Origin of the sequence: Clostridium sp. HV4-5-A1G (assembly GCF_900184915.1) — a bacterium.
Classification (GTDB): domain Bacteria; phylum Bacillota; class Clostridia; order Clostridiales; family Clostridiaceae; genus Clostridium_B; species Clostridium_B aromativorans.
The window spans coordinates 1-50187 of sequence record NZ_FXYI02000005.1 but is presented as its reverse complement, the minus strand read 5'-3'; the positions used below and the strand labels follow the sequence as shown (position 1 = coordinate 50187).

The following is a 50187-nucleotide window of genomic DNA, read 5'->3' as shown; positions in this document are numbered from 1 at the left end:
TTTTAATTTTCTAATAAATATTTCACCTATAAAAAATTTGAAAAATTAAATAATACGTATTTTTTATTGAAAGCTTCTTTAAATAAGTGAAGTTGTATTAAAATTATGCTTTTTGGAGGAAAATAATGAAAACAGTAAAAACAATAAAAGAAGTCAGACAACAAGTCAGAGAATGGAAGAAAGAAGGATTATCCATAGGGCTTGTTCCTACAATGGGATGCCTTCATGAAGGACATAAAAGTCTCATAGACACAGCCGTGAAAGAAAACGATAAAGTGGTAGTCAGTGTTTTTGTCAATCCTATACAATTTGGACCTAACGAGGATTTTGGAACTTACCCAAGGAATATAGAACATGATAAAAAACTCTGTGAAAGTTCGGGAGCAAGCATGATATTTAATCCTGAGCCCTCAGAGATGTATTTTGGAAATAGATCTACCAATGTAGAAGTAGAGGGGTTAACGGAAGGATTATGTGGAGCTAAGCGCCCAGGACATTTCAGGGGAGTGTGTACTGTAGTTTCCAAACTATTTAATATAGTAACACCAGACATGGCTTATTTCGGAGAAAAAGACGCACAGCAATTAGCTGTAGTTAAAAGAATGGTAAGGGACTTAAATTTTGATGTCCAGGTTGTAGGCTGTCCAATAATAAGAGAAGAGGATGGATTGGCAAAAAGTTCAAGAAATACTTATCTTTCAAAGGAAGAAAGACAGGCAGCCTTAGTGTTGAACAAAAGTTTGAAAAAAGCAAAAAAACTATTGGAAGATGGTGAAAAAGATACATTGTTGGTTAAACGTGTAATTGAGCAGGAAATAAACAAGCAGCCTTTAGCCAGGGTAGATTATATTGAAATTGCAGATAGTGAATCATTGAGACCGGTTAAAAAAGCAAATGAATCTTTATTGGTAGCTATAGCAGTATTCATAGGAAAAACCAGGCTGATAGATAATTTTACATTTAGAACGGGAGAAAAATAAAATGCGGATGACAAGACAAAAAATATCCGATTATGAATCAAACTAAAAGTTTGGGAGAGATTTATCATGGACTTTATGGAAAAACTGGGGAAAGTGTTAAACAGATATTTTTCAGTGTTAATCATAGCTGTTGCGGTCATAGGACTTCTGCAGCCGAAGACCTTTTTATGGATTGTACCTGATATCTCAGTGTTTTTAGGAGTTATAATGTTTGGAATGGGTATTACTTTAAAAAAGGAAGATTTCAAAGAAGTGTTTACTAGACCTAAAGATGTATTTATAGGTGTAGCAGCCCATTATTGTATAATGCCCTGTGTAGCATATATACTGTGTTTGATTTTAAAACTGCCTAAAGAGCTGGCAGTAGGAGTCATTCTTGTAGGGTGCTGTCCAAGCGGTACCGCATCAAATGTAATGTGCTATATAGGCAGAGGAGATCTTGCACTTTCTATTTGCATAGGTGCAGTTTCTACAATACTTGCTCCGTTTTTAATGCCTATTTTAATATTACTTTTGGCAGGTAAATGGATTTCAATACCGATAATGGGATTGTTTATGGAAATTGTTAAGATAGTCATAGTACCTATACTTTTAGGTGTTATAGTAAATTGCATATTTGGAGAAAAAACGCAAAAAGCTGTAAAAGCACTTCCAATTGTATCAACTATATGCATAGCTTTGCTGGTTGGAGGAGTAATAAGTGCTAATTCAAAAAAATTATTGACAACTGCTGCAATTGCAATTGGTGCTGTAATTCTCCACAATTTATTTGGTTTCCTGTTTGGATATTTAGCAGGAAAAGTGCTTGGTATGAATGAAAGTAAAAGAAGAGCTGTATCATTTGAAGTGGGTATGCAGAATTCAGGGTTAGGGGTGACATTGGCCATGAGCTTCTTTTCACCGGCAGCTGCAATACCAGCGGCAATATTTAGTGTATGGCACAATATATCCGGTTCTGCTCTTGCAGCTTTCTGGTCCAGCAAAGAGATTGATGATAAAAAATCACAGGGTGTAATAATATAGGGTTTTCTCCCCTGTATAAAGCTAAAGCCAATGCTTGATAAAACTAAGCATTGGCTTATTATTTACGTTATTATAATATAAAAGACCAAGGTTGATTTATTCATAGTCAATTACAGATATTCAACTGCTGGTTGAATTTTTGCAATATGCTAAACTAGAAATCCGTAGATGAATTTAAAGGGTTAAGTTATAATGTATTTATAGAGCTCTATAATATAAAAATGCTGGAGTGAGTGGATTATGGGGAAATTGCAGATAGGTGAAATAGTATCAAAGCTTAGAAAAGAAAGAAAGATTACCCAGGAGCAGCTTGGAAAATATATAGGTGTTTCTACTGCGGCCGTGTCAAAATGGGAGATGGGCAATTCTTATCCTGATATTGAACTTCTTCCGGCACTTGCTTCTTTTTTTGGTGTTTCCATAGATAAGCTTTTAAATTACAGGATACAGCTGTCTGAAGAAGAAGTGATAGATATATTTAAAAAGTGTGAAGCACTTATGGCTGGAAAGGATATGGAAAAAGGCATTGAACTTGGCAAAAAATATATAGAGAAGTATAGTTCAAGTTATTTTCTGAAATTAAGAATAGGATTTTTGTACAATATGTATTCCTGGAGATGTAAAGACAAGGCAGAGGAAGATAAAATGGAGGATTATGCAAAAGAACTGTTTGAGGATATAGAGAAAAACTGCAGTGACAGAGATATAACTGAACAGGCGCTTTATGCGCTGAGCAGCATATATTCATCAAGAGGTGAAGATGACAGGGCAGTGGAGGTGCTCAACAAAATAAATAAAAGTGAATACCAGGTTGACTTCATGCTGGCAAATATATATTTGAAGAAGAAAGATACTTTAAATAAAGGGCGCAAAATCCTTCAGGGACAGCTTTGGAAGGATATATTTTATGTGAGTCTTATTTTAATGTGTCTTGCAAAATCCTATTGTGAAGACAAGAATAATCTTAAATTAGTGGAAAAATACCTCAATACGGCAGTTGACATTAAAAGGGCGTTTTCACCTGAAGCCGAGGCTGTACTTGGACTTCATATAGAATATATGAATTTTGCAAATGTGTATTTAAAAATGGGAGAAAAGGAAAAGGCCTTGGGCATGCTTGAAAAATGGATAGAGTATATTGAGGTAAACAACCTGAACGAAAAAGAGAAAATTTCTTCTGTATGGTGTTTTGATGAGCTTTCGGGAAACAAGCCAGGGTTTACACTGGATATGTATGAAAATATGAGCAAGCTTCTTGAGGATGATATATTTGATCCTGTAAGGGAAGACGACAGATTCGTACAGATTTCAGATAGAGTGAATAATATGAAAAAACATAGGTGATTTTAAGAAGGGGAGATGCAGAAGTGAAATTAAAAGTTTTAGTGGATAATAATACATATATTGACCAATATTATTATGGTGAACCTGCTGTTTCATATTATATTGAAGACGAGGATACTATATTGTTATTTGATGTAGGTTATTCTGATATATTTCTCAGAAATTCCGCTTCATTAGGTGTAGATTTAGAAAAAGTAAGTGTTATTATTATTTCACATGGCCATAATGACCACACTGGAGGGTTAAAATATTATTTTGAGCATCAGTATAAAAACAATATAAACATTATCGCACATCCAGATGCCTTTACAGAAAAATTTGAAGGAAATTTGAAAATCTGTTCTCCCATTTTACAGGGGGAACTAGAAAAAAAGTGCAATTTAATACTTTCAAGAAAACCTAAAAAAGTCAGTGAACACATAACTTTTTTAGGGGAAATACCGCAGACAAATAATTTTGAAAGAAGAAGACCTATTGGAAAACAAAATGTTGATGGAATTTTGGTTGAGGATTATCTGATGGATGATACAGCACTTGCATATAAAAGTAAAAATGGTATTTATATTATTACTGGATGTTCTCATAGTGGAATATGCAATATAATAGAATATGCAAAGAAAATATGTAAAGATAATAGAGTATTGGGAGTTATAGGTGGGTTTCACTTATTTGAAATAGATGAGCAGGTTAATAAGACTGTTAATTATTTAAGACGAAACAACATAAAAGAGTTATATCCATGTCACTGTACATCCTTTGTCGTTAAAGCGGAGATAAATAAATTTTTACCTGTGAAAGAAGTTGGAGTAGGGTTGGAAGTGAATTGGTAAAACTATTTGAATTGATTATTTCATAAAAAAAGTAAAAATAATTTAAAACTCTATATAAAGTTTAAGGCTGTATGGAATAGTGAAAAGCTATTCCAATTATTTTTGCTTAAATGAAGAACCAAAAGTGAACTTAACTTATCTAATATGTAAATATAAAATATGATCATATTTTAAGATGGAGGCTAAGATGGGATATATAGACTTAACAAAATTGGCTAAGAGGGCTAAGAAAGGTGACAAGGAAGCTTTTGGCAGACTTATAAAGATCTGATAATACAAAGACTGTAGTTACAGAGGTTTTTCCTGTAACCGGCGGAGATATAGTTCCCGATAAATTTGATTTCAACATGAATTTTGCCAGAGATGATAATTTAAAAGGAAACTGGAATTTTAGAATTCCATTAGTAAAACAGAAAATACAGGATAAGGTTGATATTTTCAGATTAAATAAGGATATAAAAAAAGGCTTTAATTCAGTTATATGTATAGGTAATTATGATGAAATGTACGAAGAAATTGGACAGATAAATTTAAAGAAATAAATAGAAAGTTTAAATTTATTTATGATGAACAGTGCTAAAAAATAGTGAAATTTAAATTGAGTTAACCTCTGTTATTAAAATTTATAAGTACATAGCTGTGTTGGAAAATTCAACATGGTTATGTATTTATTTTTATGTAGATTATATTTAGGGCATGTATTTTTTACCTCAAAGGCATAGCTCATATAATATGTTTTCCAAGGATTTTCCTCTGTTAGTGGGTAGATATTCAACTTTAGGCGGAATTGTTGTATAGGGAATTCTTTCAATAAGGTTATCCATCTCCAATTTTTTTAATTCCTGTGATAATATTTTATTACATATGTTCGAAATAGATTTTTTCAGTTGACCGTATTTGATTGGTTGTTCTTTTAATATATGTCATAATATTATTGCTCTCCATTTGCTCCCAATGACGGTCATTGTAAATCCTATTATAAGTACCCATATTTTTTGTGTTTAATAGTGAACATATTATACAACGAGTATAAGTGGATAATTATTAAACAATATTTTAAAGCACTATATTATTGATATGTTATCATTTACAATATATTTATTTTGATAAATTAATAATTTTATCTATTGCATTTTTGAAAAAGTTGTGTTATATTTTTTGAAATATATAATGATTGATCATATTAAAATTTATAAGTGAGGAGATATGTAGAATGAGACAAGTAGCTATTTATGGAAAAGGTGGAATTGGAAAATCCACTACAACGCAAAATCTTACTTCAGGACTGGCAGAAATGGGAAAGCACATAATGGTAGTAGGTTGTGATCCGAAGGCGGATTCAACCAGGCTTCTAATGGGTGGACTAGCTCAGAAGACAGTTTTGGATACTCTGAGAGAAGAAGGTGAGGATGTTGATCTGGATTCAATATTGAAAAGTGGATTTGAAAACATAAAATGCGTTGAATCCGGAGGACCGGAACCGGGAGTCGGCTGTGCCGGAAGAGGCATTATAACTTCAATTAATATGCTGGAGCAGCTGGGAGCTTATACGGATGATTTGGACTATGTTTTCTATGATGTATTAGGTGATGTTGTCTGTGGTGGATTTGCAATGCCTATACGTGAAGGAAAGGCCAGAGAAATATATATAGTGGCCAGTGGTGAAATGATGGCCATGTATGCGGCAAACAACATATCGAAAGGTATAAGTAAATTTGCAAATGCAGGTGGAGTTAGATTGGGAGGTATAATATGCAACAGCAGGAAGGTTGCCAATGAGAGAGAGCTTCTTGATGCATTTGCAAAGAAACTTGGCAGCCAACTGATATATTTTGTACCGAGGAGCCCGGAGGTTACGGAGGCGGAGATAAATAAGCAAACTGTTATACAATATAATCCAGAGGCCAAGCAGGCAGATGAATACAGGGCACTTGCCAAGGCCATAGATGGGAATGACATGTTTGTAATACCAAAGCCGATGGCACAGGATGAACTGGAAGCCATAATGATGGAACATGGTCTTATGGATTGAGGTCATAATATGAAAGTACAGCTTATAGAGAATAAAATAATAAAGTGTATCCCTAAATTTTGAGGCGATTTAAGGGATACACCCAAAAAAGTACCAGAATCGACTAAATTCTAATACAATGTAAGTTTAACACAAAAAAGGGGAGTGTTCAATAATGTTAATGGTAAAAGCTATTATAAGGCCGGAAAAATCTTCAATTGTACTTTCGGAATTATGTGATGCTGGTTTCCCGGCAGTTACCAAGCTTGATGTGACGGGCAGAGGTAAACAGAGAGGGGTAAAAGTTGGAGAAATATTTTATGATGAAATACCGAAACAGATGCTGCTGATAGTGATAAAAGATGAGGACAAGGATGATATTATAAGCATAATCACTAAGAATGCGAAAACCGGGACCAAAGGAGCCTTTGGAGATGGAAAGATATTTGTAACTCCTGTAGAAGAAGCATATACAATAAGTTCAAATACAGAGGAATTATAGGGGGAAAGCGGCATGAAAGAAATTATGGTTATTATCAGAATGGATATGGTGGGCAGGACAAAAGATGCTCTTGCCAAAATTGGTTTTCCTTCTATTACATGTAAAAAGGTGCTTGGCAGAGGCAGAAAAAAAGTTGATTTTTCTATTATCCAGGATTTTATCAGTGAAAAAGATATACTGGAGGCATCGGGCAGGAAAATTGCAGAACAGATATCTGAAACCCACAGACTCATTTCCAAAAGATTGGTAATTATATTGGCAAAGGACGAAGATGTAAAAAAGGTTGTAGATACTATAATAGAGACTAATAGAACGGGAAATCCCGGAGATGGAAAAATATTTGTAACAAAAGTGACAGACATAGTTAGGATAAGGACAGAAGAAACAGGAGACGCTGCTATTTAATTTTTGTGAAAGGATGGGATTTTATGAGAAAAAAATTAGATAAAGTAGTAAATGAGGTTTTGGAACCATATCCGGCTAAAACCTATAAAAAGAGAAAAGAGCATATTGTTATAAAGACGGAAGAATCTCCAAACCCGGTCATTACAGCTAATGTAAGGACTATACCAGGTGTGATTACAGCCAGAGGATGCTGTTATGCCGGTTGTAAAGGCGTTGTTATGGGACCTATAAAGGATATGGTACACATAACCCACGGACCTATAGGGTGCTGTTTTTATACCTGGGGCGGAAGAAGATTCAAGTCAAAAGCTGAAGAAGGTGGACAAAATTTTAATGAATATGTTTTTTCTACGGATATGGAGGAAAAAAATATAGTCTTTGGCGGAGTTGACAAATTAAAAAATGCAATAAAGGAAGCAGTTGAAATTTTTCATCCCAAGGCCATAGGTGTATATGCAACATGTCCTGTTGGACTTATAGGTGATGATATAAATGCAGTAGCACGGGAAGCCTCGAAACTCTATGGAATTGATGTTCTTGCCTTTAACTGTGAAGGTTATAAAGGTGTAACACAATCTGCAGGTCACCATATAGCAAACAATACGGTTATGAGTGAAATAATAGGAAAGGGAAACGGCCAGCATAAAAAGTATTCAGTAAATATACTGGGAGAATACAATATAGGCGGGGATTCCTGGGAAATTGAAAGAATTCTTGAGAAAATAGGCTATAATGTGATTACAGCTCTTACAGGAGATGCAAGTTATGAGCACATTCAAAATGCCAATCTTGCAGATGTGAATCTGGTGCAGTGTTATAGATCAATCAACTATATAGCAGGCATGATGCAGACCAAGTATGGTATACCATGGATCAAATGCAATTTTATAGGCATAAAGGGAACAATTGATACCCTGAGGGAGCTGGCAGCAGTCTTTGATGATCCATATCTGTATAAAAAAACAGAAGAGATCATTGCAGAAGAACTTGCTGAAATTGAAACAGACATAGATTACTATAAAGAGAGATTAAAAGGCAAGTTGGCTTGTTTATATGTAGGCGGCTCAAGAGCCCAGACATATCAGGTTCTGCTAAAGGATCTTGGTGTAAAAACCATTCTTGCAGGCCATGAGTTCGGACATCGTGACGATTATGAAGGAAGTGAAGTTATTCCAACTATAAAAGTTGATGCGGACAGCAAGAATATTCCTGAAATAACTGTAGAGCCGGATAAAGAAAAATATCGTGTTATAGTACCAAAGGAAAGAGCAGAAGCTCTTAGAAAAGAAGGTGTGCCAGTATCTTATTACGGCGGATTGGAAAAGGAAATGGATAATGATACGGTGATAATAGACGATTTAAATGCCCACGAAATGGAAAAATTCATAAGAGAACTCCATCCTGATATGTTTCTGACAGGAATAAAGGAGAAGTATGTAATTGAAAAAATGGGAGTGTTGTCAAGGCAGCTTCACTCCTATGACTATACAGGACCTTATGCAGGATTTAAAGGTGCAGTTGTATTTGCCAGAGAACTGGCAAGGGGAGTTTATACTCCGGCATGGAAGTATTTGACTCCGCCCTGGAAAAAACAACCTTTAATAGAGGGAAAATTGTCGGATGAAGCAGCAGTTTCAGGAGGTGAAAAATAATGTTAGATGCAACACCAAAACAATTAGTAAAAAGAAAAGCTTTGAGAATAAATCCAGCCAAAACCTGCCAGCCAGTTGGAGCAATGTATGCAGCCCTTGGAATTCACAATTGCCTGCCGCACAGCCACGGTTCCCAGGGATGCTGTTCTTATCACAGGACGGTGCTTTCAAGACATTTCAAAGAGCCGGCATTGGCTTCCTCGAGTTCATTTACTGAAGGTGCCTGTGTGTTTGGCGGTGGTTCAAATGTAAAGACAGCTGTTAAGAATATATTTGCAATGTACAATCCAGATATAATAGCCATCCACACCACATGTCTTTCTGAAACCATAGGAGATGATCTTCCTACTTATATAAGGGACATGGAAATACCGGAAGGAAAGCTGGTTATTCATACAAATACGCCAAGTTACGTGGGATCACATGTCACCGGATTTTCAAACATGGTAAGAAGTATGGTGCAGTATCTTTCGGTAAACAGTGGAAAGAAAAATGGGAAATTTAATATAATTCCTGGCTTTGTAGGACCTGCTGACATGAAAGAGATGAAAAGAATATTCAGACTTATGGATATCCCATATATAATATTTCCTGATACCAATGGAGTGCTTGATGCACCAAATACAGGCGACTATAAAGTATTTCCTGAAGGCGGTACCAGGGTTAAAGATATAATAGATGCTGGAAATTCGGATATGACTATAGCTTTTGGGAGCTATTCTTCAGAAGATGCAGCCAAGAAATTGGAGACTAAATGCAAAGTTCCCTTCAAAACATTAGAGGTTCCCATTGGAATTGATGCAATGGATGATTTGATTATGACATTAGCTAAAATTACAGGAAAGCCTGTGTCTGAAGAAATTGAGGAAGAAAGAGGTCAGCTTCTTGATTTAATCCTTGACTGTGCTCAATACTTCAACGGTAAAAAGGCAGCTGTAGTTGGAGATCCAGATGTTGTAATTCCACTAGTTCAATTTTTAATAACCCTGGGAATGACCCCCAAATATGTAATAACAGGTACTCCTGGAGCATTATTTGAGAAAAAGATCAAAGCCATTATGGATAAAGCCGGTATAGAGGGAATTGTAAAAGCTAATAGTGATTTCTTTGAGATGCATCAGCTTATAAAAAATGAAGGCGTGGATCTTTTGATATCCAATACCTATGGAAAATTTATTGCCAGAGCAGAAGACATTCCGTTTGTCAGATTTGGATTTCCTGTAATGGACAGGTATGGACATCAGTACACTCCTAAAGTGGGCTACTCCGGTGCCATAGATTTGGTAAGGAGAATGTGTGATGCAATGCTCGACAAGGATGACAGAGAGTGTAAAGAGGAGGATTTTGAAGTAGTACGATAAATCATATGAATTAAAGACTGGTTTGGATTCAGGCATCACCTTGAATCCAAACTTGATATTATAAGTACTTTTTATTTAATGGAGGGGATCTTTATGGAAAATATTCAGTTGAGATTGGAAGCCGAGAAAGCTGAAATTATAGAAGATAGAAGAGAATTTGTATGTTACAACTCCAAAAATAAGAATTCAAAGATCAGATGCGAAGAAAACAGTGTTTCCGGTGCAGTTAGCCAGAGAGCCTGTGTGTACTGTGGCGCAAGAGTAGTACTAAATCCTATAACAGATGCCTTCCATTTAATACATGGACCAATAGGGTGCGCAGCTTATACCTGGGACCTGAGGGGCAGCCTGTCTAGCGGTTCGGAATTGTTCAGAAACAGTTTTTCAACGGATTTAAGTGAGACAGATGTCATATTTGGAGGAGAAAAAAAGCTGAGGGAAGCTGTTGATGAGATAGTTAAAAAATTTCATCCCAAGGTTATTTTCATATATGCCACCTGCATAGTGGGAGTTATAGGTGATGACATAGATGCAGTCTGTAGAAATGCTGAAGAAAAATATGGAATAAGGGTAATACCTGTAAAGTCGCCAGGATTTTCAGGGAATAAATCCACAGGTTACAGAGCTGCCTGTAATGCTATATTGAAGCTCATAGGAGATAAAAAAAGTGATAAGAAAGTGAGCGGAATAAACTATCTTGGGGATTTCAATCTGGCAGGAGAAGTCTGGGTAGTGGAAAATTATTTAAAGAGAATAGGCATTGATATTGTTTCAAAACTTACAGGTGATGGAAAAGTTGACGAAATAGTCAAGGCACCTGAGGCAAAGCTCAATATAGTTCAATGTGCCGGTTCCATGGGATATCTGGCCAAGCAGATGGAGGAATTATATGATATTCCATTTATAAAAACAAGCTTCGTGGGACTTGAAGATACTGAAAATTCACTGCTTCAGGTTGCAAATATTGTGGGAGATGAGGAAACTGTAGAAAGAGCTCGGGAACTTATAAAGGCTGAAAGTGAAAAAATACAGCCGGAGCTTGATTATTACAGGGGCAGACTTAAGGGTAAAAAAGCAGCTATATATGTAGGCGGAGGTTATAAGGCCATATCTCTTATAAAGCAGTTCAGGGATCTGGGAATGGAAACTGTAATGGTGGGAACACAGACTGGAAAACCTGAGGACTATGAAATAATAAGGCAGATTACAAAAGATGGAACAGTAATACTTGATGATGCAAATCCCTATGAACTTGAGAAATTCATGGTGGAAAAGGGAGCAGATGTACTTGTAGGCGGCGTCAAAGAGAGGCCTCTTGCATATAAGCTGGGAGTTGCATTTTGCGATCATAATCATGAGAGAAAGCACATACTTGGGGGATTTCAGGGTGCTATAAATTTTGCAAAAGAGATAGATTTAACTGTAAACAGCCCTGTTTGGGACTATGTATAAAAAATTTGAGGAGATGATTGGAATGGGTAATAAAAAACTGGTCAATGTGGATGTAAATCCGTGTAAAATGTGCATGCCCATGGGAGGAGTAATGGCTTTTAAGGGAATAGAAAACAACATGGTTATTTTACATGGCTCTCAAGGCTGCAGTACTTATATAAGAAGACATATGGCAACTCATTATAATGAACCTGTTGATATAGCATCATCTGCTCTTACCGAACAAGGCACTGTGTATGGAGGTACCAAAAATCTTAAAAAAGGTCTTAGAAATATGATTAAGATGTACGAGCCCACTACTATTGGTGTAATGACAACCTGTCTTGCGGAGACTATAGGAGAAGATACAAAAAGAATTGTAGAAGAATTTTATGAAGAAGAAAAGGATAATGAAAAGATAAAGCATATAAAAATAATAACTGCTTCAACTCCAGGATATGGAGCCACTCAGGCCGAGGGATACTATACGGCACTGAGGAGTATTGTTGAACAAGTCTGTGAGAAATCTGAAAGTACAGGTAAATTGAATATAATATGTGCCAACCTGAATCCGGGAGATGTGAGAAATATAAAGAGAATACTTGATGATTTCAAGATAGGATATACAATTTTACCGGATGTGTCAAATACCCTCGATTCTGCACATAATGACAAATACAGGAGGATACCGAAGGGCGGCACAAAAATAGAGGATATTAAAAAAATGCCTGGAGCAGCAGCCACTATTGAAATGGGAGTTACCGTATCCGATGAAAAGTCTCCAGGAATGTATTTGCAGAATGAGTACGATGTACCTCTTTATAAATGCCCTATTCCCATTGGCTTTAGAAATACGAACCAGTTTATCGACCTGGTATCGAAGTTGACTGGAGTTCCTATTCCAGAGGAATATGTAGTTCAGAGAGGAAGATATCTGGATGCCATGATTGACAACCATAAGTATACAGGGGAAGCCCGGGTGATGCTGTATGGCGAGCCGGAGCTTGTATATGCAGTTGCCAGACTCTGTCTTGAAAATGGGATACTTATAAAGATGGCTGCAATGGGATCTAAAAATCCTGAACTTCGCCGCAGACTCAAGGAGGAACTTAAAGTTCAAAAGGAAGATTCCATAGTTTTGGATGATACGGATTTTGGCACCATGGAAAGTTATGCAGAAAAGCTGAAAATCAATTTGATGCTTGGAAATTCCGATGGAAGGAGGATGGCAGGAAAACTGAAGCTGAAATTGATAAGGATAGGATTTCCTATACATGACAGGGTTGGCGGTCAGAGACAGGTTATAACCGGATACACGGGTTCTTCGTTTTTAATAGATTCTGTGGCAAATGCAGTTCTGGAGCATACTCAAAATACTTATAGGGAAAAGGCATATAATGATTTTTATGCACCTATGGCAAAAATGGAGAAAGAAGAAAAATCAGTTGGCGATAAAACCTGCACTCATCCGTGTTTTGGAGACAACGCACATAAATTTGCCAGAATGCACATACCTGTTGCACCTAAATGCAATATAAGCTGTAATTACTGCAGCAGAAAATATGACTGTGCAAATGAAAGCAGACCAGGAGTTACAAGCGGGGTGCTTAGTCCTGAGGAAGCCCTTCAAAAATTCAAGGCGGTGAAAAGCAAGATTAAAAACCTGACTGTGGTGGGAATAGCAGGACCTGGAGATGCTCTTGCAAACTTTGATGAAGTGAAAAAATCTCTTGAACTCATAAGACAGTATTCTCCTGAGACAACTTTCTGTCTTTCAACCAACGGGCTTATGCTTCCTTTCTATGTAAATCAGCTGATAGAGCTTGGAGTGTCGCATGTTACAGTTACGATAAATGCTGTAGACAAGAAAATAGGGGCAAAAATATACAGGGAAGTCAATTATTTAGGACATAAATATACAGGGGAAGAGGGAGCTGAAATACTTTTAAACAACCAGCTCGCAGGGCTCAAGTATCTCTGCTCGAAAGGCATAGTATGCAAAGTAAATACAGTTATGCTCAAGGGTATAAATGACAATCACATAGTGGAAGTTATAAAAAAGGTAAAAGAGTGCGGGGCATATATGACAAATATAATGCAGATGATACCTGTACAGGGAAGCAGATTTGAAGATCTGCCGCTGGTTTCAAATGTGGAATTGAATGAAATGAGAAAAAAATGTGAAGTTGATATAAAGCAGATGTATCACTGCAGGCAGTGCAGGGCAGATGCCATAGGAACTCTGTCGGAGGATCACTCTATAGATTTTAGGAATATAGGCTGCGAAGGCTGCATAAGCAAGTGCTCCGGTAAAGTAGAAAAAAATGAGCCTGAAGAAACTGCCCCTGAGGGTGGAAAATATAAGTTTGCAATTTCTTCTAAATCGGGCATTAACATAGATCAGCATTTTGGGCATGCTAACGAATTTTATATATATTCCTATGACCAGGGCAGCATAAGACTTCTGGAAAAAAGAAATGTAGATAAGTATTGTATGGGAATTTATGATTGTTTGGATCAGGAAGATAAAATGTCTAAAATAATGAGGACTATAGGTGACTGTGATGGAGTAATCGTGCTGAGAATTGGAGATGATCCCAGAGAAAAGCTGGAGGCGAAGAATATAAAGGTTATGGAGATGTATGATTCCATAAACAGGGCGGTGGTAAAAGCTGCAAAGGAACTTGAAAAAGCTGCCGAACCTGAAATTTTGTCTATTACTGAGATTGATAACTGATAATTTTCAACTGTGAATTGTGAATTGAATGAGGGGGTGTATAAAATGTCCATTGTAATAGACAAACATAGAAAGATCATTATAGACAGAACATTGCCTGAAATTGTGAAAGCAAATAGAAACATTGATCTAAAACTGACAGCCGAATTTCTTGCGCTTATTAAAGATCTGGGAGTGGATTTTATAGAAATAAACCAGGAAGTGGTTGAAAAAATCACGGAACTGCCAGAAGGACTCAAATATATATGCAGATTTGAAAATGCATTTGACGCACAAAAATTTAAATATGTCATTTTAAATTATAAAAAGCTGAGATATTTGGATGAAAATTCTCTGGAAAAATTAAAAGACAAGAAAATAATGCTTGAAGTCAGTATCAGGGATTTAGATAAAATTGCTATGGAGGAATCTGATAAGATATTCAACAGCATGGATGTGGTGTGTATTAGAGTAAAAGATGTGGTAAAATACAATTTATCAGGCTGGAGTAGATTTATAGAAGGTATAAAGGACAGATTTTCTGTCTATGTTGATTTTTGTGCAAGCAATAAATATTATATGGCCACTTCTGTCAGTCTGGAAGCCTGTGTCGACGGAGCGGACTCTGTATCTACAGCTTTTAATGGACAAATTTACAATATGGCACCCCTGGAGGAAGTTGTTTTAGCCCTTAAAATCATAAAAAATGGAGAGCTTCACGGTAATTTAAAATTACTGGCAAAAGCGGTGGGAGTTTATGAAAAACTTACAGATAAAAAAGTATCCCCCATGAAAGCTGTAATAGGAAAAGATATTTTTAAATACGAATCGGGAATTCATGTGGATGGAATAGAAAAAAATCCTCGAAATTACGAACCTTACAATCCCTGTGATATAGGTGGAACGAGAACCATGTATATAGGCAAACATTCGGGTAAAAAGGCTGTCATGGTCAAATTGAAAGAACTCAATGTGGACTATGAGGGTGTGAATATTGAAAAATTTTTGGATAAAATAAGAAAAGTGAGTACTGAACTCAAGAGAAATATTTTGGATGATGAATTGCTCAAAATGTTCAACGACTTTAAAAAATCAGCTTGAAGTAGAGCTTATCTGAAAGAAGGTGTGATTGTGGATGTAAAGATAGTTGATACTACTTTAAGAGACGGCGAGCAAAAAGCTGGTATAGCTTTTGGAGTAAATGAAAAAGTGAGAATTGCAAAACTTATCGATGACATGGGAATTTATCAAATAGAAGCGGGCTGTCCGGCTATGGGCGGATATGAGAAGGAAAGCATTAAAAGAATTGCAGGTTTGGGATTAAAAAGCAGGATATCTTCATGGAACAGGGCAAATATCAAGGATATAGATGCATCCATAGATTGCAATGTTGATATAATTCATATATCTATTCCGACATCTGATCTGCAGATTAGTTCAAAACTGGGAAAAGATAAGAAATGGGTTTTGGACAGAGTAAAAAGGTGTGCTGCCTATGCCCTTGACAGAGGCTTTGAAGTCACCATAGGGATGGAGGATGCCAGCAGATCGGATATAAATTTTTTAATTGAATTCTGTAGTGCTGTTTCTGAAATGGGAATTAAAAGGGTGAGATATTCAGACACAGTTGGAATATCTTATCCCAGGAGGGTATTCTACAGTGTAAAAAAATTGATGCAGGAAGTACCTGTGGAAATTGAAATACACGCCCATGATGATTTTGGGATGGCTCTTTCAAATTCTCTCGGAGCAGCTGAGGCGGGGGCTAAATTTGTGGACTGTACTATATCCGGAATAGGTGAAAGAGCTGGGAACTGTGATTTTCTGAAATTTATGCAGGTGTTGAATGTAATTGTTGGTATGTCAAGAGCGCCTCTATAAAAGGCGTTCTTTTTATGGATATTTTTTATTCATAAAGGCAGTCATCATACATTATAAAAAATTTTATACAAGTAAGCCATACTAGATCATAATCATTACATTTGATGCTTTGATCACTGCCGTGGCTTCAGATCCTACTTTAAGTCCCAAGTTTTTTATTGCATCCATAGTTATGATGGAGCATATCTTGTTCCCATTTCCTATATCTAGTATTACCTCACCATTTACAGCTCCCTCCTTGATTTCAATTATTTTTCCCTTTAGTTGATTTCTCGCACTAATTTTCATGATTATATCTGTTCCTCCTTTGTGTTTATTTTATATATAAGTTTTTCTTATTAGAGTCTAATTATACTATAATTTAGAAAAATTTCATAACAGATGATTGTTATGAATATTTTATCAAAGAAACCATTAATAAGCTAGTATTTTGACGGATTTCGATTGTAAATACAGCCTAAGATATTATATGCTTGAAATATGTGCATAAACTAAATTTAGTAAAAAACTTTTATTTTCAGTACTTTATAGTATACTTAAATCAGGAGAGTTGAAAAAATTCATCTATATAATATAGGAGATAGCAGATGATCACGGGTGAATTGAAGAATAAAATAGATAGAATATGGGAGATATTCTGGACCGGAGGTATTACAAATCCGCTGGAGGTAATAGAGCAGTTTACATATCTTCTGTTTATAAAAGATCTAGATGATAATGAAACTTTAAATGAGAGCAATACTGAGCTTACTGCAGCCAAATTAAAAAAAACATTTCCGGAAAGTAAACAATATTTGAGGTGGAGTAGATTTAAGAATGAAGAAGCAGGGCAGCTGTACAAAATAGTGTCTGAAGGGGTTTTTCCTTTTATAAAAAACGTTTATGGAAATAGAAGCTCTGCATATTCAAAGTACATGTCAGATGCCATTTTCAAGATACCTACAGATCTTATGTTGTCTAAGATAGTTGATGCCATAGACAAACTTGATTTAGGCGTTGGAGATGTAGAGGGAGATCTCTATGAGTATCTGCTTTCTAAAGTTTCCACTTCAGGTACCAATGGTCAGTTCAGAACCCCAAGGCATATAATAAAGATGATAACTGAGTTGATGAAACCTACGCCAGAAGACATTATAGTTGACCCTGCAATGGGTACTGCAGGTTTTCTAGTTGGAGCAGAGGAATATTTGAGGAATAATTACAGTGATTTATTTTCAATATCCAGGCTAAAAGATCACTTTGACAACAAGATGTTCAATGGATTTGACATTGATAGAACTATGCTTAGAATTGGTGCCATGAATATGATGCTTCATGGAGTTGACATTCCAAATATTGAATATAGGGACTCTCTTTCTAAAAAAAACAGAGACATCGGAAAATATACGCTTGTTATGACAAATCCTCCTTTCAAGGGAAGCCTCGATTATCAGGCAGTTTCTGGAGATCTTTTAAAAATTACTAAAACTAAGAAGACGGAGCTTTTGTTTCTGGCACTTTTTTTGAGAATATTAAAGATTGGGGGAAGGTGTGCTTCTATTGTGCCAGAAGGGGTGCTGTTTGGATCTACCAAAGGTCACAAGGAGGTAAGAAAAGAAATAATAGATAACAACAAGCTGAAAGCTGTTATAAGTATGCCAAGTGGAGTTTTCAAACCTTATGCAGGAGTATCCACAGCGGTTCTTATATTTATAAAAACGGGCAGCGGTGGAACAGACAAGGTATGGTTTTATGATATGAAGTCAGATGGATTTTCGCTGGATGACAAGAGAAGACCTGTGGCAAACAACGATATACCTGATATAATAGCAAGATTCAACAACTTGGAAGGTGAAACGGATAGAAAGAGAACTGACCAGAGTTTTTTTGTGCCTGTATATGAAATAAGAGAAAATGACTATGATCTTTCTATAAACAGGTATAGGGAAGTAGAATATAAGGAAGTTCATTACGATGAGCCTAAAGTTATTCTTGACAGAGTAAAGAGACTTGAAAAAGAGATATCAGATGGTATAGATGAATTGAGTAAAATGATTGATTGATTATATTATAATCTTAAATTGTGGTGATATGGGGGGATAATAGTGAATAGACAGGATTTAATAAAAGCCGCAGAGGATTTTGTTGAGAACTCAAAGTACAATTATATAGGTAAGAAAGAAGCTATTTCAGAAGATGTCATAGGGATGAAAATTTTCGAGAAACCGATCTTGGCATTTGGATCTGCCAGTGACGAGTATTTTTTACTGTTGAAGAAACCGTATGCAGTTGGAAAACATTTTATGGCACCGAAAGAATGGCTTCCAAACTCTAAGACTGTTATATCCTTTTTTCTGCCTTTTAGTGAAACAGTCAGGAAGGGAAATAAAAGGGACATGTTGTGGCCTTCTAGAGAGTGGCTTCATGGGCGTATTGAAGGCCAAAATTTTTTAAATAAACTTTGCAATCATTTGAAATCAAAATTAATGGAAGAAGGATATGATAGTGTAGTACCTTCCTTGGATGAAAGGTTTTGGTCAGTGAAATTTGAAGGTAGTCCACTACATCCTGAATTGTCCTTTACAAGCAACTGGTCTGAGAGGCATGTAGGTTTTGTATGCGGTCTTGGATCATTTGGACTTTCAAGGGGGCTTATAACGCAAAAGGGCATAGCCGGAAGAATTGGAAGCATTGTTACAGAATTATATTTATCTCCTGATGAGAGAAAATACAAGGACATATATGAATACTGCATAATGTGCGGTAAATGTGCTGAGAATTGCCCCTCCAGGGCCATATCCGTAGAAAGAGGAAAAGATCATATTGCCTGTGCCAGATTTTTAGATGAAACATCTGAAAAATATTATCCCAGGTATGGATGTGGAAAATGCCAGGTTGAAGTACCCTGTGAATTTAAAATACCTAGGGGAAGTTACTAGGTCAAGTGATTTCTAGGTTCAGATGCAGTCTGCTAGTGAGAAATGCTTTTTTTCATCTGAACCTCATTCGAAGCTCTGAAGAAAAATACTAGGTATAAAAATATGTTGAAAAAATTAAAGAAAAATTTTGGCTTATAGAATAAACCTTCATCATTTTAGCTAAAATATATGTATGTTGAAATAATTATGAAGGGAAGTTTTATAACTATGGATAATAATTTACTGGAAAAGTTCAAGAATAAATTGAAATCACAAAGAAGGGAAGCAGAGGATCTATTGATACAGATGGAAAGGAATGACACTATAAAGTCCAATGAAGAATTTTCTTCTGAACTGTCTGCTTATGACAATCACCCTGCAGATAGTGCCAGCAGCCTGTACGATAAAGAGAGAGGATTGGCTTTTCAAAAAAATGAGGAAATTATTATAGGGAAGATAGACAGTGCATTGAAGAATATGGAAGACGGTACCTATGGAATATGTAAAAAATGCGGCAAAGAGATAGAAAAGGAACGTTTGGAATATGTTCCCTATGCAGAATACTGTGTTCACTGTCAAAAAAATATGGACAATTTAAAGCCTGTAGAAACAAAAAATAGACCTCCGGAAGAAGATGTACTTGAAGATGTCATGGAGGACGGATATGATAGGCATACTGAATTTGATGCGGAGGACAGCTATCAGGCAGTTGGAAAATTTAATAAAAGGAAAAATATAGTAGAGGAATACAGGGATGAAGATGAGGAATATGTGGAACCAGTGGAGTCAATAAGCAATGACCAATATAAAAATCAACTTCCTTAATGTATATTGAATGACTTGAAGTTATGCTTAAAATATTGATATTGAATAGTTGGAGGTGTTAATTATATTAAATTTTTTGAGAGGAGAGGGAATTGATGAAAAATTAATTTCTGAAATAGAGTGTTACCGAAATTTTTATAAGGTGAATCCTGATATAAAATACAGAATACCCAAACCTAAATACAATTATTACGGGAAAGAAATTTGGGAGGAGGCAATTACAGCTGTTCTCTGTGGAGAGAATCTTCTTTTAGTTGGTCCTAAGGCAAGTGGAAAAAATGTTTTTGCAGAAAACCTGGCAGCTGCTTTTGGGAGGCCCATCTGGGATATTTCTTTTCATGTCAATACGGATTTTTCATCTCTTGTGGGAGCTGATACATTTAAAAATGGACAAGTCATTTTTAGAAAAGGTCCAATTTATGAATGTGCCACATTGGGAGGCTTCGGAGTTCTTGATGAGATCAATATGGCGAGGAATGAATCCATTGCACTTCTTCATGCTATCCTGGATTTTCGAAGAATTATTGACATACCAGGTTATGACAGAATCCCTCTGGAAGATGCTGCCAGATTCATTGCTACGATGAATTATGGATATGCAGGTACTAGAGAACTTAATGAAGCTCTGGTTTCGCGTTTTATGGTTATTGAAATGCCAACAATTTCTTCCAAGAATCTTATGAAGCTGCTTAAGCGAGAATTTCCTAATATGAAAGATAAATATCTTGAACAATTTATAGGTCTGTTTAAGGATCTTCAAAAGAAAAGTGAAAGCTCGGAGATCTCTACGAAATCCGTAGATCTAAGGGGGCTTATTTCTTCTATTCATCTTATAGACAAGGGCTTGAAAGCATCTGAGGCTTTGAAAATGGGCATTACAAATAAATCTTTTGATGGCTTTGAAAGAGAGATTATAGAAGACGTTATTCGCCTGAGAATACCAGAACGGGCGGAAAGGAGTGAAATTTTTACAGATTAACTATGCAGGAACAAAATGATGAGATAAAAAGAGCCAATAATATTATATGGAATGCTTCGTCTGATTACTCCTTCAATTCAAAAAAAAAGGCATATGATAAAAATGGAAAAGCTGATCTTTACTTGAATTATATTATAGGAGCTGTTCATAAATACTATGACTATTCACTTTTAGAGGGATTTTTTAACTATTTAAAAAAAGACACTAACTGTGAATTATTGGAAGAGTTGACATGGATAGCTTTAGAAAATTGTACTTATAAAAAAGCAAAAAATGAACGACTAGTTCTTGAAAATCTGCGGCGTGATTATTCAAAAAAATTTCTTGACGGGTGTAATCCAGATTTGTCTTTTGACATTATAGATCAGATCAAGATAGCTCATTTTGAAAGAGCGTTGGGTGAAAAACCTAATACAACAAATCTAGCACTTACCATTTTAAATGATTTAGAGTTTGATGAACATATGAATACAAAGCAGATTATATCTCGTATGAAGGAGATTATAAAAGTTTATTTTCAATATGGACCCCGCTTTTTATCAAAAAATATACTTCCAACATCACATAAGGACAGAAGTATTTTTCAAGTAAAGGTGAAGGGAGCGAATTCTAGGCATAATTCATTTTTTAAACGTCCTAAAAATGAATTACGCAGAGCTTTTAGTTGGCTTAAATCTGTAGATCAAATCAATAAATACGATAGAAAATTTATGCAGGGGTATTATGGAGTTTCCATTTTGCAAGAACCGCGGATAAAGGCTTTAGAAAAAATTTTGTGTGTTGGAAACCATAAAAATTGTCATGTTCATTTTACAAGAGGGGATTTTGATGTTCATATTGAAAGTAATATTAGTACAGTTAAACATCGAGATGATGTTTTAAAACAAAGAGAAAAAAATAATATACATTATAATGAAAATTTTGCAAGAAATAATAATAACATCTTAAAGTTGACGAATAAAATTAAAAATGTAATGCTCATTAACCGTGAATCTTCCTGCAGAGCGGAAAGGGGAAAACTTATAGTAGGAAAGATTTGGAGAAGTCTTTATCTTTATGACAATAAAATTTTTATAAAAAATCTTAAAAATGATGTCAGAGATCTAACGGTGGATATAATGCTGGATGCATCATTATCACAAAAAAATCGTCAGGAAATTATTGCAACGGAAGGATATATCATAGCTGAAAGCCTTACACGCTGCCAAATTCCTGTAAAAGTCTACTCTTTTTGCAGTTTTCACGATTATACAATTATCAATCTTTTTCGTGATTATGATGAAGTTGACAAGAACAATAGGATTTTCAATTATACGGCTTCAGGATGTAATAGAGACGGTTTGGCTATACGTACTGCACTTCATATGATGAAAAAATTAAACTGCAGACATAAAATGCTCATAGTCCTATCTGATGGGAAACCCAATGATATGCAGTGTATCCCTGCAAGTGGAACCAATCCTGTTGAATACAGTTATTCAGATGATATGGGTGTAAATGACACTGCTTTGGAAGTGAGGAAAGGTTTGCAGCAGAATGGAGTTTACGTCCTTGGTGTTTTCACAGGACGTAATGAAGATCTTCCTGCTGCCAAAAAGATATACGGCCGCAATTTAGTGTATATAAAATCTCCAAAAAGATTTGCTGATATAGTTGGGATCGTGCTGCAAAATAAATTGAATAACATGTATGAGTAAAAATTAGGTAAATGATCAAAGATATTATGTACAATTTGAAAACATATAAAATTTATAATAAGTGGACTTTGGAGGAATTCAAACATGAAAAAATATATAAACTAAAAGTAATAGGGCCACTTGGAAATGTGGAAAAGACTGTTGAGAACATAATTAGACTATTGAAGTTGAAGCAGTAAAAAGTTTTCACAAATTATAGTCATGTACTTGACAAGTTAATTTTAAATCATTATACTATAGTCAAGTACTTGACAAAAATACCTAGGTAATTAAAATTAGTGAAAGGAAGGTATTTCACATGAGTGAAATAAGAGAAGAAATTTTAGAACAGTTTGTACATCTGCATACATTGCTGCATCGCTGTCAAATGAAAAATTTTAAAAATTTTGGACCATGGGGTAACCCCCACAGAGGACAGGGACGTGTTCTTTCAATTCTGAAGATGAAACCTGAGATCAGCCAGAAAGAATTGACCTATCTTTTAGATATGAGCAGGCAGGCCCTGGCGGAACTTTTGAGTAAACTAGAAAAAAATGGATATATTGAGCGTAAGACGTCAGAGGAAGATCGCCGCAGCTTCAATATAAAACTGACTGAAAAAGGTGCTGCAGCAGCCGGTAAGATGGACGATGATACATCGCCTGAACTGGATAAGGTGTTTGACTGTCTGAGCGATGAGGAACTGTCCAACCTCAGTGAATATCTCAAGCGTATTATTGAAGGGCTTCAAAAGCAATTCGGAGGCGACAACGAGGATTTTCGCAAACAGATGCTGGAGAAATTTATGGAACATGGCCATCACCTTAGAGAACACGGAGATGTTTTTTTTGGAGGCGGATTTCATCATGGGTGGTGCGGCAGACATGACAAAGACATGGAAAAAGAGAGAGATTGATATTGTTTCAGCTGTTTTAGCAAAAGATTTGACCAAAGTATAATATATCAAGATGAAATATAAAATTTAATATATGTGTTTGCAGAGGAACCATTTTGGTTGAGAAGGCTAAAACCTGACTCTTTGAACCTGTTTAAGTTAATACTGGCGTAGGGAGCAAATTAATTATTTTAATAATTATAAAGTGTTTATTGTTTCCCAATAAGCACTTTTTTATTTGATTATATGTAAAAAGGAGAGAGGATAAATGACAAATTTCTTGGAGAATGAAAATGTAGTTAAAAAGCTGGAACAATATTTACAATGTTTTAAAAACAAGAGTATAGGTATAAGTGTAGAAGGTAGATTAAGTAGATTGTTATCTTATAATAAAGCTATATTTTATAAAAATGCTAAAAGTATTGTAATAGACTCGGAACATAAGGATAATAAATTTGAGTTGGAGTTATCTTCTATAAAAAGCTGTACTAAAGAGGTTTGCGGAGGATTACAGGATGTACTGATAATATTGTATGACAATACATATATACAAATTTATAATAAGTAATTAAATTGTGATAAATTTAAAGTGAAAATGTAAATATGGTGTGGACAAGATTTATCCAAAAGTAGTTGCTGCTTAACCTGTCATGCTGTAAAACTGGGAGGTTTAGAACTAGAAATTAATGCCACAGCATTTGCAAATACTGCGGCATTAATTATATAATGATATTTACGGAATTAAAACTTTGTTAAAAATCGTATAGAATGTATAAATTATATAATACTAGTTTTTCTATATGATAATCAAAAAATTTAAAGAGGAGAATCGTATGGATTATATATCAAACAACAAGCAACCAATTAGTGTAAAACAAGTATATAGAAGTATTCGAGATAGAATATTAAATCTTGATTTGGAGCCGGGACAAAAAATTAGTGAAAATCAAATGTGCAGAGAGTATGATGTTTCACGTTTTATCATCCGTAATGTATTTACACGTTTAGATCAATTGGAATTATTAACTGTATATCCGCAGAGGGGAACCTATGTAAGTTTAATCGATATAGATTATATAGATGATCTACTAGTACTTAGAACTGCAGTGGAAAAAGAAGTACTGTATGAAATGTTTACAAAGCTCGAAGAAGATAAGAGACTGTCATTGGTGGAAGGACTGGAAAAAAACTTAAAATTACAAAATAATTGTCGAAATATGACATCATATAGTAAAAATTTTCAAGACTTAGATTCTCAATTTCATAAGATTATAATTGACAGTGTAAAACGTTACAGACTGGTAAAAATTTTGGAGAATCCAATGCTTCATATTATAAGATGGCGTAATTTCGATGTAGCTTTTGTTAATAAAATGCCTGAAATAATAGAAGAACATAAAGCCGTAGCAGATGCAATTAAGGAAAATAATTTAAATAAAGCTCAACATGCTATAGAAAAGCATTTGGAAACTAATGCTGGGATGATTGACAGGGCAAAAAAAGAATATCCCCAATATTTTACAAAATGAAAATTATGTATACAAATGTATATATAGAGGTGTTCAATCATTCGAAAGGAGTAGAATCAATTTAAATAAGCTGTCACGGATGTGAGCTGCTTCATGTCAAGTAGACAAATGAAAAAATAAAAAATTTTTGTATCTCCAGCCATGTTTATTTTGTTGGAGATATTTTTATGCTGCTCTATTATTTAGATAATCCCTAATATTCCAAGGGATTTCAATTCCTGTTTTGTAATAGCTTTGCTGATAAATAAATTAATAACTTCAAATCTTTGTGAAATTATTTACAAATAAAAAAGAATGTGCTACTATATACTTGTGAACTTGTTAACAAGGATACAAGAATACAAGGATACAAGAACGGGATATTATAGGATAAATATATGAATATGTTAATTGATATTGATAAGGATTGATTTACAGAATTTGTATTACAAATAAAGGAGGAATCCTCAAGTATGTATACACTGGGAGTTGATATAGGATCAACAACATCAAAATGTGTCATCTTGAAAGATGGAAAAAAAGTAATTGCTTCTTCCATCGTAACTGCAGGAACTGGAACAAAAGGACCTGATAAGTCAAGAAAAAAAGTATTAGAAAAATCTGGATTGAAACAAGATGATTTAAGATATGTTGTAGTGACAGGATATGGAAGATCTACCTATGCTTATGCTGATGCAGAAATAAGCGAATTAACTTGTCATGCATTGGGGGCTCAGCACGTATTCCCTGATGCAAGGACAATTATTGATATTGGTGGACAAGATGCAAAAGTTCTTAGCTTGAATGAAAAAGGTAGAATGGTAAATTTCTTGATGAATGATAAGTGTGCAGCAGGAACAGGAAGATTTTTGGATGTTATGGCTAGGATTTTGCAGCTGGATATTGGTGATTTGGAAGTCAAGGCGGCAGCGGCAAAACATCCTGTTAAAATTTCCAGTACCTGTACTGTATTTGCAGAATCGGAAGTGATATCTCAATTGGCAGCCGGAGTTGAATTGAATGATCTTGTTGCCGGAATCTGCAGCTCTGTAGCAAGTCGAGTTGCCTCTCTTGCAAAGCGTATTGGGATAAGGGAAAAGGTTTGTATGAGCGGCGGTGTAGCTCGCAATGGCGGGGTTAGAGATGCCATGTCAAAGGAACTGGGAGTAGAAATTTTTTATTCACCTTCTGCTCAATTGATGGGTGCACTTGGTGCAGCATTAGCTGCTTATAATAAAGTGGATTAAAAAGAAGGAGGAGTTAGAAATGGCCGAAGAAAAGAAAAAGAAGAAAAGAAGGATTTTGGATCCTAATTCAGCTGCATATAAGCTGAATCAGATTATTGTAAACCATTATAAAGGAGTTCAGGAGGCAAAAGACAGGGGAGAAAAAATTGGATGGTGTGCAAGTAACTTTCCACAGGAAATTTTTCAGACAATGGGAATTAAAGTCTGTTATCCGGAAAATCAGGCAGCGGCAATTGCGGCCAGAGGAGCAGGTGAAAGATTATGTTCCGAAGCAGAGAGCGAAGGCTATTCCAATGATATTTGTGCCTATGCAAGGATAAGTCTTGCCTATACAAAATTGAAGGATGTCAAAGAACAGAATATGCCGCAGCCGGATTTTCTATTATGTTGTAACAATATTTGCAACTGTATGATCAAATGGTATGAATGTATTGCCAAAAAACTAAATATACCGCTTATTTTAATAGATATACCGTTTAATCCTGATTATGAAGTATCGGATGCCCAGGTTGCCTATATCAAAAGTCAGTTTATAGATGCAATTAAACAGCTGGAAAAAATAACGGGAAAGAAATGGGACAACAATAAATTCAAGGAAGTTATGAAAATCTCAAATCGTACTTCGAGAGCATGGCTTGAAGCTACCAGTTACACTAAATATCAACCTTCTCCATTAAATGGTTTTGATTTGTTGAACCACATGGCAGTGGCAGTATGTGCAAGGGGAACGGTAGAAGCTGCAGAGGCATTTGAAACTTTAGTTGAGGAATACAAAAAGGCTGTTAAAGAAGGTACAAGCACTTTCCGCGCAGATGAGAAATATAGAATTATGTTTGAGGGAATTGCATGCTGGCCTTATCTTCGTGTTACATCTAAAGGTCTTAAATCCAGGGGAATAAATATGGTAGCAACAATTTATGCAGATGCCTTTGGATTCTTATATGATGATTTTGACGGCCTTGTAAAAGCTTATTGCAGAGTTCCCAATGCCATAAATCTGGAACTTGCCCGTGATAAGAGAGTTGCCCTGGCCAAAAAAACTGGAGCAGAAGGTTTGCTAGTACATACCAATAGATCCTGCAAACTCTGGAGCGGATTCATGTATGAAATGAGCCGACAGATTGGAGAAGAATGTGATATACCTGTTGCATCCTTTGATGGAGATCAAGCTGATCCACGTAATTTCTCGGAAGCCCAGTATGAAACCCGTGTGCAGGGATTAACTGAAATTATGGAAGCAAATAAGGGGGACAAATAAAATGGATGTATTAAATAAATTGTTAGCGGAATTTCATGATATTGCTGAAAACCCGGATAAGCAGCTTCAGTATTATCTTAGTGAAGGTAAGAAAGTGGTTCTCTGTGCACCTGTGTATACACCTGAGGAAATTGTACATTCTATGGGAATTGTTCCGATGGGAGCCTGGGGTGCAGATATTGAGATAAAGGAAGCCAAAAAGTATTTTCCTGCATTTATATGCAGTATAATGCAATCTATTTTGGAACTCGGAATTACCGGCAAGTATAGAGGAGTATCAGCTATTCTAATACCTTCCCTATGTGACTCACTGAAATGCCTTGGACAAAACTGGAAATATGCAGTGAAAGATATTCCTTTTATACCAATGACTTATCCGCAGAACAGAGCCAGCGAAGGAGGAAAAAAATTTACCAGAGCTGGATATGAGAGAGTTATAAAAGATCTTGAAAAAGCAACTGGATCATCTTTCTCTGAAGAATCACTCTGGAATTCCATCAAAATCTACAATGCACACAATGCTGCAATGAGAAAATTAAGTGATCTGCTTGTTGAGTATCCACAAATAACCGTTTCGCAGAGAAGCGACATATTCAAGAGTGCATATTTTATGGAAAAAGAAAAACATACTGAATTGGTAAATAAATTTATACAGGCTTTGAGAGAAAGCGGTAAAGGAAAAGATAGAAAGATCAAAATTGTCACATCTGGAATTTTGGCTGACAGTAGAAACCTGTTGAATATTCTGGATGACAATAATATGCAGGTTGTGGGAGATGATATTGCAGATGAATCACGTCAGTATAGAGTAGATACGGACACAGAATCTGAAAAGTCGTCTCTGGACGCACTTAGTGCAAAATTTTCTAATATGGGTAATTGCTCTGTATTATATGATGTGGACAAGAAAAGGGCTGACTATATTGTAAATTTGGCAGAGCGTACGGGTGCGAATGGGGTAATTATTTTCATGACCAAGTTCTGTGACCCCGAGGAATTTGACTGTGTATTTGTAAGAAAAGCCCTTGATTCAGCAGATATTCCAAGTACAGTGATTGAAGTTGACAGGCAGATGGCTAATTATGAACAGGCTAAAACAGCAATCCAAACTTTTAAAGAAATGCTTAGTTAAGTTTTAGATTATTTACCTTAATTAGAAAAGGAAGATCTGATATATGAGATTGGAAAATATAACAATAGGGCAAGTTTTGTTACAGAGGTTGAAAACTATGGCAGACGAAAGTGCATTTGAATACAGGGATGTTTTTTATACCTGGAGAGATTTAGACGAACTTTCCGATGTATTTGCAGTTAAATTCCTGAAGCGCGGCATTAAATACAATACTCATGTTGCCATTTGGGGCGGCAATACTCCAAATTGGATAATTACCTATGTGGCATTAGCTAAAATTGGAGCTGTATCCGTGTTAATAAACCCAAGATATAAGGAAGAAGAATTAGCTAAAACTTTTGAATATTCAGATGTAGAGTATGTTTGTTATGGTGATTGCTGCAGCAATAGTAAAAACATTATAAACTGTTTGAATAATAGAAATATAGGTAAAGTAAAAGAATACATGTATATGGGCAAAAATGAACATCATGGGGAAAATAGAGATCAGATCTTGAAAAATCTAAATCCTTCTGATGTGGAAAATCTAAAAGAAGCGGAAAATAAAGTCACTCCACAGCATATTGCCAGCATTGTATTTACATCAGGCACTACATCTTTTCCAAAAGGTGTTATGCTCACTCACTACCAGCTTGTAAATATTTCTAGAGAAGCGGTGGAACAGATGAAGTGGGAAGCAGGTGACAGAATGTGCATGTCAGTTCCCTTATTCCACTGCTTTGGATTGAGTACTGGTTTTCTTGCCAGCTTGAGAGTGGGATTTTGCATTTATTTGATGCCGGAGCTTCATACCTCCTGTATTTTGAAATGTATCCACAAGTATAAAATTACTATTTTAAATGGCGTACCTACAATATTCTTGGCCCTGCTGAGCAATCCCGAGAGGAGGAAATATGATCTGTCCTCTTTGAAGTCGGGAATTATAGCCGGATCAAAAGTATTTAAGGAAGATTATTTAAAGATATGTAAAGAGCTGAAGTTTGAAAAGCTGCAGCAGTCCTATGGACAGACGGAAACGTCTCCCTGTGTTACTTTCAATGGTTATGATGATTCAATGAATATTAAATGTATTTCCGTGGGGAAGGTGATCCCCAATGTGAAAATAAAAATTGTCAGTACAAAAGACGGACGTGATTTGGGGCCTTATGAGGCCGGAGAAATCCTGGTTAAGGGCTTCAATGTAATGAAGGGATATTATAAATGCACAAGACAAAATTGCGAAAAGGTTAAAGGAGGATGGCTCTATACGGGAGATATCGGCTATGTCGACAACTGTAGAAACCTTTATATTACTGGTAGAAAAAAAGATATCATAATAAGATCTGGAGAAAATATATCGCCAGTGGAAATAGAGGAGGCAATTTTGAGATATCCCGGTGTCCTTCAGGTAAAGGTGTTTGGAATACCCGTACCTGTCGTGCAGGAGGAAATAGCAGCCTGTATTGTTGCAGAGAATGGAAAACTGGATGTAGATGGTCTTGTGAGATATTTAAAAAAACATATTGCTGATTATAAGGTTCCAAAATATATTTATACTTTTAAAGAATTCCCAACGAATCTTAATGGGAAAGTGAATGTAAAACAGTTAAAAAAAGAAATTCAAAGGAAGGTAAGTAAGGAGGAAGATTATGATTTTAACAGAACAGCATCAACTGATTAGAAAACTGGCAAGAGGTTTTGCTGAAAAAGAACTTACATCGGATATTTTGGATGAAGTTGAAGCTACAGGAGAATTTCCAGAAGAAATTTTAAAGAAAATGGCCAAGGCAGGTTTTTTTGGAATAAAAGTTCCAAGGGAATTGGGAGGTGCCGGAGCTGATAATCGTGCTTATGTGATTGTAATGGAGGAAATTGCAAGAGTAAGCGGAGTTGCCAGCATATATGTTTCCTCTCCAAATTCTCTTTCCGGAGGCCCCCTGCTGCTGTCAGGAAATGATGAGCAGAAAGATAAATATCTGAAACCGGTAGTAACGGGAGATAAAAAAATTGCCTTTGCATTGACGGAACCTGGAGCGGGCTCCGATGCAGGTGGTATGTCTACAACGGCAGTGAAAGACGGGGATTATTATGTACTAAATGGTCGTAAAACTTTTATTACAATGGCGCCTTTAGCTGATTTTGCAGTGATCTATGCCAAGACAGACATGAGCAAGGGTACAAGAGGTATTTCCGCTTTTATTGTCGATATGAAACAGGAAGGTGTGTCCTGTGGAAAGCCGGAGGCTAAGATGGGAGTAATCGGATGTGCAACCAGCGACATTATTTTAAATAATGTCAGGGTACATAAGAGCAACCTTCTTGGAGAATTGAACAAGGGGTTTATAAATGCCATGAAAACTCTTGATGTGGGGCGTATTGGTGTGGCATCTCAATCCATTGGCATAGCCCAGGCAGCACTTGATGAATCCATTAAATATGCAAAGGAGAGAAAGCAGTTTGGAAGAAGAATTGGGGATTTTGAAGCCATTGCTTTTATGATTGCGGATATGGCTACAAAGTTAAAGGCAGCTAAAGAATTAGTCTATGATGCTGCATACCTCAAGGACACCAATCAGGATGCCTCGATGGCATGCTCCATGGCCAAGTATTATGCATCGGAAATCTGTAATGAAATCTGTGCAAAAGCCGTCCAGATTCACGGCGGATATGGATTCATAAAAGATTATAAGGTTGAGCGTTTGTATAGAGACTGCAGGGTATTTACTATTTATGAAGGAACATCTCAGGTACAGCAAATAGTAATTTCCAGGAAGCTGTTAAAGAAGTAGGAAGGGGAGTTGTAATTTATGAAGATTTTAGTATGTGTAAAACAGGTACCTGATACAAATGAAGTCAAGATTGATCCCGTAAAAGGAACGTTGATAAGAGAGGGAGTACCTAGTATCTTAAATCCCGACGACGCCAATGCACTTGAGGCTGCATTGACTATAAAAGATGAGAATCCAGGTACAACGGTTGCTGTAATGACCATGGGGCCGCCGCAGGCATCTGTCATGCTGAGGGAATGTCTTGCCATGGGAGCTGATGAAGCGTATTTACTGAGTGATCGTGCTTTTGGAGGAGCAGATACCTGTGCTACATCCACTACTATTGCAGCAGGTATAAGAAAATTCGGACCTGTGGATATCATTTTTGCAGGAAGACAGGCGATAGATGGTGATACGGCCCAGGTAGGACCGCAGGTGGCAGAGAGACTTGGTTTGCCTGTAGTGACTTATGTACAGCATATAAAATTTGATGGAAATAAACTAGTTGTCCAAAGGCAGCTTGAAAATGGATATGAAGTAGTGGAAGCTCAGGTTCCCTGTCTTCTTACAGTAGTGAAGGAACTAAATGAGCCGAGATATATGAGCATTTATAGAATTGTCGATGCCTATAAAAAAGAAATTACTGTGTGGAACCACGAGGATATATACCTGGATCCGAAAGAATGTGGATTGAATGCATCACCTACACAGGTGTTTCGTTCTTTTACACCACCACCAAAGGGAAAAGGTGAAATGTTGAAGGGATCCGTTAATGAAATGGCATCTAGTCTTATCTTCAAGTTGAAAGAAAAACACGTATTATAAGAAAGGGCGGCTGAGTAAAATGACTATGAGGGTTTTGAAAGATAAATGCAAGGGTTGTACTAAATGTGTGCAGAACTGTCCTTTTGGTGCAATCACTATGAAAAATAAAATTGCTGATATTGGAGGAGCTTGTACTGGATGTGGGGTTTGTGTAGAAATATGCCCCTTTGGAGCAATAGAAAAAGTTGAAGAAGAAAAGAAATCAGTTGATCTGAGTGCCTATAAAGGCGTATGGGTATTTGCAGAACAGCGTCAGGGAAAGATTATGCCTGTAGTTATAGAACTTTTGGGCGAAGGTAAAAAACTGGCGAAAGAAGTTGGAACAGAGCTTTGTGCAGTGCTTTGTGGAAATAATGTAGGAAGACTGGCTGATGAACTCTTTGCCTATGGTGCCGACAAGGTTTATGCGGCAGATCATCCTGAATTGGAAAATTATCGTACCGATGCTTATAGCAAGGTTATTTTTGAAGCTATTTCAAAATACAAACCAGAAATAGTGTTGCTTGGGGCTACCCATATAGGACGTGATTTGGGACCCTGCCTTGCTGTAAAATGCAGTACCGGATTGACTGCGGATTGTACTAAATTGGAGATTGATCCTGAAGACAAAAAAATAAAGCAGACAAGGCCGGCTTTTGGTGGGAACCTCATGGCTACTATTGTCTGCCCTAATAATCGTCCTCAAATGTCTACAGTAAGACCTGGAGTTATGGATAAAGCTGTTTATGAAAAAGGCCGTAAAGGACAGCTTGTAAAATTAGATGTTGAATTTGAAAAAGGCGATATCAGGACAAAAGTTGTAGATGTAGTGAAAAAAGTAGAAAATGCAGTTTCACTGACAGATGCAGATATTATTGTATCCGGAGGTATGGGACTTGGAAAACCTGAAGGATTTAAATTGTTGAAACAGCTGGCGGATAAATTAGGTGGAACTATTGCTGCTTCAAGGGCCTGTGTGGATGCAGGGTGGATTGACCACTCCTATCAGATAGGACAAACAGGTACTACTGTAAAGCCCAAAATTTATTTTGCATGCGGCATTTCAGGCGCCATACAGCATCTGGCAGGTATGCAGAATTCTAACTATATAGTTGCCATAAACAAAAATGAGAATGCACCTATTTTCAAGGTGGCTGACTACGGAATTGTAGGTGACTTGTATCAAGTAATTCCTGCAATATTGGAAGAATTGGACAAATAATAAATTTAGGAGGAAATGATTATGAAAAATAAACCATTGGAAGGTGTAAGAGTTATTGAGCTGGCAAACTTTATAGCTGCTGCAACTGCAGGTCGTTTTCTTGCTGATCTGGGCGCAGATGTTATAAAGATAGAAAGCCCAAAAGGAGATCCTATTCGTTATACGGCACCAAGTGAGGGAAGACCTCTGGATATGCATGAAAATACCACATGGGATCTTGAAAATGCAAATAAACGCTGTATTTCATTGAATATGAAAACTCCAGAGGGAAAAGAGGCCTTCTTTAAACTTTTGGATACAGCAGATATATTCATTACAAACTGGAGAGTTCATGCGTTAGAACGTGCCGGAGTAGATTACGAAAGTCTAAAGAGCAGATATCCTAAGCTTGTTTATGCAATGTGCACCGGTTATGGAGAATATGGCCCCGACAAGGATTTGCCTGGATTTGACTTTACTGCCTTCTTTGCAAGGGGCGGTTATCTTGAGACACTGCGTCAAAAAGATTCCGTTCCAATGAATGTGGTGCCCGGATTGGGAGATCACAACGTAGGCATGAACCTGGTAGCCGGAATCCTGGCTGCACTATATCAGGCAAAAACCAAGGGAATAGGGGAAAAAGTTACTACAAGTCTGTTCCAGACTGCTGTTTTCAATATGGGGATGATGGTACAAGCTGCGCAGTATAAGGATATAGGAACGCCATATCCCATTAATGTCCGTGAAGGAAATAATCCACTTCTTGCAGCATGGAAAACAAAAGAAGGAAGATATATACAGACATGTACGCCTGATTATAATACCTATTATAAAAAATTCATGTCTGCAATCGGAAGAGACGATCTGGCTGATTCTGAAAGATATTTTCCAATTCAAAATGTACAAAAGGCAGGAGTGGGCCATGAAGTCTATGACATTGTAATGGAAGCTATCGGGAAGATGACAGTGGAGGAGTGCAGTGAGAGATTGACAAAGGCGGATATACCTTTTGCTCTTGCACAGTCACTAGAGGAAATACTTGAAGATAAACAGGCATGGGCCAACGAATGCTTCTACAGTATGAAATATGATAATGGAAATACCCGAACATTGGTCAGACCACCTGTAAACTTTGCTGAAATGGGAGAGCCGGAGTATGTACGCGGACCTATGATAGGCGAGCAGGGCAGGAATATTTTGAAGGAAATTGGATATACAGATGATCAAATCAATAAATTAATTGATGATAAGGCACTTTATATCGGGGAATAAATAAATTGTTAATTTCATACCAGTATATATATTATGCAGGCAATTGACATGATATGTATTGGTATGAAAGAAAATTTTTTTAAAAATAAGCTGGTCAAAATATTATTTGAATATTAGCACAATTTTTAAGAAAATTATAGAATTAGGGAGGCTCGTAAATGAAAATTTTAGAAACTGTTGAGAAAGTTCCAGGAGGATTGATGATTATCCCTCTATTCCTTGGAGCAATAATAAATACATGTTTTCCTCAGATAATAAAAATTGGCGGAATTACCACGGCAACTTTTTCTACGGGTGCCCTGGCGTTTATAGGATGTAATTTGTTATGTGTCGGTGCCCAGATAAATCTTAAAGGTGTGGCAGAGTCATTAAAACGTGGGGCAGTACTTACAATTGGAAAATTTCTTGCAGGTTTTATTCCAGCTATAATTGTAGTGAAGATGTTTGGAAACGATGGAATATTTGGAATTACACCCTTGCTGCTTCTAGCAGCTGTTACGAGTGATAACTGCGGCATATACCTTGGGCTTATGTCCGAGATTGGTGATAAATATGATCTAGGTGCACAGGCATTACTTGGCCTTACTGTAGGCCCACTGTTTACACTGCTTGGATTGGGAGTTGCTGGATGCGGCTTTAATCCCATTGCTATAATTGCATCAGTTGGAACAATGGTTGTAGGTTTTATACTGGGAAATCTTGATGAGGATATAAGAAATTTCTTAAAGAGTGGAATTATGTTCACGCTGCCCTTCTTAGGGTTTTCAGTTGGAACTGGATTGAATATTGTAAACATAGTTAGAGGCGGTTTCACAGGTATTTTGTTGGGAGTATTGGTTATTGTATTGTCATTTATATTTTTGGTTCCTGCCGATAAATTTATACTTCGCCGTCCTGGATATGCTGCCGTTGCAAATTGTTCATCTGCCAGCAGTTCCGTAGCAGTTCCTGCCATTGTGGCTCAGTCAATACCAAGTCTTTCAGGTCAGGTGGCCACTGCTACTACAGCTATTGCTGCATCGGCAGTAATTACTGCAATTTTATGTCCTATACTGACGTCTGTTGTGGTTAAAAAATGGGGATGGGCGAAGAATCCCATTAAAGAAAATAATATAAAAAATGTATAAATGTAGATAGATTTAGAATAAAATTTAATAAGTAATGTTAATATTGTAACTATTAATAATTAAGAATAAGTAATGTGACACATTTTTCACCTTTAAATATTTTAATATATGGAAATGTGTCACATGATTTTTTGGTGTATACTCCTCTTGAGATAGCTAATCGAGTAAATTCGAACTATGTCTTTAATTACTATTTTTCCTAATGAGCCTGCTTTATCCATCCATCAGCATCCATGATATTTGCAAAACTGTTGTCTAGCGCTGCCATGAAAGTGGCTTGTACTGTTGAGGCAGGAATTATGGTGTTATTCCATATTAAATCTTTTGTTGCACATGCGTTTTCAATAAGTGTAACACTGTAGCCAAAATTTCTAGCGGATCTTACGGTTGTATCTACACACATATGCATCATCATGCCACAGATTACTAAATGATCTACTTTTTGACTGTCAAGCTCTTTTTTCAGGTTTGTCTGAAAGAAACTGTCCGGAGTGTGCTTCATTATTCGCAGTTCTCCATCACTGGGAAATACGCTTTTATGAATTTCCATACCTTTGGTATCTGGCAAAAAGAATGCAGCGTCTTTTTCACTGCTGATGTGCTGGACATGAAATACTGGTAATTCATTTTTACGGAAAAATGCCAGTACCTTGCTGGCATTTATACCAGCCTGATAGGCTTGAGATAATTCAAATTTCCCTCTGGGAAAGTAATCATTTTGTATATCAATCAAGACTAATCCTAAATTCATAGTTAACACCTCCATTAATAAAAATTATAACCTAAGAGGTGAAAAAGTAAATTACTTACTTTTTGGTATGTAAGTCCTTACAGGAGCATATTCCTTTTTGTTCCAGCATATATTCAATACCGATTTCCTGCATTATTTCTACAGCCTGCAGCATTTTCCGCCCTCGCTTCGTCAAAAAATATTCAACGTGCAATGGATATCCCTGGGCACTGATTTTATTAATTATTGTAAATTCACGGAGCTCTTTAAGCTGCTGCAATAGCATTTTTTGTGATATTCCTTCGATGACATGTTCCAGCTGTGAAAAGGTTTTACTACCGTCTTTCAACTGGAATACAATGATGGTTTTCCATTTACCTTTTACAATATCATGTACAATTTCCAGGGGACAAGTATATTCCTGGCGTATTTTCATATTTTGCACCTCACAATCTTTTAGTTATTATATCACAAAAATAAAACAGGGTATGAATAAGTGTATTATGTAATAAACCTTTATTATTTTAGTAAAAAAATATATATGCTGAAGTATGATGAAAGGAATTTTCATCTGAATTGTCCACTTGCGATAATCATCCCGCTGATAGTGCCAGCTGCCTTAATATCTTAAATTGCTCCATATCATGTATATGGATTATTGACTTATACTCAAAGAAGGTGTTAATATATTTCAAAGGATAAGTTCATATGGATTATATATCCATAATGTTAGACCAGCTATAAAAGTCAATAGGAGGTAGTATAATGGATGCTATTTTAGAAAGAAGAAGCATACGAAAATATACGGATAAAACAATTTCTAGGGAAACAATAGAAAAAATTTTGAAGGCAGCTATGTCCGCACCTTCAGCAGGTAACGAGCAACCATGGCAGTTTATTGTTTTAAACGATAAAAATATATTAGATGGTATTACTAAAGTACATCCCTATTCACAAATGCTCAAACAAGCCAGTCATGCCATTGTCATCTGCGGTGATATGAAATTCAAAAAATTTGACGAAGATTTCTGGATACAGGATTGTTCTGCTGCTGCAGAAAATATACTTGTCATGTCACAGGCTCTTGGATTAGGTGCAGTATGGCTTGGGGTATATCCGGCGAAAGAAAGAGTTGAAGGCATTGCTAAGCTGTTAAACCTTCCTGAACAGATAGTGCCTTTTTGTGTAATATCCCTGGGTTATCCCGGAGAAGAGAAACCTGTTGCTGATAGATATAATGAAGAAAGAGTACATTGGAGTAAGTGGTAATAATTGATTTTACGGCAGGAGCGTGTAAAAGATGAAGTTTTTAGCGCTTCATCTTTTTTATTTTTTATAAAATTATTGCATTAACCATTTTGAAGAACGGTTTTGGAAGTAAATGAGTATAAAAAATTTTCAAAAATTATAGTGAAGTACTTGACAAATTAGCTTTAAATTATTATACATACCATCAACTTAGAGAACACGGAGATGTTTTCTTTGGAGGCGGATTTCATCATGGATGGTGCGGCAGACATGGCAATGACATGGGAAAAAAGAGAGATTGATATTGTTTCAGCTGTTTTAGAGAAAGATTTGACCAAAGTATAATATATAAAAATAGAAGGCAGTAATCCTATAAATTGGATACTGCTTTCTACTTGTTACATGCTTGTGCGTACAGATATTAAAATATATATTTTTATTCCTGTAAATAAGTTTTCTCAGCCCAGAAATTTTTTAATCTCATCAAAGGCAAGAGTAATCTTGTCAGCCTGACAATGCTGTTCTCCGCCGGTTTCCCTGGTAAAGACCTTTGTAGTAATGGAACCTGCATTGCAAAGTTCCTGCTGAAGTTGAGGAAGTCTTGAAATTGGCACATACTGATCATCTTCACCGGCCAATAGTAGAACGTCCTGGTTGATAAATTGTCCTATGCCTTTCATGCTGTGGCGTTTGAAATTTCTGCACAGATCAAAGGGTGTAGTTTCGCCGGTGATTTCGTAACCTTTATTTATTTTCCATGTCAGATCAATATTGCCCTGCATCATCTTGTTTATGAAATTATTGAATTCAGCGGATTTACCGGCTTCAAACAATTTAATGAGTTTATTTCCTATTTCTTTGGGCATTCGATTCATCAATGGATCCAGTCCGGAATAGAAGATATCAAATGCTATTACTTTGTCTATGCGCTTTTCAAAAGCTGCTGCACGCATGACAAAATAACCTCCCCAGGATATGCCGATTGCACTGACACGTTTCAAATTGAAATAATCAATTACTGTCGAAACCGGTTTTTCCCAGCTTGGAATAAACTTAAGCCCGTTTTTTAAAGCCGTACCCTGGCCCGGACCGTCAAAAACAATTATGTTATAGTCTGTATTTTTTAAAAATACAGCTTCTTTGATGATTTCTTCCATATAGGAATCATAGCCTCCAAAAATAATCAGTGTTTTATGTGCGTTTGGGTTGAACAGCTCTACAGCTGGAAGAAAGGAGTTTTCATAGGGAACCTTGTAGCTTTTGAAATCAAAATCATTATAGTAGTTGTAAAAGTTTCTGCGGTATCCTTCATACATTTTCTGTTTGTTGGGATTTTCGGGCTGCAGGTAAAATTCAGCTGCCTTGTAATAATTTGAGGCTATGCCGTAAAAGCCTTCATTTTCCCGCTTCACAGCAAGATGTGACCAGTTTTCATACCAGCTGTCAAAATCTTTTAATTTGGGAACTATTTGTTTTAAATCCTCCCTTACCCCGGGATCATTTTCATAATCATAAGTAAAACGAGTTATCTGCAGATCAAATTGTTCATTGCCTGTATATTTTTTGAACATAAGAATACCTCCGTTTAATTGATTGATTTGACCTATGGGCCATTAACTAGAGTATATTGTTATTTTAAAGGACAAACAATTGTTAAAATGATATAATATGTTCGTAATCGAATGAAACATATAAAAATGTACTAAATCGAACAAGAGGTGTGAGATTGATTGGCGGAAGATGTGCGTATTTTTAAAACAAAACAAAATATCCAAGCAGCTTTTATCAAATTACTGGGGAAAAAAGATTTTGACAGTATTACAATTAAAAACATATGTGAGGCTTCATTAACAAGCCGTTCTACTTTTTACAGCCACTACACAGACAAATATGATCTTTTGGAAAAAGTTGTGCAGTACTATGTTGATATTGTGAAGAAGAAAGCAAAACTGCGTTTTTTACAAACGGAGAGCGGCGGTGTAGAGAAAATTATAGGCGATGTTTCCCAAATATTTTCACATCGTAAGGAAGAGATAAAGACACTGCTGAAAGTTCATGTACCCAGGGGGGATCTGCGAGAAGAAATTGAAAAGATTCTTTTTTCACAGTGTCGTTTATATTTACAACAGCATAAAAAATCTACAGATGTTTCACTAGATCTATTGGCTAATCTTTATGTGGCGAATGTTTTTGTGCTTATGACCTGGATACTGGAAAATGGTATGGATAAGAAGGCTATCAATCTTCTAAATAGATTGCAGTATTACTTTTTCACACAAATGTCCCTTTAAGGTTATTACAAAAAAATAAAATGTAAAATTTAATATATGTGTTTGCAGAGGAACCATTTTAGTTGAGAAGGCTGAAACCTGACTCTTTGAACCTGTTTAAGCTAATACTGGCGTAGGGAGCAAACTAATTATTTTAATAGTTATAAAGTGTTTATTGTTTCCTAATAAGCACTTTTTTATTTTATCCAACATAAGTATAGGATTAATTTAATCAAAATGCCTATATGTGTCAGGTATCTTTTGAATTTACCTAGTGCTGTAGTAAAATATAAATAAATACTAAGTCAACAGGATGTGAAATTATGCTTCAAGTTTTGATTTGTGAGGACAACGCGGCCTACAGGGAAAAATTCAAAAAGGTTGTTGAAGACATTATATTAAAGGAGAATATTGATTTGAAAATATCCCTGTGTACCGAAAATCCCATGGAAGTAATTGAATATATAAAAAGGCGGGATATTACAGGTATCTATTTTCTGGATGTGGATTTGAAGTGCAGCATGAATGGCATAAAATTGGGTGAAAAGATAAGAGATTTTGATCCCCGGGGATTTATAATTTTTACTACAGTTCATATGGAAATGAGCTATATGGTGTTTAAATACAAGGTGGAGGCCATGGATTATGTGGCAAAAGACGAGGAGAATTTTACAGACAGAGTGAAAGACTGCCTGCTTAAAGCTTATGGCGATTACTATAGGGAGAGTTCAAAGGACAAGTATATCTCTATAGATGAAGACTGCAGGATTATCAATATAAAATTGAAAGACATCCTTTTTATAGAAACCAGTGCTGCAGCGCACAGGATAAGGGTTCATGAAGAAAACAGGCAGGTTGAATTTTACGGAAGTCTGAAGGATGTGCAAAAAAAGCTTACTTCCAATTTTTACAGATGCCATAAATCCTATATTGTCAACAGGGACAAGATTGCTGAAGTGGACATGAAGTCAAACAGGATAATCATGACAAATGGGGAAAAATGTTATGTTTCCTTCAGATATAAAAGGGGGCTTAAAGGATGCTTATAAAAGAATTCCACTTAAGTAAACTTTTCACGGAGCTTGTGCTTCCTCCTATTACCTGTCAGTATATTGTGCTGTATTTCAATATGGATTCTGTCTGGATACAAAACAAACTTTCGCAAAGCTAAAAAACATTTTTTAACTTCTTATCTAATAGGAATGGTACTTCAAACAGGCTCCTATGTCATAGTGTTTCCATTGTTTATTGCTGTGACAATAGCTGAATTAAAAAACAGTAAAAATATGATGGATACTTTGAAAGTGCTCATGGCTATATTTTCCATATACTTTATAGAAGTCATGCTCAAAGCCCTTAACGGGGCTTATTTTTACTGGAAAAGCAGTTCCTATATAATAAATTATGCAATGGTGTATGCAGTAGTACTTGCAGGTGTGTTTTTAATATCCCTACTCAAGAATACTGTTTTTAAGGGCAGAAACAGATACACGAAAGATTCACTTTGGAGAGCAAGGCTCAGATTGATATTTGCTCTGAGCATACCCATAATGGTGAGTATAAGGCTCATATACCCCTACGTGAATTCCAGAAGTTACGGCGGCTTTTCCTTTGTAATAGACTGGTATATACCCATTGTGATACCTCTCTTTTCAATTGTGCTCATACTTTTCATAATATATAACTATGAAAAGAGCATAGGCATACAGCTGGAATTAAAAAGGGAAGCTGAAGAAAGGCATCGTCTGGAGGAATATGCCTCTGTAGTGGAAGAAATGTACGGACAGACGAGAAAGTTCAAGCACGACTATAAAAATATGCTCCTGCCCCTTAAATGGTATATAGACAGTGGAGATACAAAAGGAATTAAGAAATTTTTTTATGAAAATGTTATGCATATGGATGACCATATAAATTGGAGCAGTACGAATATAGACAAACTTAGGTATATCAGGATTTCAGCTTTGAAAGCCCTTATATCTGCCAAACTCATAGAGGCACTTTCAAAAAATATAGAGGTGAAAGTAGAGATAGTGGAGGACATATCCAGGGCTGACATGAATATAATGGATTTGTGCAGGATAGCTGGAATACTTATGGACAATGCCCTTGAAGGCGCAGGGAAATGTGACACGCCCCGGATGTATTTTTGTGCCTTCAACAAAGGGTCTTATGTGGTTTTGGTTTTTAAAAACAATTTCAAAGGTGAAAGGCCCGTGATTCATAAAATATGGGAGAAAGGTTTTTCTACTAAAGGAGAGGACAGAGGCCTGGGGCTTTACACGGCAAAGAATATAATAGAGAAAAAATACAATAATGTTTTTATGAATACAAGTGCTGAAGACAGTGAATTTATCCAGGAATTATGGATTAAGGATACAACTTCACCAACGTAAAATTTTTATTCATTGCCGTAATAATCAGTATGCTTTTATGAATCCACAGCGGCTGATTTGGAAATATAGATAAAATTGAATATGATATCTGTTAATATTTAAACCGGAAGCTCAAGGGTATTGATATCTTGAAAGTTTCCGGTTTTATTTTTTAAATCAGGAGGGAAAAGCATGGAACCTATTTTGGAAGTTAGAAATCTGAACAAATTCTATAAAAGCAAACAGGTACTTAAAAATATCAGCATTAAAGTATTTAAAGGCGATATATACGGATTTATAGGTCCCAATGGGGCAGGGAAAACTACCACTATAAAAAGCATACTGGGGCTTGTAAGTCCTTCCAGCGGGGAAATTTATATTAAAGGAAGAAATATTGTCAAAGATAAATATAAGAACCCGGGGGATATAGGTGCAATGATAGATTGTCCAAGTTTTTACAATAATCTGTCCGCCTTCAGAAATTTGAAATTGTATGCCAATGTACTGGATCTGAAAGAGGATAGGATAATGGAAGTCCTAAATATGGTACATTTTCAGGAATATAAGGACAGGAGGGTTTCAAATTATTCCATGGGTATGAAACAGAGGCTTGCGGTGGCCAGGGCATTTCTATCCAAACCTGAAATTGTTATATTGGATGAACCCACCAATGGTCTTGACCCGGAAGGTGTAAGGGATATGAGGAACCTGGTAGAAAAGCTTTCAAAAGACGAGAAAGTTACTTTTATATACTGTTCTCACATTTTAAATGAAGTGCAGAATCTGTGCAGCAGGGTGGCAGTCATAAATAAAGGCTCAATTCTGGCAGAGGGCTGCGTGGATGAACTTTTGAACGCTGACAGGGAAAGGTACAGCATATTTACGGGTGAAGCGAAAAAATTGAAAAAGGTGTTAAAGGACTATTGCCTGGAAATGCATGATATTGAAGGTGGAGTTTCCATAGAAATAAACAGGGGGGATTTCAAATTGATAAATAAAGTTATGGCAGAAGAAAATGTGGAGATAAATGATATTGTCAAAAAAAGCACTTCTCTTGAAGAATATTTTATGGAGGAGGTTGGATACTGTGGGTATGATAAAAAATGAGCTTGTAAAATTTTTTGCCTCTTCCAGAATATTTATTTATGGAGGCGCAATACTTCTATTTATACTTGCTGACAATATTGTATTTTAAGATAATTCCCCAAAGGATATGCTTTATTGCGGTTTTTTAAAATCCAATTTGGAAACCCAGATTTTTGTTATACCTATAATTCTGGCACCGGTGGTTTCGGATATATTTACACAGGACTACAGAAGCGGCTGCATGAAATTTTTTCTGCTCTACAAGAACAGAAAAGAGGTGTTTGCAGCAAAGGCGGCGGCACTTGTTTTTATAACAGAAAGCATGCTACTGCTTGTCTTTGCAGTTTTGACAACTATCTATTTGTGCAGAAATGGTGGGCAGGTTTATGGCTGGAAAGCGGAGCTTTTGAAGGAAGCAGCTTTATTTACTGCAGCCCTGGTACCTGTGCTTCTCATATATGCCATGATCTGCATACTCTTTAAAAACAGTGGAATAATATGTATCCTGGTATTTTTGCTGGTTATAATGTCCGACTTTATTCCCAGGGTCCTGGGAGATGTAACTCCCAGAAGATTTTTGTGGGAGTGGGTTTTAAATAATAGGTATCACAGCTCCGATATTGTACTGTTTCTGGCATATTCAATTTTTTTCGCCTTTATGGATATAAGGCTGTTTGTAAGAAAGGAGATTTTATGTTGACCTGGAAATTTTTTAAAAACGAGATAATAAAGATTGTGCGTTCTCAAAAGACATGCATACTGCTGGTATTTGTGCTGTTTATGATTGGGGCCATATGTTACATGATGCACATTGAAAGACTGAATATAATAAACGGTGTTCCTAAAACGAGAAACTACAGCATGCAGCTTAAAATGGAAATATTGAATGTGAACAGTGTAATATTTTTAAAGCTGTTCAGCACTGAATTTGTATTCAGGACAGTAGTACCCTATTTTGTGTTTTTTATGGTAGTGGTTTCAGTGGAGATTTTCGGTGAAGATTTCTTCAGTGGAAATATGAAATATTTTATAAGATTATCCGGAGAAAGGGAACAGCTTTTTAAAGCCAAAGTGCTGGCTGTGATCTTGTATTCATTTTCAGTAGTGGCAGTGACTTTCCTGTTTGGTTTTGCTATAAGCTCCCTGGTATTTGCAGTGAGCTTTCACGGCTTTTTCAGGATTATGTTCATCTATCTGTCGGCAGCTGTGCCTGTGGCTTCTTTCGGCCTTATAATAGGACTTATGTCCATGTTTATAAGAAATAAGAATGTGAGCATAACAATCGGCATTGTACTTTCCATATTCCTGACTGTTTCGGACAGGCTTACGATTACAAGCAGTTTTTCACCCATAGGTGTGCTGGGACTTATGGAGAAGTTGAGAGCGGATAATGTATCTTTGATTTCCCTGCTCATGGCAGATGCAACTTCTGCAGTTTACTTTGCAGCATTTTATTTTGCAGGCAGAAAAATTTTTAAAAAGAAAGAATTCAACTGCTGACCTTATAGAATCTTTATAATTGTCTGTTATCATCTTTGTACAGGAAAGGATGATTGAAATGGATAATTTGATTTTGGAAACCAGTGATCTCTGTAAAACCTTCAAGGGGGAATATGCGGTGAAGAACATATCCCTCAAGATAAAGAAAAATTCCATCTATGGACTTCTGGGACCCAATGGGGCGGGAAAATCCACCACACTGAAGATGCTGACAGGTATGCTTCATCCCACAAGCGGGAAGATCTTATTTGAAAACAAGTCCTGGAGCAGGAGCAATTTAAAGGATATAGGGGCACTTATTGAGTCCCCGCCTCTTTATGGAAACCTTACTGCCAGAGAAAATCTCAAGGTGAGAACTACAGTTTTGGGACTGCCGGAGAGCAGAATTGACGAAGTTCTGGGTATGGTTGACCTTGAAAATACGGGAAAAAAGAGGGCACATCAGTTTTCCATGGGTATGAAGCAGCGCCTTGGTATAGCTCTGGCCCTTATAAACCATCCGAAGCTTTTAATTCTGGACGAGCCCACCAACGGACTTGATCCTTTTGGAATACAGCAGTTAAGAGAGCTTGTAAGATCATTTCCAAAGCAGGGTATAACAGTTATACTGTCAAGTCATATACTTAGTGAAGTAGAACAGGTGGCCCGGGAAATAGGAATTATTTCAGGTGGAGTCTTGGGATATCAGGGAGATATGAAAGCAGGAGAGGATCTGGAAAAACTCTTTGTGGAAGTTGCAGGGAAATACAGAAGGGAGGGCGAATAGCATGACAGCATATTTTAAGTCCGAGGCTTTGAAGATAAAACACAGTTTTTCAAAAAAACTTGTTTTTCTGGCACCTGTTTTTACAATAATAGTGTCCCTTTTCCTTTCTGCAGCTTATTTCCATCAAACTGTCTATAACTGGTGGTATGTAATGATACTTCCGGGAATGATATCCATACTGTGCACCCTTGTGGCAAGACAGGACTGCAGAATGAAAAACATGGCAGTGATGCCACTGCCGGTGGATCTTAAAAAAGTGTGGATGTCAAAGATATTTTTGTGCATACTTATTATGATGGAAGCTTCAGCTGTTATTCTGGCCGGTGCTGTAGTTATCGGTAACCTCCTGGGTATAGGTATTTTCAAATTGCCTCTTTTAAATCAGTTTGAAGGAATTTTAGTACTCGTACTCACTTTTTTGTGGCAGATTCCCCTTTACCTTTTTCTTGGAAGCAAAATAGGTATGTTCCCCACAATTATCATAAATATGGCAGCTTATATGGTACTTGGGATATTGTGTGCAGTGAAGAGTTTGCTCTGGATGGTACCTTATGCCATTCCCGCAAGGCTCATGTGTCCCATTTTAAAGATTCTTCCAAATGGTCTGCCGGCTGTCCCGGGAAATCAGACTTTCAGGCCGGAGCTTCTTTCAAAGGGTGTCATTTTGCCTGGAATTGCAATTTCTCTGGTTTTGTTTTTAGTACTTGCATTTGCAACTTCAAAGTGGTATGAAAGACAGGAGGCAAAATAGATGGTTCAGTTATTTAGGCTTGTCAGGGCGGATTTCCAGAAAATAAAGAGGAGCTCTCTTTTGTGGATTCATGTTCTTGTACCATTTTTTATATCGGCGGCATTTGTGGCCTACTATTCAAATTCCACTGTAAATGCAGTTTCGAAGATATCAGGATATTTCGAAGTATTGTCCATAGGGTTTCCTCTCATAATAGGAATAGTGGCAGGTAGTGCAGCGGAGCAGGAAGCAGATGCGGGAAATTTTCAGCAGCTTTTGACGGCAGAGTACAAGACGGCCGGATTTTTAAGCAAAATAGTCATGCTTTTCTTGCTGGAGTTATTTTCCCTGTCCATTGCAGCAGGTGTTTTTGCAGCTGGAATGAAGTTTTCAAAGGTTGATAATCTCATTTCTGCAGCAATTTATGGAAAAATTGTTTTACTGCTTTTTTCAAGCATGGTATTCCTATATTTTCTCCATGTACTCTGCAGCCTGAGATTTGGCAGCGGGGCGTCCATAGGTCTTGGAATCGGGGAAAGTCTGATTTCAGCTCTGATGCTCACAGGCCTTGGAGATGGAATATGGAAGTGGATTCCCTGTGCCTTTGGAGTGAGATTTTCCTATTATTATATTGGTTTAAATGCAAATACTGCAAATAGTGCCTATATTATAGAAGATTTTAAAAGTGGAATTTATACCTGCACTGTAATGACAATTGCTATAATTATAATAAGTGTGGTTTTCTTTCATTCTTTTGAGGGAAGAAACGGAGATTGAGCAGATGAGGTGATAAAATGGCTAGGATACTGGCAATTGACGATGAAGAGGGTATTCTTGAAATTATAAAAGCTGCACTTTCCAGGGAAGGACATGAAGTTACTGCTGTCAGCAATTTTTCAAATTTTACGGTGGAAAAATGTCAGGATTACGATCTGATACTTCTGGATATAATGATGCCGGATATGGACGGATTTACCCTCTGCAGGAAGATCCGTGATCTGGTGGATTGCCCTATTATATTTTTGACGGCGAAGACCTCTGAAGAAGACATTATAAAGGGACTTGGACTGGGTGGAGATGATTATATTACAAAGCCTTTTGGAATTGGAGAGCTCAGATCCCGTGTGGCAGCTTATCTAAGAAGAGAGCACAGGGAGAAACACAACAGTTTTGCCCTGGGAAAAATTAAATTTAAAATGTCCGCAAAAGAAGTTTATGTAAAAGACAAACTGGTGCCTCTGACAAAGGGCGAGTATGAAATCAGTGAATTTTTAGCACTAAACCACGGCCAGGTGTTTTCCAGGGAGAAGATATATGAGTCCGTATTTGGATTTGACGGGAAAAGCGACAGTTCTGCCGTAGTGGAGCATATAAAAAACATAAGGGCAAAGTTTGGCAGCGTTAATTGCAATCCAATAAGGACAGTCTGGGGGATTGGCTACAAATGGGTTTAAAGAATAGTAAAAGCTTTAGAAGTTTATTTGTGGAATATATTATATATTTTATTTTCAGTACTTTTATACTCTTTCTGTTTGTCTTCTTTGGATTTGATTTTATGCTGAAAGCAAATATTGTATTTCCAGCCAATTATTTTGAAAAGAAAATCCAGCAAAATGGGAATGAAATTGCAAGGGCGGAGAAGGTAACTGAAGCTCTGGTGCCTGAAGGCTGCCAGTATGGTGTTTACAGCAGGCAGGGCAAAGTTCTCTATGGAAATTTTAAAGCCGGGGAATTTCAGGAGGTCTGGAGGGATTTTAAAAACAATAAAATGAATTCAGGGAGAAATGGCTATTACAAGTTTTTTTACAGAAGTAATGAAATCTGTATTGTGAGGTATCCGCTGAGAGCGCAGTTTACAAATCTATTTCTTAGGAAATATTTTCCTGATATTGAAAATTTATTATATATTCTTGCATTCTTAATTTTTATAATGGAGGTACTTTTACTTTCTGCAAGATTTGGAAGATATTTTTCAAAAGAGATGGATATATTGATGAAAATTACAGAAAGGATAAAACAGCGGAATCTTGATTTTAGTCCCCGGCATTCAAGAATCCATGAAATTGATAGAGTTATAAACTCTTTGGATCAGATGAAAAGGGCATTGAAGGATTCACTGGAAAAACAGTGGAATATGGAAAGTGCAAGAAAAAATCAAATTTCTTCACTGGCCCATGATATAAAAACACCACTTACCATTATAAGGGGAAATGCAGAACTTATGAAAGAGAGCTGCAGTGATTCTGAGGCTATGAAATACAACCAGCATATTCTTGAAAGCGCCGGTGAAATTGAACATTATCTGGAACTGCTTATGGATATGATAAAATCGGAAAGCAGTATTGATTTTAATCCGGTTAAAATAGACACGAAAACATTTTTTGAAAAGGTGGAAAGCCAGGGGAAGGCTCTTGCAGCTAGGAGGGATCTTCAATTTGAGAGCAGCAAAGGGGAAAATGTACCGGAATTTTTTCGTGGAGATGAAAATTTACTGTACAGGGCCCTTTTAAATGTTATATCAAATGCAGTTGAATATTCTCCAGAGGGTGGAAAGATTAATTTCAAACTGGAGAGAAAGGATCACAGGATAAGTTTCTCAGTTGAAGACAGTGGAAGGGGATTTTCAAAGGAGGAACTGCAGCTGGCCGGGGAACAATTTTACAGGGGTGACAGCAGCAGAAACTCAAGAGATCATTATGGAATGGGACTTTTTATTGCCAAGTCCTTTGTAAGGCTTCATAGAGGCTGTATAAAATTATCAAATTCTAAAATTACGGGAGGAGCTCTTGTAATACTTGAAATACTATTCTAGCTAAAGCATCCTCTTTTAGTTTAATATTTACCACCGTATATTTCGGATGATTATAGAAAAGCCATCCTTGATAATATATGCATAATCGGAATATTCGCAGCAAGATTTGTTCATAATGTAAAAAGGTATATACTATAAATTATATAGAAATTGGAGAGTGTATATGAATATTTATCTTGCTGCTTTTATCTTTATTTTTGGAGCTGCCATTGGAAGTTTCCTAAATGTGTGTATTTACAGGATACCAAGGGGCGAGTCCGTTGTATATCCTCCTTCACACTGCACAAACTGCAGTGCTAAAATAAAGTGGTTTGATCTGATGCCCATTATAAGTTACATTGTACTAGGAGGAAAATGCAGACACTGTGGTGTAAAAATATCTGTAAGATATCCTGTAATAGAATCTGCTGCAGCACTTCTATATCTGATGCTCTATGCGAAACTGGGAATAGGTCTTGAGTTTGTAAAATATGCTATATTTATAAGTGTTTTAATTGTAGTGGGAATGATAGATTTTGACACTACTGATGTTTATTTTAAGACAACGGCAGCAGGTATTATCTTTGCTCTGATATTTATTGCATTGTATTGGTATATGGGTTTTGAAATAAAGAATTTTATTCTTGGAGGAATTTTAGGTGGAATATTTTTTATAAGTATTATAATTGCAACAAGAGGAGGAATGGGATGGGGTGACATGGAAATCTGTCTTTTCTGTGGACTGTTTCTGGGGTTTAAATTCACTCTGGTGATGATGCTTTTAGCTTTTGTACTAGGCTCAGCTGCAGGAGTGATTCTGATTTTATCAGGTAAGAAATCCAGAAAAGACTATATACCTTTTGGACCATTTATTTCAATGGCCTCAATTATAACTATTTTTTGGGGTGTTGATATACTGAATTTTTATATGTATCTTATAAACATCTGACGCTGACGACGAAGCTAGAAGTGTAGATCTCGGTGGTC

Annotated in this window: 50 protein-coding genes and 2 riboswitches; of the genes, 45 read left to right on the top strand and 5 right to left on the bottom strand. The window is 36.4% G+C overall.

The genetic code is table 11. The features are described from left to right. The first annotated feature begins 125 nt into the window (after positions 1–125). From panC to J5G60_RS01540, 5 genes are all read left to right on the top strand, one after another. Positions 126–980 (top strand): pantoate--beta-alanine ligase, encoded by an 855-nt coding sequence (gene panC, locus J5G60_RS01560; protein ID WP_150355453.1) that lies wholly within the window; start codon positions 126–128, stop codon positions 978–980. Positions 981–1046: 66 nt separating this feature from the next. Beyond that, positions 1047–2003, top strand: coding sequence for a bile acid:sodium symporter family protein (locus J5G60_RS01555; protein ID WP_150355454.1), 957 nt, complete (start codon positions 1047–1049; stop codon positions 2001–2003). A 240-nt stretch (positions 2004–2243) separates the two neighbouring features. Then, positions 2244–3347 carry a helix-turn-helix domain-containing protein gene (locus tag J5G60_RS01550; RefSeq protein ID WP_150355455.1) on the top strand — a complete coding sequence of 368 codons (1104 nt, stop codon included), beginning with the start codon at positions 2244–2246 and terminating at the stop codon, positions 3345–3347. 23 nt (positions 3348–3370) lie between these two features. Further along, positions 3371–4177 carry an MBL fold metallo-hydrolase gene (locus J5G60_RS01545; RefSeq protein WP_150355456.1) on the top strand — a complete coding sequence of 269 codons (807 nt, stop codon included), beginning with the start codon at positions 3371–3373 and terminating at the stop codon, positions 4175–4177. Positions 4178–4524: 347 nt separating this feature from the next. Next, positions 4525–4719: a hypothetical protein gene (locus J5G60_RS01540; protein WP_150355457.1), complete on the top strand. Its 195-nt coding sequence runs from the start codon at positions 4525–4527 to the stop codon at positions 4717–4719. Positions 4720–4887: 168 nt separating this feature from the next. Here the strand turns inward: J5G60_RS01540 and J5G60_RS18760 are convergent, their stop codons facing one another. Continuing rightward, positions 4888–5097 carry a winged helix-turn-helix transcriptional regulator gene (locus J5G60_RS18760; RefSeq protein WP_326839072.1) on the bottom strand — a complete coding sequence of 70 codons (210 nt, stop codon included), beginning with the start codon at positions 5095–5097 and terminating at the stop codon, positions 4888–4890. A 272-nt stretch (positions 5098–5369) separates the two neighbouring features. On the opposite strand from J5G60_RS18760, the gene nifH reads away from it, so the two are divergent. The 9 genes from nifH (at position 5370) to J5G60_RS01490 (ending at position 16136) form a co-directional block, all read left to right on the top strand. After that, on the top strand, positions 5370–6209 hold the full coding sequence (gene nifH / locus J5G60_RS01530; protein WP_268905663.1) for a nitrogenase iron protein: 840 nt from the start codon (positions 5370–5372) through the stop codon (positions 6207–6209). A gap of 154 nt (positions 6210–6363) precedes the next feature. Next, on the top strand, positions 6364–6690 hold the full coding sequence (locus tag J5G60_RS01525; RefSeq protein ID WP_150355459.1) for a P-II family nitrogen regulator: 327 nt from the start codon (positions 6364–6366) through the stop codon (positions 6688–6690). A gap of 12 nt (positions 6691–6702) precedes the next feature. After that, positions 6703–7095: a P-II family nitrogen regulator gene (locus tag J5G60_RS01520; RefSeq protein WP_150355460.1), complete on the top strand. Its 393-nt coding sequence runs from the start codon at positions 6703–6705 to the stop codon at positions 7093–7095. A 23-nt stretch (positions 7096–7118) separates the two neighbouring features. Next, positions 7119–8747 carry a nitrogenase molybdenum-iron protein alpha chain gene (gene nifD, locus J5G60_RS01515; protein WP_150355461.1) on the top strand — a complete coding sequence of 543 codons (1629 nt, stop codon included), beginning with the start codon at positions 7119–7121 and terminating at the stop codon, positions 8745–8747. Further along, entirely contained in the window at positions 8747–10108 is a 1362-nt protein-coding gene (locus tag J5G60_RS01510; RefSeq protein WP_150355462.1) for a nitrogenase component 1, read from the top strand. The genes nifD and J5G60_RS01510 overlap by 1 nt, the downstream gene beginning before the upstream one ends. A gap of 93 nt (positions 10109–10201) precedes the next feature. Next, positions 10202–11560, top strand: coding sequence for a nitrogenase iron-molybdenum cofactor biosynthesis protein NifE (gene nifE / locus J5G60_RS01505; protein WP_150355463.1), 1359 nt, complete (start codon positions 10202–10204; stop codon positions 11558–11560). Positions 11561–11582: 22 nt separating this feature from the next. Continuing rightward, the gene (gene nifB / locus J5G60_RS01500) at positions 11583–14276 is read left to right on the top strand and encodes a nitrogenase cofactor biosynthesis protein NifB (protein WP_106010206.1); all 2694 of its coding nucleotides are present in this window, start codon (positions 11583–11585) and stop codon (positions 14274–14276) included. A 45-nt stretch (positions 14277–14321) separates the two neighbouring features. Next, the gene (locus J5G60_RS01495; protein WP_106010185.1) at positions 14322–15356 is read left to right on the top strand and encodes a homocitrate synthase/isopropylmalate synthase family protein; all 1035 of its coding nucleotides are present in this window, start codon (positions 14322–14324) and stop codon (positions 15354–15356) included. 30 nt (positions 15357–15386) lie between these two features. Further along, complete coding sequence (locus tag J5G60_RS01490) at positions 15387–16136, top strand: homocitrate synthase (RefSeq protein ID WP_150355464.1); 750 nt, start codon at positions 15387–15389, stop codon at positions 16134–16136. An 81-nt stretch (positions 16137–16217) separates the two neighbouring features. Here the strand turns inward: J5G60_RS01490 and J5G60_RS01485 are convergent, their stop codons facing one another. Continuing rightward, positions 16218–16424 carry a TOBE domain-containing protein gene (locus J5G60_RS01485; RefSeq protein WP_150355465.1) on the bottom strand — a complete coding sequence of 69 codons (207 nt, stop codon included), beginning with the start codon at positions 16422–16424 and terminating at the stop codon, positions 16218–16220. A 299-nt stretch (positions 16425–16723) separates the two neighbouring features. Between J5G60_RS01485 and J5G60_RS01480 the strand changes: the two genes are divergently transcribed. The 17 genes from J5G60_RS01480 to J5G60_RS01400 all read left to right on the top strand — a co-directional run bounded on the left by J5G60_RS01480 (position 16724) and on the right by J5G60_RS01400 (position 35704). Beyond that, positions 16724–18178 carry a class I SAM-dependent DNA methyltransferase gene (locus tag J5G60_RS01480; protein ID WP_150355466.1) on the top strand — a complete coding sequence of 485 codons (1455 nt, stop codon included), beginning with the start codon at positions 16724–16726 and terminating at the stop codon, positions 18176–18178. A gap of 42 nt (positions 18179–18220) precedes the next feature. Beyond that, entirely contained in the window at positions 18221–19054 is an 834-nt protein-coding gene (locus J5G60_RS01475) for a 4Fe-4S binding protein (RefSeq protein WP_150355467.1), read from the top strand. A 207-nt stretch (positions 19055–19261) separates the two neighbouring features. Next, a complete protein-coding gene (locus J5G60_RS01470) occupies positions 19262–19858 on the top strand; it encodes a TraR/DksA C4-type zinc finger protein (RefSeq protein ID WP_150355468.1) in 597 nt (198 codons plus the stop codon). Positions 19859–19922: 64 nt separating this feature from the next. Then, positions 19923–20837, top strand: coding sequence for an AAA family ATPase (locus tag J5G60_RS01465; protein ID WP_150355519.1), 915 nt, complete (start codon positions 19923–19925; stop codon positions 20835–20837). A gap of 2 nt (positions 20838–20839) precedes the next feature. After that, positions 20840–22534: a hypothetical protein gene (locus J5G60_RS01460; RefSeq protein ID WP_150355469.1), complete on the top strand. Its 1695-nt coding sequence runs from the start codon at positions 20840–20842 to the stop codon at positions 22532–22534. A 298-nt stretch (positions 22535–22832) separates the two neighbouring features. Then, on the top strand, positions 22833–23429 hold the full coding sequence (locus J5G60_RS01455) for a MarR family winged helix-turn-helix transcriptional regulator (RefSeq protein WP_150355470.1): 597 nt from the start codon (positions 22833–22835) through the stop codon (positions 23427–23429). 73 nt (positions 23430–23502) lie between these two features. Then, positions 23503–23602: riboswitch (TPP riboswitch) on the top strand. Positions 23603–23676: 74 nt separating this feature from the next. Then, positions 23677–23976 carry a hypothetical protein gene (locus tag J5G60_RS01450; protein ID WP_150355471.1) on the top strand — a complete coding sequence of 100 codons (300 nt, stop codon included), beginning with the start codon at positions 23677–23679 and terminating at the stop codon, positions 23974–23976. A gap of 265 nt (positions 23977–24241) precedes the next feature. Further along, entirely contained in the window at positions 24242–24937 is a 696-nt protein-coding gene (locus J5G60_RS01445; protein ID WP_268253953.1) for a GntR family transcriptional regulator, read from the top strand. 452 nt (positions 24938–25389) lie between these two features. Beyond that, entirely contained in the window at positions 25390–26163 is a 774-nt protein-coding gene (locus J5G60_RS01440) for an acyl-CoA dehydratase activase (RefSeq protein WP_150355472.1), read from the top strand. Positions 26164–26182: 19 nt separating this feature from the next. After that, positions 26183–27421, top strand: a complete 1239-nt coding sequence (locus J5G60_RS01435; RefSeq protein ID WP_150355473.1) for a 2-hydroxyacyl-CoA dehydratase subunit D — start codon at positions 26183–26185, stop codon at positions 27419–27421. A gap of 1 nt (position 27422) precedes the next feature. Beyond that, positions 27423–28553 carry a 2-hydroxyacyl-CoA dehydratase subunit D gene (locus J5G60_RS01430; RefSeq protein WP_150355474.1) on the top strand — a complete coding sequence of 377 codons (1131 nt, stop codon included), beginning with the start codon at positions 27423–27425 and terminating at the stop codon, positions 28551–28553. A 43-nt stretch (positions 28554–28596) separates the two neighbouring features. Next, positions 28597–30213, top strand: a complete 1617-nt coding sequence (locus tag J5G60_RS01425; protein WP_150355475.1) for a class I adenylate-forming enzyme family protein — start codon at positions 28597–28599, stop codon at positions 30211–30213. Beyond that, complete coding sequence (locus tag J5G60_RS01420; RefSeq protein ID WP_150355476.1) at positions 30182–31321, top strand: acyl-CoA dehydrogenase family protein; 1140 nt, start codon at positions 30182–30184, stop codon at positions 31319–31321. Before J5G60_RS01425 ends, J5G60_RS01420 begins: the two co-directional genes overlap by 32 nt. 18 nt (positions 31322–31339) lie before the next feature. Then, complete coding sequence (etfB, locus tag J5G60_RS01415) at positions 31340–32125, top strand: electron transfer flavoprotein subunit beta (protein ID WP_150355477.1); 786 nt, start codon at positions 31340–31342, stop codon at positions 32123–32125. 19 nt (positions 32126–32144) lie between these two features. Continuing rightward, complete coding sequence (locus J5G60_RS01410; RefSeq protein ID WP_150355478.1) at positions 32145–33326, top strand: electron transfer flavoprotein subunit alpha; 1182 nt, start codon at positions 32145–32147, stop codon at positions 33324–33326. A 21-nt stretch (positions 33327–33347) separates the two neighbouring features. Then, a complete protein-coding gene (locus J5G60_RS01405; protein WP_347562613.1) occupies positions 33348–34577 on the top strand; it encodes a CaiB/BaiF CoA transferase family protein in 1230 nt (409 codons plus the stop codon). 158 nt (positions 34578–34735) lie between these two features. Beyond that, positions 34736–35704 (top strand): 2-keto-3-deoxygluconate permease, encoded by a 969-nt coding sequence (locus J5G60_RS01400; protein WP_150355480.1) that lies wholly within the window; start codon positions 34736–34738, stop codon positions 35702–35704. Between the two features lie 199 nt (positions 35705–35903). Here the strand turns inward: J5G60_RS01400 and J5G60_RS01395 are convergent, their stop codons facing one another. Further along, a complete protein-coding gene (locus tag J5G60_RS01395; protein WP_150355481.1) occupies positions 35904–36455 on the bottom strand; it encodes a cysteine hydrolase family protein in 552 nt (183 codons plus the stop codon). A gap of 55 nt (positions 36456–36510) precedes the next feature. Next, positions 36511–36870, bottom strand: a complete 360-nt coding sequence (locus J5G60_RS01390; RefSeq protein WP_150355482.1) for a winged helix-turn-helix transcriptional regulator — start codon at positions 36868–36870, stop codon at positions 36511–36513. A 329-nt stretch (positions 36871–37199) separates the two neighbouring features. Here J5G60_RS01390 and J5G60_RS01385 point away from each other — a divergent pair, with 329 nt between their 5' ends. Further along, positions 37200–37703, top strand: coding sequence for a nitroreductase family protein (locus J5G60_RS01385; RefSeq protein ID WP_150355483.1), 504 nt, complete (start codon positions 37200–37202; stop codon positions 37701–37703). 437 nt (positions 37704–38140) lie between these two features. Here the strand turns inward: J5G60_RS01385 and J5G60_RS01380 are convergent, their stop codons facing one another. Then, positions 38141–39253, bottom strand: coding sequence for an alpha/beta fold hydrolase (locus J5G60_RS01380; RefSeq protein WP_150355484.1), 1113 nt, complete (start codon positions 39251–39253; stop codon positions 38141–38143). Between the two features lie 159 nt (positions 39254–39412). Between J5G60_RS01380 and J5G60_RS01375 the strand changes: the two genes are divergently transcribed. The 13 genes from J5G60_RS01375 to J5G60_RS01320 all read left to right on the top strand — a co-directional run bounded on the left by J5G60_RS01375 (position 39413) and on the right by J5G60_RS01320 (position 50149). Continuing rightward, positions 39413–39973, top strand: coding sequence for a TetR/AcrR family transcriptional regulator (locus J5G60_RS01375; RefSeq protein WP_106010202.1), 561 nt, complete (start codon positions 39413–39415; stop codon positions 39971–39973). A 36-nt stretch (positions 39974–40009) separates the two neighbouring features. Beyond that, positions 40010–40109, top strand: a riboswitch (TPP riboswitch). A 166-nt stretch (positions 40110–40275) separates the two neighbouring features. Then, entirely contained in the window at positions 40276–41001 is a 726-nt protein-coding gene (locus J5G60_RS01370; protein WP_150355485.1) for a LytR/AlgR family response regulator transcription factor, read from the top strand. Further along, on the top strand, positions 40992–41123 hold the full coding sequence (locus J5G60_RS18980; protein ID WP_268905662.1) for a hypothetical protein: 132 nt from the start codon (positions 40992–40994) through the stop codon (positions 41121–41123). Before J5G60_RS01370 ends, J5G60_RS18980 begins: the two co-directional genes overlap by 10 nt. A gap of 31 nt (positions 41124–41154) precedes the next feature. Beyond that, on the top strand, positions 41155–42348 hold the full coding sequence (locus J5G60_RS01365) for a sensor histidine kinase (protein ID WP_150355486.1): 1194 nt from the start codon (positions 41155–41157) through the stop codon (positions 42346–42348). A gap of 171 nt (positions 42349–42519) precedes the next feature. Then, positions 42520–43434 (top strand): ABC transporter ATP-binding protein, encoded by a 915-nt coding sequence (locus tag J5G60_RS01360; protein ID WP_150355487.1) that lies wholly within the window; start codon positions 42520–42522, stop codon positions 43432–43434. Between the two features lie 106 nt (positions 43435–43540). Continuing rightward, positions 43541–44113, top strand: a complete 573-nt coding sequence (locus J5G60_RS01355) for a hypothetical protein (RefSeq protein ID WP_150355488.1) — start codon at positions 43541–43543, stop codon at positions 44111–44113. Then, positions 44110–44913 carry an ABC transporter permease subunit gene (locus tag J5G60_RS01350; RefSeq protein WP_190972141.1) on the top strand — a complete coding sequence of 268 codons (804 nt, stop codon included), beginning with the start codon at positions 44110–44112 and terminating at the stop codon, positions 44911–44913. The genes J5G60_RS01355 and J5G60_RS01350 overlap by 4 nt, the downstream gene beginning before the upstream one ends. A gap of 58 nt (positions 44914–44971) precedes the next feature. After that, on the top strand, positions 44972–45679 hold the full coding sequence (locus J5G60_RS01345) for a lantibiotic protection ABC transporter ATP-binding protein (protein WP_150355490.1): 708 nt from the start codon (positions 44972–44974) through the stop codon (positions 45677–45679). A 1-nt stretch (position 45680) separates the two neighbouring features. Then, positions 45681–46430: a lantibiotic immunity ABC transporter MutE/EpiE family permease subunit gene (locus J5G60_RS01340; protein ID WP_150355491.1), complete on the top strand. Its 750-nt coding sequence runs from the start codon at positions 45681–45683 to the stop codon at positions 46428–46430. Then, entirely contained in the window at positions 46431–47186 is a 756-nt protein-coding gene (locus tag J5G60_RS01335; protein ID WP_150355492.1) for a lantibiotic immunity ABC transporter MutG family permease subunit, read from the top strand. 17 nt (positions 47187–47203) lie between these two features. Beyond that, a complete protein-coding gene (locus tag J5G60_RS01330; protein WP_150355493.1) occupies positions 47204–47863 on the top strand; it encodes a response regulator transcription factor in 660 nt (219 codons plus the stop codon). Beyond that, a complete protein-coding gene (locus J5G60_RS01325) occupies positions 47854–49221 on the top strand; it encodes a sensor histidine kinase (RefSeq protein WP_150355494.1) in 1368 nt (455 codons plus the stop codon). Before J5G60_RS01330 ends, J5G60_RS01325 begins: the two co-directional genes overlap by 10 nt. A gap of 163 nt (positions 49222–49384) precedes the next feature. Further along, positions 49385–50149, top strand: coding sequence for a prepilin peptidase (locus J5G60_RS01320; RefSeq protein WP_207876500.1), 765 nt, complete (start codon positions 49385–49387; stop codon positions 50147–50149). The last annotated feature ends 38 nt before the right edge of the window (positions 50150–50187 follow it).

What these genes read in the sequence shown, in the direction of transcription:
- panC (WP_150355453.1), top strand. Translation starts at nt 126, where the DNA reads ATGAAAACAGTAAAAACAATAAAAGAAGTCAGACAACAAGTCAGAGAA.
- J5G60_RS01555 (WP_150355454.1), top strand. Translation starts at nt 1,047, where the DNA reads ATGGACTTTATGGAAAAACTGGGGAAAGTGTTAAACAGATATTTTTCA.
- J5G60_RS01550 (WP_150355455.1), top strand. Translation starts at nt 2,244, where the DNA reads ATGGGGAAATTGCAGATAGGTGAAATAGTATCAAAGCTTAGAAAAGAA.
- J5G60_RS01540 (WP_150355457.1), top strand. Translation starts at nt 4,525, where the DNA reads ATGAATTTTGCCAGAGATGATAATTTAAAAGGAAACTGGAATTTTAGA.
- J5G60_RS01525 (WP_150355459.1), top strand. Translation starts at nt 6,364, where the DNA reads ATGTTAATGGTAAAAGCTATTATAAGGCCGGAAAAATCTTCAATTGTA.
- J5G60_RS01520 (WP_150355460.1), top strand. Translation starts at nt 6,703, where the DNA reads ATGAAAGAAATTATGGTTATTATCAGAATGGATATGGTGGGCAGGACA.
- nifD (WP_150355461.1), top strand. Translation starts at nt 7,119, where the DNA reads ATGAGAAAAAAATTAGATAAAGTAGTAAATGAGGTTTTGGAACCATAT.
- J5G60_RS01510 (WP_150355462.1), top strand. Translation starts at nt 8,747, where the DNA reads ATGTTAGATGCAACACCAAAACAATTAGTAAAAAGAAAAGCTTTGAGA.
- nifE (WP_150355463.1), top strand. Translation starts at nt 10,202, where the DNA reads ATGGAAAATATTCAGTTGAGATTGGAAGCCGAGAAAGCTGAAATTATA.
- nifB (WP_106010206.1), top strand. Translation starts at nt 11,583, where the DNA reads ATGGGTAATAAAAAACTGGTCAATGTGGATGTAAATCCGTGTAAAATG.
- J5G60_RS01495 (WP_106010185.1), top strand. Translation starts at nt 14,322, where the DNA reads ATGTCCATTGTAATAGACAAACATAGAAAGATCATTATAGACAGAACA.
- J5G60_RS01485 (WP_150355465.1), bottom strand. Translation starts at nt 16,424, where the DNA reads ATGAAAATTAGTGCGAGAAATCAACTAAAGGGAAAAATAATTGAAATC.
- J5G60_RS01480 (WP_150355466.1), top strand. Translation starts at nt 16,724, where the DNA reads ATGATCACGGGTGAATTGAAGAATAAAATAGATAGAATATGGGAGATA.
- J5G60_RS01470 (WP_150355468.1), top strand. Translation starts at nt 19,262, where the DNA reads ATGGATAATAATTTACTGGAAAAGTTCAAGAATAAATTGAAATCACAA.
- J5G60_RS01460 (WP_150355469.1), top strand. Translation starts at nt 20,840, where the DNA reads ATGCAGGAACAAAATGATGAGATAAAAAGAGCCAATAATATTATATGG.
- J5G60_RS01455 (WP_150355470.1), top strand. Translation starts at nt 22,833, where the DNA reads ATGAGTGAAATAAGAGAAGAAATTTTAGAACAGTTTGTACATCTGCAT.
- J5G60_RS01450 (WP_150355471.1), top strand. Translation starts at nt 23,677, where the DNA reads ATGACAAATTTCTTGGAGAATGAAAATGTAGTTAAAAAGCTGGAACAA.
- J5G60_RS01445 (WP_268253953.1), top strand. Translation starts at nt 24,242, where the DNA reads ATGGATTATATATCAAACAACAAGCAACCAATTAGTGTAAAACAAGTA.
- J5G60_RS01440 (WP_150355472.1), top strand. Translation starts at nt 25,390, where the DNA reads ATGTATACACTGGGAGTTGATATAGGATCAACAACATCAAAATGTGTC.
- J5G60_RS01435 (WP_150355473.1), top strand. Translation starts at nt 26,183, where the DNA reads ATGGCCGAAGAAAAGAAAAAGAAGAAAAGAAGGATTTTGGATCCTAAT.
- J5G60_RS01430 (WP_150355474.1), top strand. Translation starts at nt 27,423, where the DNA reads ATGGATGTATTAAATAAATTGTTAGCGGAATTTCATGATATTGCTGAA.
- J5G60_RS01425 (WP_150355475.1), top strand. Translation starts at nt 28,597, where the DNA reads ATGAGATTGGAAAATATAACAATAGGGCAAGTTTTGTTACAGAGGTTG.
- J5G60_RS01420 (WP_150355476.1), top strand. Translation starts at nt 30,182, where the DNA reads ATGATTTTAACAGAACAGCATCAACTGATTAGAAAACTGGCAAGAGGT.
- etfB (WP_150355477.1), top strand. Translation starts at nt 31,340, where the DNA reads ATGAAGATTTTAGTATGTGTAAAACAGGTACCTGATACAAATGAAGTC.
- J5G60_RS01410 (WP_150355478.1), top strand. Translation starts at nt 32,145, where the DNA reads ATGACTATGAGGGTTTTGAAAGATAAATGCAAGGGTTGTACTAAATGT.
- J5G60_RS01405 (WP_347562613.1), top strand. Translation starts at nt 33,348, where the DNA reads ATGAAAAATAAACCATTGGAAGGTGTAAGAGTTATTGAGCTGGCAAAC.
- J5G60_RS01400 (WP_150355480.1), top strand. Translation starts at nt 34,736, where the DNA reads ATGAAAATTTTAGAAACTGTTGAGAAAGTTCCAGGAGGATTGATGATT.
- J5G60_RS01395 (WP_150355481.1), bottom strand. Translation starts at nt 36,455, where the DNA reads ATGAATTTAGGATTAGTCTTGATTGATATACAAAATGATTACTTTCCC.
- J5G60_RS01390 (WP_150355482.1), bottom strand. Translation starts at nt 36,870, where the DNA reads ATGAAAATACGCCAGGAATATACTTGTCCCCTGGAAATTGTACATGAT.
- J5G60_RS01385 (WP_150355483.1), top strand. Translation starts at nt 37,200, where the DNA reads ATGGATGCTATTTTAGAAAGAAGAAGCATACGAAAATATACGGATAAA.
- J5G60_RS01380 (WP_150355484.1), bottom strand. Translation starts at nt 39,253, where the DNA reads ATGTTCAAAAAATATACAGGCAATGAACAATTTGATCTGCAGATAACT.
- J5G60_RS01370 (WP_150355485.1), top strand. Translation starts at nt 40,276, where the DNA reads ATGCTTCAAGTTTTGATTTGTGAGGACAACGCGGCCTACAGGGAAAAA.
- J5G60_RS18980 (WP_268905662.1), top strand. Translation starts at nt 40,992, where the DNA reads ATGCTTATAAAAGAATTCCACTTAAGTAAACTTTTCACGGAGCTTGTG.
- J5G60_RS01365 (WP_150355486.1), top strand. Translation starts at nt 41,155, where the DNA reads ATGGTACTTCAAACAGGCTCCTATGTCATAGTGTTTCCATTGTTTATT.
- J5G60_RS01360 (WP_150355487.1), top strand. Translation starts at nt 42,520, where the DNA reads ATGGAACCTATTTTGGAAGTTAGAAATCTGAACAAATTCTATAAAAGC.
- J5G60_RS01355 (WP_150355488.1), top strand. Translation starts at nt 43,541, where the DNA reads ATGCTTTATTGCGGTTTTTTAAAATCCAATTTGGAAACCCAGATTTTT.
- J5G60_RS01345 (WP_150355490.1), top strand. Translation starts at nt 44,972, where the DNA reads ATGGATAATTTGATTTTGGAAACCAGTGATCTCTGTAAAACCTTCAAG.
- J5G60_RS01340 (WP_150355491.1), top strand. Translation starts at nt 45,681, where the DNA reads ATGACAGCATATTTTAAGTCCGAGGCTTTGAAGATAAAACACAGTTTT.
- J5G60_RS01335 (WP_150355492.1), top strand. Translation starts at nt 46,431, where the DNA reads ATGGTTCAGTTATTTAGGCTTGTCAGGGCGGATTTCCAGAAAATAAAG.
- J5G60_RS01330 (WP_150355493.1), top strand. Translation starts at nt 47,204, where the DNA reads ATGGCTAGGATACTGGCAATTGACGATGAAGAGGGTATTCTTGAAATT.
- J5G60_RS01325 (WP_150355494.1), top strand. Translation starts at nt 47,854, where the DNA reads ATGGGTTTAAAGAATAGTAAAAGCTTTAGAAGTTTATTTGTGGAATAT.
- J5G60_RS01320 (WP_207876500.1), top strand. Translation starts at nt 49,385, where the DNA reads ATGAATATTTATCTTGCTGCTTTTATCTTTATTTTTGGAGCTGCCATT.